This is a genomic window from Salinicola sp. MIT1003, assembly GCF_001858555.1.
In the GTDB taxonomy this organism is placed as follows: Bacteria; Pseudomonadota; Gammaproteobacteria; order Pseudomonadales; family Halomonadaceae; genus Salinicola; species Salinicola salarius.
The window spans coordinates 229,064-285,539 of the sequence record NZ_MCAP01000011.1 but is presented as its reverse complement, the minus strand read 5'-3'; the positions used below and the strand labels follow the sequence as shown (position 1 = coordinate 285,539).

The following is a 56,476-nucleotide window of genomic DNA, read 5'->3' as shown; positions in this document are numbered from 1 at the left end:
GCGACCAGCCCCAGCGGCAGGGCCGCATCGCCGAGCAGTTCGATGGCCTCGAAGCTCCAGCCGGGCAGGCCGATACCGCCGAGATTCAGCACGATACCCAATAGACAGGCGAGAATCAGCGGGTTGCGCAGCAACGCCACGGCGCTGCGACGCAGGCTGGCGCTACCCAGCGTGCCGGAGGCGATGAAGGCCAGCACACAGAGGATATTGGCGGTCGGCACCATTAGCGCGACTGCCACGGCCGCCACCGTGGTGCCGGCCGCGCCATGCAGCGCCGTGGCGCCGGCGACGCCGACATAGGTGTTGAAGCGCACCACGCCCTGAAAGGTCGAGGTGAAGGCGGGTGGCGCCAGCGCCAGACGATGTCGCGCCAGCCAGAGGCCTAGGCCCAGCAGTGTCATGGTGCCGAGCAGCGTCACGCCGAGCCGAAGCACCGGGACCTGGCGGACGTCGGCGGTCGCCAGCGTCGCCACCAGCATGGCCGGGAACAGCAGGTAGTAGATGAAGCGCTCGAGTCGGGGCCAGAAATCGCCGCCCGGGAAACGTGCCCAACCCAATGCGGCACCGAGTAGAATCAATAGAAATAGCGGGCCAAGGGCGTTAGCGATGTCGCTCATGTGTCATCCTTGTCGAGCGCTTCGATGAGGTTCGAGGCGCCGGTGCCGGCCAGTTTATCGATTAATACCCAACGCTTGGAGTCTTCGAAAGTCCATGGCTGCCTACGAAGAGGAAACCACCAGACCGCGGATGCTCAACCTGCTGATCGGTGTCACCTTGATGACGATCGTCATCGCGCTCTGGTATTTGCTCGATTACTACTATCTGCGCGAGTCGACCCGTGACGTGACCTGGTATCCGCCGGCACAAGGCTGCGTGCTGCTGGAGGGAGGGTGCCACGCCAACCTGGGGATCGATTCCTCATTGGCGTTTGCGCTGCAGGAGACACGCGATGGCGAAGACACGTTGACGTTCGAGGTTCGTGTTCACGGTCGCGCGCCGCAATCGGTGACGGTGCAGTTCATCGGCCGCGACATGAACGTGCAATCGCGACGGCTGTCGCTTCAGTCGCAAGGGGGTGGCTTGTTCGTCGGGCAGGGGACGCTGGGGCTGTGCAGCGCTCACGTGGATGCCTGGCGGGCGCAGGTGGTAGTGCTGAGCGATCATGGCCTGAAGGGAAGCTGGTTCGACTTCGACAGCCGAGAACTGGGCGGTCCATCGGCGGGGCGAGGCGACAAGCGCTGCCTCTGAACGCCGACGCCGGCCTCGATGGGCCGGCGTCGGTTGAAACGGTAAGTGAACGTGGCGAGCAAGACGAAAGCCACGCCGTCGGCGTTTAGCTGTCGCCGTCGTCACCCGCATCGCTGCTGCTGTCGTCAGCGCTGTCGTCGGGATTGACGGCAAGCAGCTCGACCTTGAACTTCAGCGCCTGGTTGGGGCCGATGGGGCCGCCGGTACCGGCCGGGCCGTAAGCGAGGTCGGAGGGAACGGCGATTTCCCAGGTATCGCCGACGTGCATCATCTTCAGCGCTTCCTGCCAGCCGGGGATGACCTGATCGACCTTGAACGAGATCGGCTCGCCACGCTTGTAGGAGCTGTCGAAGACGGTGCCGTCCGGCAGGGTGCCTTCGTAGTTGACGCGAACGGTATCGTCGGCGCTCGGGGATTCGCCGTCACCGGATTCCAGGACCTTGTACTGCAAGCCGGAATCGGTGGTCTCGACGCCGTCTTTCTTGGCGTTTTCGGCCAGGAAGGCTTCGCTCTTCTTGCGGTTCTCGTCGGCGACCTTCTTCTGCTCGGCCTTCTGCTCGGCGATCTTCTGCTGCTGATACTGGGTCAGCGTGCTGCTGATCTCGTCCTGGCTCATCTGCAGGTCGGCATCGCCGTAGACGTCCTTGATGGCCGCCGCGAAGGCGTCGACGTCGAGATCCTTGATGTCCTTGGACAGACCCTGACCCAGCGTGGCGCCGATGCTGTAGCTAAGCTTCGCCTGGTCGCTGTCGAGGTCGATCTTGTCCTGGGCGAAGGCTGTCAGCGGCAGCGTCATGATGCTGCCGAGCGCGACGGCGGTTACCAAACGTTTCATGCAAACTCCTTGGGTCACGAATGAAACCGATGTTGGCCAGAGTGTGAAGAAGCCTCGAACATCGGCCGGATAGTCGTGTTGTGACTCTAACAGGTGGGTTTTGGTTCCGCATCCGGGGCATCGATTGTCCAGCGCGCCAGCAATCGGCGTAACGGCGGGTAATCGTCGGCCGTCATGTCGCGCAATGTTTGGCAGGAAACCAGTGCCTGCTCGAGCGGGGAATTCACCTCGGCGACAAACGTGGGGAGCGCTTCCAGGCGCGCCAGCATCTCGCGCTCGGCCTGCAGCTCGGCCTGCTTGAGCAGCTGTCGTAACGGCTCCAACTGCGGTCGCCGGTGCGCCTCGGCCTTTAGCGCGCGGCGGCGCTCGCGCAGCGGCACGGTCATCTCGCGTTGCCAGCGTCTCGCCTCGGCCAGGGCATCGGCTGCCGCGGGATCGGGGCGTTGGTGGCGTTCGCTCAGCCAGGCGACCCACAGCAGTTCGCAGATGTCCCAGCCGTGTTCATCCTGCAGCGCCAGGCATTCGGCCTCCACATTGGGGCGAGCGTAGCGGTCCAGGGCATAGGACCAGAGTGAATCGGACCAGAGTGAATCGGTCGCGGCGGAGGCGGACATGGCATTCCATACCGATGGCGGATGGCTGGTAGAATGAGCGCCCATTCGATGCGCCCTGGAGCCCGGCATGATCGCATTCCGCCAACTCGCCCTGCAACGCGGCACCCGACGACTGTTCGAGGGCGTCGACCTGATGCTGCACGAGGGGCAGAAGGTCGGCATCGTCGGCGCCAACGGTGCCGGCAAGTCGAGCCTGTTCGCGCTGATCCGCGGTGAGCTCGGCGCCGATGCCGGCAGCGTGGAGATCGCCGGTGGCAAGCGGATCGCCCGCATGGCGCAGGAGGTTTCCGCCATCGAACGGCCGCTGGTGGAGTTCGTGCTCGACGGTGACGCCGCCTTGCGCGAGACGGAGACCGCGCTGGCCGAGGCACAGGCCAACGGCGATATGCAGCGCGAGGCCGTGCTGCACGGCCAGATCGAGGCGCTCGATGGCTATACCGCCCGGGCCCGCGCCGAACAGCTGCTCGCCGGGCTGGGATTCGCTCAGGACGATCTCTACCGCCCGCTGGCGGCCTTCTCCGGCGGCTGGCGGATGCGCGTGGGCCTAGCCCGGACGCTGTTCACGCCGTCGGAAATCCTGTTGCTCGACGAGCCGACCAACCACCTGGATCTGGATGCGCTGCTGTGGCTCGAGCAGTGGCTGACGCGCTATCCCGGCACGCTGATGCTGATCTCCCACGATCGCGATTTCCTCGACGCGGTCTGCGATCACATCCTGCACATCGACCAGGGCCAGTTGATGCTCTATCGCGGCCACTACAGTGCCTTCGAACGTGCCCGTGCCGAGCGTCAGCTCCAGCAGCAGGCAGCGTTCGAGAAACAGCAGACGCGGCGGGCCGAGATCGAAGGTTTCGTCGAGCGCTTCCGCGCCAAGGCGACCAAGGCGCGCCAGGCCCAGAGCCGGTTGAAGATGCTAGAGCGCATGGAGACCATCGCCGCGGCGCGGGTCGATTCTCCGTTCCGCTTTCAGCTGCCGTGTGCCGACAAGACCTCGACGCCGCTGCTGTCGCTGGATCGGGCCGCCCTGGGTTATCCCGAGCGCACGATCCTCGAAGGCGTGAAGGCGTCGATCCTGCCCGGTGAGCGTATCGGCTTGCTGGGGCCCAACGGCGCGGGTAAATCGACGCTGATCAAGACCCTGATCGGCGATCTGCCGCCGCTCGCCGGCGCTCGCATACCGGGCGAGAACCTGGTGGTGGGCTACTACGCCCAGCATCAACTGGAGCATCTGGATCTCGGTGCGACGCCGTTCACCCACGTGCAGCGGCTTTCGCCCACGGCCAGCGATCTGTCGATTCGCAACTTCCTCGGTGGCTTCGGTTTTCGTGGCGACGACGTGTTCGGCGACGTGTCGCGGTTCTCCGGCGGCGAGAAGGCGCGTCTGGCGCTGTCGCTGGTAGCTTGGGAAAAGCCCAACCTGCTGCTGCTGGACGAGCCGACCAACCACCTCGATCTGGACATGCGCGAGGCGCTGGCCGAAGCGCTGGCGGAATACGAAGGCGCGGTGATCATCGTTTCCCACGACCGTCACCTGTTGCGGGCCAGCGTCGATACGTTCTGGCGCGTTGCCGACGGGCGGGTCGAACCCTTCGATGGCGATCTTGACGATTACCATCAGTGGCTGAAGTCCCGGGAAACGGAGCGGCGGCGCGATCTGAAGCAGGAGGCGCGCCAGGAGAAAGGGCCGGCGGATGGCGGCGATCGCAAGGCGGCGCGGCGGGCGGCCGCCGAACGTCGCGAGCAGATGAAACCGCTGCGCAAGCAGCGCGACGCGGCAGAAAAGAAGCTCGACAAGGCGCAGGCTGCCCTTTCGGCCCTGGAGGCGCGGCTGGCGGATCCGGACATCTACGACGCCGCCCGCAAGGACGAGCTGGCGCGCCTGGTTCGCGAACAGGGCGAGCTTCAGGCCGAGGTGGAGCAGCTCGAGAGTGACTGGATGGCGGCGGAAGAGGCCTTGGAGGCGTTGGAGGCGGAGCTAACGCAGGCGGAGTCCTGACGCCATCGACGCTGGCCGCTAGCGTCTGTGCTGGCTACGAGCTACGAGCTACGAGCTACGAGCTACGAGCTACGAGCTACGAGCTACGAGCTTCGAGCTTCGAGCTTCGAGCTTCGAGCTTCGAGCTTCGAGCTTCGAGCTTCGAGCTTCGAGAAAGGGATTGCGAACTGTCAGCGTGATCGAATCCTGAATTCCGCGGCTCGCGGCTCGCGGCTCGCGGCTCGCGGCTCGCGGCTCGCGGCTCGCGGCTCGCGGCTCATTCGGCGTAGATCATCTTCCTGGTCATCCCTCCATCCACGCTGATGTGCTGGCCGGTAATGAACCCCGCCTTGTCGCTGGCGAGAAAGGCTATCGTCGCGGCGACATCGGCGGGCTGGCCGACGCGTCCTGCCGGATGCTGGTTGCGATCGATATCGCGATGTTCAGGCTCGCTACGCTGGCTAGTCTTTTGCCACGGTCCGGTTTCGATCCAGCCCGGGCAGATGGCATTGACGCGAATCTCCGGCCCCAGGCTGACGGCGAGTGCATGGGTCATGGAGAGCAGCCCGCCCTTGGCCGCCGCATAGGACTCGCAGTGGGGTTCCGATTGCAGGGCGCGCGTGGAGGCGATGTTGACGATGGCGCCGCGGCGCTGACGCAAACCGGGCACGGCGGCGCGGGTGCACAGGAAGGCGCCGGTCAGGTGGCTCTCCTGCCATCGTCGCCAGTCCGCCAGCGCCAGGTCCTCGATCGGGCCACACACCGGGTCGGCGAGGCCGGCGTTGTTGACCAGCAGATCCACGCCCGTGGACTGATCGTTTTCCTGCTGCCAATCCGTCAGATGCTGGAAGGCTTCCTTGACCTGCAGTTCGTCGCTGACGTCGACCACCACGGCCAGCAGCGTTGCCTCGGGGTAGTCGGCATCGAGTTCGGCCACCGCTTCCGGATCGCGATCCAGCGCCGCGACACGCCAGCCTTCGTCCAGCAGGAGCTCCACCGTGGCGCGCCCGATGCCCTGGGCGCCGCCGGTAATGATGGCGAGGGGGTGAGTCATGATCGAGAATCCTTTCATCGCGGCTCGAATGGCCGCTGTTCCCTGTTTATGCACCGCCGAATCCGGCGGGCATCGTTATTACCCGAGCCGTCGGTCAGCTCAAGTTTCCAGCATGAAAGTCACCGGCCCGTCGTTGATCAGCTCGACCTGCATGTCCGCGCCGAACCGGCCGGTTGCCACTTTGGGCCACGCCGTTTGGGCCTGCTCCACCAGATAGTCGAACATGGCCTGGCCGTGGGCCGGCGGCGCGGCGCTGGAAAAACTCGGGCGCAGGCCCTTGTCGGTCGACGCTACCAGCGTGAACTGGGAGACCAGCAGCAACCCGCCCTCGATCTGTTGCAGGTTGCAATTCATGCGTCCCTCGCCATCCGCGAACACCCGGTAGTGCAGCAGCTTGTGCAGCAAGCGGTCGGCGTTGGTCCGGTCGTCTTCCGCGGCGATGCCGATGAGCGCCAGCAATCCTTGATCGATACGGCCGACGGTCTCGCCGTCGATGTCGACCGAGGCCCGGCTGACTCGCTGGATCAGAGCTCGCATGGCGGTTTGGTATCTCTCTCGATTGGAATGGGACGATGAGCGAAAGGTTAGCACGCTGAGCCCCCGATGAAATGATCGAGATTAGTAGCAAGCAAAGCGTTATTGAAAACAGGCGGTACTAGAACGTATGTTTATGTTACCCATGCCTCAAGGGTTGGGTGACTGCTGGAAACGGCGCCACACGCTGCCTGCTCACGTCGCGATGGCCGAACCGCCTTGCGAATAGCGGGTTTCGACGGCGCCAGGGTGCAATTGTCATAGGTCAATAAAGGCTTTGACGCCCGCCGCTTGGGTGGTGCTACTATCCAGACGGATCGAGCTGCCACGAATTGTCCTGGTTTGTACAGGGTGAATCATGACAATTTGGTAAGGCCACGCCAAGCTGGGCGAGATGAAAATGATAAATGCGCCCGTCACCGAAAACTTGAGTTAATCGTGATCCGCCGCTGCGGATCCGAACCTTGCAGACGGAGATTTGAACGATGCGACACAACATTAATAAAGGCGTTATCAATAAAGGCGTCACGACACTGATTGCCGGTTCCGTCCTTTCCTGCCTGGCCGTGGGCGTCGCGCAGGCCGCGTCTCTCCAGGAGATCAAGGACTCCGGCTCGGTCCGGATCGCGGTAGCCAACGAAATTCCCTATGGCTACATGGACATGAGCGGCGAGGCCAAAGGTGCCGGCCCCGATGTCATCCGCCACATCATGAACGAGATGGGCGTCGACGATATCGAATGGGTCACCACCAACTTCAGTTCGCTGATTCCCGGTTTGCAGGCGGACCGTTTCGATATCGCCGCGGCCGAGATGGCGGTGCTGCCGGATCGCTGTCAGCAAGTGATCTACTCCGAGCCCAACTCCTCCTACGGCGAGGGGCTGCTGGTCAAGGAAGGCAATCCCAAGGATCTGCACGCGTTCAGCGACTTCGTCGAGGGTGACGCCAAGATCGCCATCATGGCGGGCGCGGATCAGCTCGACATGCTGCAGGCGCTCGGCGTACCGCAGGAAAACATGGTCACCATCGCCAGCAATGCCGATGCGATCTCCACGGTGTCGACCGGCCGCGCCGATGCCTATGCCGCGACCAGCCTGACGGTCAGCGAGCTGGCGGGAAAGAGCGATGACGTCGAGCCGGCAGCGGAATTCGTCGACCCGGTCATCGATGGCGAAGAAGTGCGTAGCTGGGGCGCGTTCGCGTTCAACAGCGACAACACCGAACTGCGTGACGCGGTCAACGAGGCGCTTAAAGAGTACAAGCAGACCGATGACTGGAGCGAGACGCTGATGAGCTACGGCTTCAGTCAGGCCGATGTCGACGGCTCCAGTCACCGCACCACGGAAGAGCTCTGCACTGCGGATTCTTGAGTTTTGCAATCGAACTTCTGAACCCGATGTGACAGCGAACGCTCGCTCGAGACCACGGTTCTCGGGCGAGCATTCGGTTCGTCCTTGAACGGTGCCGGTACTGCCGGGACCGTTCGTTAGCGAATGCGGAGTCTCCCCGATGGAATGGACGAGCTATCTCGCCCCCTTGTCCCAGGGTGCGTGGGTGACCGTGCAGCTCACGGTCTACTCGACGATCCTGGGTGGTATCTGTGCCTTCCTCTTCGGTCTCGGCAAGCTGTCTCACAATCCCCTCCTCAAGGGGATCAGCGTTGCCTACATCGAAATCTTCCGCGGCACCTCGCTGCTGGTGCAACTGTTCTGGATCTACTTTGCGCTGCCCATCATGGGGCAGGCGATCGGTCTCGACCTGCGTTTTCCGCCGGTGGTGGCAGGGGTCGTCGCGCTGGCGCTGAACATTGGTGCCTACGGTGCCGAGGTCGTGCGTGGCGCCGTGCAGGCCGTGCCCAAGGAGCAGTACGAGGCGGCGACGGCGCTCAATTTCACCTCGCGCAAGCGGCTGTGGCGCATCACGCTGCCCCAGGCGATTCCGGAAATGATGCCGACCTTCGGCAATCTCGCGGTCCAGAATCTGAAGGATACCGCGCTGGTGTCGCTGATCTCGCTCGGCGACATGGCTTTCCGCGCCGAACAGATCCGCAATTTCACTCAGGACAGCGTGACCGTCTACACCCTGGTCCTGTTCATGTATTTCGGCATGGCACTGGTTCTGACCGCGTGCATGAAGCTGCTGGAACGCTACGTTGGCCGCTGGCGCGCGGCGGGGAGATAACGCATGTTTTTCGGCATCGAATGGGATACCAGCAGCCAGTGGGCCTTCGCGGTCTCGATCTTTCCGATTCTGCTGCATGGCCTGGTGGTGACCCTGCAGGCCACCGTGGTCGGCTTCTTCATCGCCCTGATCCTGGGGCTGGTGCTGGCGGCGCTGAAGAGCGCGCCGACCCGCTTCATCCGCTGGCCGGCCAAGCTGATCACGGAATTCATCCGCGATACGCCGCTGCTGATCCAGCTGTTCTTTCTGTTCTACGTCCTGCCCGAGTTCGGACTGACGCTGCCGGCGTTCCTGACCGGTGCGCTGGCGCTGGGCGTGCAATACAGCGCCTATACCTCGGAAGTCTATCGCGCGGGCCTGGAAGCCGTGGCCAAGGGGCAGCGCGAAGCGGCACGGGCGCTCAATCTGGCGTCGTCGCGAACCTTTACCCATATCATTCTGCCGCAGGCGGTTCCACGCATCATTCCCGCGCTGGGCAACTACCTGGTCTCGATCATGAAGGACGTGCCCGTGCTGTCGGTCGTGACCGTGCTGGAAATGCTCGGCGTGGCAAAGATCATCGGCGACCGCACCGGCGGCTATCTGATTCCGCTTTCCATGGTGGGTGGCCTCTATCTGGTCATGACGATCATCGCGTCCTTCGGTGTGCGCTACCTGGATACCCATTTGCCCAAGCGAGGCCTTTCTCTCAAATGAACGACGCCACGAAAACTCGCGATCCGATCATCAAGTTCGACAAGGTCGTCAAACGCTTCGGCGATCACGTGGTTCTCGACGAGCTCGACTTCGAAGTCCAGCGCGGCGAGAAGGTCACCATCATCGGTCCGTCCGGCTCCGGCAAATCGACAGTGCTGCGCATTCTGATGACGCTGGAAGAGATCAACGACGGTGTCGTCTACGTCGGCGATCAGCCGCTGTGGCACCAGTGGCGGGGAGATCGGTTGATTCCGGCCAGCGAGCAGCATCTACGCCAGATGCGCAGCCAACTGGGCATGGTCTTCCAGCAGTTCAACCTGTTCCCGCACATGACGGTGCTGCGCAATCTGACCGAAGCACCGGTGCAGGTGCTGGGTGTCAAGAAGGCCGAAGCCCGACAGCGGGGTCTGGAACTGCTGGAGATGGTGGGGCTCGCCGATCAGGCCGACAAGTACCCACACCAACTCTCCGGCGGCCAGCAGCAGCGGGTGGGCATTGCCCGTGCGCTGGCGATGCGGCCCAAGGTCATGCTCTTCGACGAGCCGACCTCGGCGCTGGATCCCGAACTGGTGGGAGAAGTGTTGAACGTCATTCGGACTCTGGCGGACGAGCACGATCTGACCATGCTGCTGGTGACCCACGAGATGCACTTCGCGCGCCAGGTCTCCGACCGTATCTGCTTCTTCGACCAGGGTCGGATCAAGGAGCAGGGCAAGCCGGAGGATATCTTCACGGCGCCGAAGGAGGAACGGACCAAGGCGTTTCTCAAGGCAGTTCTCGATCCGGACGATTGAACACGAGCCATGAGCCATGAGCCATGAGCCACGAGCCACGAGCCACGAGCCACGAGCTACGAGCGTTGCCGCGCTGCCTCCCGGCGCCGGTCCAGCCAGAGCATGATCGGCCCGGCGGTCATGCCGTGGAAGAGGATGGAGGCCAGTACCAGGAAGCTGACCAGCGTCCATGCGCTGTCGAGCTCGCCGAATTCCGCCTTGCTGCTGGCGTAGGCGAGATAGTAGAACGAGCCGACGCCACGGATCCCGAACAAGCTGACCACCGCCTTTTCCCTCGGTTTCATCTTGGAACCGATCAGCCCGATCATGCCGGCCAATGGCCGGATGACGAACAGGATCACTAGCCCTGCCACCGCCATTGGCCAGGTCAGGCCATCGAGCAGCGGCCCGGCCAGACTGCCGCCGAACAGCACCAGCAGGAACATCATCAGCAGCCGTTCGATCTCTTCGGTGAAATCGTGCAGGCGCACGTGATAGTCGTGGGCTTCCTCCTGGGTACTGCGCAGGGCCAGCGCGCCGACGAACACGGCGATGAAGCCGTAGCCGTGGATCGCTTCGGCGCCGGCATAGGTGACGAAAGTGCCGCCCAGGGCGACGAAGCCCTGTCCGGTGCTGGCGAGAGACATTCGACCCGATCGAAACATCAGCAGCCCCAGCAGCCAGCCAAAGAACCAGCCCGCCGCGACGCCTGCCGTAATCCGCCACAATACATCCATGGTGAACCAGTCCCACGTCCACGCGCCGGGCGAGGTGCCATTGATGGCCACGGCAATCGCCAGATAGGTGAACGGAAACGCCAGGCCGTCGTTGAGGCCGGCTTCCGAGGTCAGGCTGGCGCGCACCTTGTCGCCGGGCCCGGAGCTCGGCGGGCCGACCTGAACATCGGCGGCCAGCACCGGGTCGGTCGGTGCGATCACGGCGCCGATCAGCAGCGCGGTCTCCCACGGCAGGCCCAGGTAGTAAGCGCCCAGCGCGGCAATGCCGCCAATGGTCAGCGGCATGGTGATGCCCAGAAGACGCTGCGTGTCCGTCCAATGGCGCCATTTCAGCGGGTCGTCGATCTTCAGCCCGGCGCCGGCCAGAGAAATGATCACCGTCAGTTCCGTGAGTATCTCGAGCGTCCTGACGTGTGCCGTGGGCTGCAATTCCTCCGCGCCGAGCTGCGAAAACAGGGCGAACCCGATACCGATGCAGATGATCGGCAACGACAGCGGCAGTTTCGGTGTCAACGTCGGCACCCAGGCGACCAGCAGTATCAATGTACCCAGGCCACCCAGAACAATGATATGGGGGTCCATCCAGACTCGATCTCCCTATCTCTCCATCTCACTATGCGAGAGCCGGGATCCTTCCCGGCAGATGGTGAAGCAGTCACATACTATGGACCACAAACGACAAGTTCACGACTGCCGCAGGAGATGACGAAAGCTCGCGTTTAATGCAGATCACCACCAGGCATGGAAATGGTGCGGTGGCCCTTTGCCCTGTCCGACATCGAGGCGCTCGCTGGCTATCAAGGCCTGATGCAGCCATTGCTTGGCCGCTTCGATGGCGCCGGCGACATCGGCCTTCTCGGGTGGCAGGTGGGCAAGGCTGGCGGCAATCGCCGAGGAGAGGGCACAACCAGCCCCATGGAGGTTGCGTGTCGGCAGGCGTGGCGCATCCAGCCAGCGTTTGTCATTCGGCATCCACAACAGGTCAGGGCAGCTTTCCAGCGGCAGATGACCGCCTTTCAGCAGGCCATAGGGTGCTCCCAGCGCGGCGAGATCGCCGACCATCGACTCCATGTCGGCGAGGGTGCGGGGTGTCTCGGTGCCGAGCAGCGCGGCGGCTTCCGGCAGGTTGGGGGTGATCACGTCGGCCAGGGGGATCAGAATATCCCGCACGGCGCGCAACCCTTCGTCGTCTACCAGGCGGTCGCCGCTCTTGGCGATCATCACTGGATCGAGCACGATCCAGCGCGGCCGGCGTCGCGTCAGCGCTTCGGCAATCGTTTCCGCTACCTCGCGGCTGGCGACCATGCCGATCTTGACCGCGTCGATCTCAACGTCGTCGAGCAGGTTGTCCAACTGGGTGCGAATCAGCGTCACCGATACCGGCTCGACGGCTGCCACGCCACGCGTGTTCTGCGCGATCACTGCCGTGATTACGTTGGTGGCGTACACGCCGAGCGCCGAAAACGTCTTGATGTCGGCCTGCAGGCCAGCGCCGCCGGAAGGGTCGGAGCCGGCGATCGTCAGGGCGTTGGGAATCGAGCGAGAAACCATGGGCGGATATTGCAAGCGACGGGAAAGCGTCTAGCCTAAGACAAGTTACCGCCATTGCCTAATGGCTAATGGCAAAGTCATTTCACGGGGCAGTAATTTTCGCAGGGTAAGGTGATCCTCGATAAGCCCGCCAGATTTGGCTACAAGCTGCAATAGGACTAATTAGCAGACTTGTTACTACGTTGCCATCGTGTAAAATCGTAAACTTACGAACCTGTCAGTTTCGGTTCTCAGTTTACTACCTCAGGTTTCATAACGTCTGCGAGGGAAGGCATGTCCGATCCGGTGTCAGCATGGATTGCCAACTACTGGGCTACCGGGTTGTTCGTGGTGGCCGTCGTTGGGCTCTGTGGATTGATGATCGGCGCTGCCAGCCTGCTGGGTGGCCGCAGCCAAGGACGCAGTAAATCCCTCCCTTTCGAATCCGGCATCGTTGGCACCGGCTCGGCGCGCCAACGATTCTCGGTCAAGTTCTACCTCGTTGCGATGCTGTTCGTCATCTTCGACATCGAAGCCGTCTACCTGTTCGGTTGGGCCGTCTCCGTGCGTGAAGTGGGCTGGACAGGGTTTCTGGCAGCGGCAGTATTCATCCTCATTCTGCTGGCCGGTCTGGTATATGACGCCCGCGTCGGCGCTCTCGACTGGGCGCCGCGCAAGCGAGGACGCGAAGACGCGTCGAGAGCGCGTGAGCTGGCTGCCGTGCCGGGCGTCGACCGCCATGCACGCTGAAGAACAAGGGCGCTTCGCCTCCGGCATATGGGATCGCGATGGCGATCGCCAAAAAGATAATGATGGAAGTCTGGCCTCCGTGACTGACCAGTGCTTCCTCGACCGTTTTTCTATCTGGTTTGTTGAGGCTCACTATGCAGTACACCCTGACCCGTGCGGAGGGAGGCGATTCCGCGGCTGATCGTTATCCTCTCGGCCAACGCGAGCTTGTCGACGATCCGATGAAGCAGCAGGTTCATCGCAACGTGTTCATGGGCAAGCTCGAGGACGTGCTTCATTCGGCAGTGAACTGGGGGCGCAAGAATTCATTGTGGCCCTACAACTTCGGCCTTTCCTGCTGCTACGTGGAAATGACCACGGCGTTTACCGCGCCTCATGACGTTGCCCGTTTCGGGGCGGAAGTGATTCGTGCCTCCCCGCGCCAGGCCGACTTCATGGTCATCGCCGGTACCTGCTTCATCAAGATGGCGCCCGTCATCCAGCAGCTCTACGACCAGATGCTCGAGCCCAAATGGGTGATCTCGATGGGTTCGTGTGCCAATTCCGGCGGCATGTACGATATCTATTCCGTCGTTCAGGGCGTCGACAAGTTCCTGCCGGTGGACGTCTACGTGCCCGGTTGTCCACCGCGTCCGGAAGCGTTCCTGCAAGGCCTTCAGCTGCTGCAGGATTCCATCCAGGAAGAGCGGCGTCCGCTTTCCTGGGTGGTCGGAGATCAGGGTGTCTATCGCGCCGAAATGCCGTCTCAGCGTGAAAAGCACCGCGATCGTCGTATTGCGGTCAAGGAGCTGCGCACCCCGGATGGCATCTAGGGCGATCGACCGTATCGATCGTCCTTGCCATAGGTTCTTGTGGTCGTTCTCGACCATCGATTTTCGCACCGGGGGCCGCCAGCCATGACTGCAGCCGATGATTCTCAAAACGGCGCTTTTCAAAACGAGAGCACGATGACTACCAGCGCTTCCCGCGACGCCGGCTCGGCCGATGTCGTGGCCGAACTGACGCAACATTTCGGGCAAGCCGCCTTGACCCCGCAGGATACCCTGACCGGAATGCCGGTAATCTGGGTGGCGCGAGAGCAGCTGCGCGATGTTCTCGCGTATCTGCGCCGCGTGACCGGGCCCTTCTCGATGCTGTTTGACCTGAGCGCGGTCGACGAGCGCCTGCGGACCCATCGCCGCGGTCTGCCGCCTTCGGACTTCACCGTCTTCTACCAGTTGCTCTCGGTCGAGCGGAACGCTGACCTGATGATCAAGGTCGCGCTGCACGAGCGAGATCTGACGCTGCCCTCGATCAGTGACATCTTCATCAATGCCAACTGGTACGAGCGCGAGGTGTTCGACCTGTTCGGGATCGACTTTGCCGGCCACCCGCACCTGACCCGGATCATGATGCCGCCGACCTGGACCGGCCACCCGCTGCGCAAGGACTATTCCGCCCGCGCCACCGAGTTCGACCCCTATACGCTGACGGTGAAAGGGCAGGAGGTCGAGCAGGAGGCGCTGCGCTTCGACCCGGCCCAGTGGGGCATGAAGCGCGAAGGCGAAGAGACCGAGTTCATGTTCCTCAACCTCGGTCCCAACCACCCCTCGGCGCATGGCGCTTTCCGCATCGTGCTCCAGCTCGACGGCGAAGAGGTCGTCGATTGCGTGCCGGACATCGGCTATCACCATCGTGGCGCCGAGAAGATGGCCGAGCGCCAGTCCTGGCACAGCTTCATTCCTTACACGGATCGCATCGACTACACCGGCGGGGTGATGAACAACCTGCCCTACGTGCTGGCGGTGGAGAAGCTGGCCGGCATCACCGTGACGGACCGGGCCAGGACGATCCGGGTCATGATGGCCGAGATGTTCCGTATCAACAGCCACCTGCTGTTCCTGGGTACCTACCTGCAGGATCTGGGGGCGATGACGCCGGTGTTCTTCACCTTCACCGACCGCCAGAAAGCCTACGAGGTGATCGAGGCGATTACCGGTTTCCGCATGCACCCGGCGTGGTATCGCATCGGCGGCACCGCTCATGACCTGCCCAATGGCTGGGACAAGCTGGTCCAGGGTTTCGTCAACTGGATGCCCAAGCGTCTGGCCGAATACGAGAAGGCGATGATGGAAAACGCCATCGTGCGGGACCGCACCAAGCACGTCGCCGCCTTCGATACCCAGCAGGCGCTCGACTGGGGCGTCACCGGCCCCAACCTGCGCGCCACCGGGCTCGATTTCGACCTGCGCAAGAAGCGCCCTTACTCCGGCTACGAGAACTTCGACTTCGAGGTGCCGACGGCCGTCAATGGCGATGCCTTCGATCGCGGCATGCTGCGCATCGAGGAGATGCGTCAGAGCGTGCGCATCCTTCAGCAGTGCATCGACCATATGCCGGCGGGCGACTACAAGGCCGATCATCCGCTGACCACGCCGCCGCCGCGGGAAAAGATGCTCCAGCACATCGAGACGCTGATCACGCACTTCCTGCAGGTCTCCTGGGGGCCGGTGCTGCCGGCCGCCGAGTCGCTGCAGATGATCGAGGCGACCAAGGGCATCAACAGTTATTACCTGACCAGCGACGGCAGCACCATGAGCTATCGCACGCGTATTCGTACGCCCAGCTTCCCGCATCTCCAGCAGATTCCTGCCGTGATGCGCGGCGGCTTCGTGCCGGACCTGATCGCTCATCTGGGCAGTATCGATTTCGTCATGGCTGACGTGGATCGTTGAATGAGGCCGTTGGAGACGAACATGAACCAGACAACCGCCAGTTCCACCGCCGCGACGATCGCCAGCGATGCGTTTGCGCTCGATCCCGCCGATCGCGAGGCCATTCTGGAGGAGCGGGCACATTATCCCTATCCGCAGGCGGCGAGTATCGAAGCACTCAAGATCGTGCAGAAGCGTCATGGCTACGTGCCGGACGGCGCAATTCCGGCCATTGCCGAGACGCTGGGAATCCGTATCGCCGACGTCGAGGGCGTGGCGACCTTCTACAGCCTGATCTTCCGCCAGCCGGTCGGCCGTCACGTCATCCTGATCTGCGACAGCAGCTCCTGCTTCCTGACCGATTACGAGGAGCTGCGTGACGCCTTTGTCGCGCATCTGGGCATCCAGATGGGCCAGACCACGGCGGACGGACGCTTCACGCTGCTGCCGGTGTGCTGTCTCGGCGCCTGCGATCGTGGTCCCACGATTCTGATCGGCGAGGATCTGCATGGCCCGGTGACGCCGGACCAGATCCCCCGACTGCTGGAGGCCTACTCATGACCTTGATGCGCACGACGCAGGAGACAGAGACATGAGCCGCATTCTGCAATCCGCCAGCGAGCGTCGCGCCGAGACCCACCCGCTGACTTGGCGCCTGCACGACGACCAGTCACCCGTGCTGCTCGACGAGTACCGCAGCACCCAGGGCTACGAGGCGGTCACCAAGGCGCTCGAACAGCACACCTACGAGTCGCTGACCGAAGAGGTCAAGACCGCCAACCTGCGCGGTCGCGGCGGCGCCGGCTTCTCGGCGGGCTTCAAGTGGAGCCTGACGATGAAAGGCGAGGACGTTCCGCGCGGCTACATCGTCTGCAACGCCGACGAGATGGAGCCGGGCACGTTCAAGGATCGCCTGCTGATGGAGCAGCAGCCCCACCTGCTGATCGAGGGCATGATCCTGGCCGGCTTCGCCAACCGTTCGAAGCAGGGCTACATCTTCCTGCGCGGCGAATACCACCGCGCCGCCGCCTCGATTCAGCGCGCCCTGCGTGAGGCCCGCGCCGACGGCTGGCTGGGTGCGGACGTGCGCGGCAGTGGCTGGGATTTCGACATCGCCCTTCATACCGGGGCCGGCCGCTATATCTGCGGTGAAGAGACTGCCCTGATCAACTCGCTCGAAGGCAAGCGCGCCAATCCGCGGGCCAAGCCACCGTTTCCTGGTCAGTCCGGTGCCTGGGGGCTGCCGACGGTGGTCAATAACGTCGAAACGCTGTGCAACGTGCCGGGCATCGTCAATCACGGCGCCGACTGGTTCCAGGCGCTCTCCGGCGATCTCAGCAGCGATGGCGGCACCAAGCTCTACGGGGTCTCCGGCAAGGTCAAGACTCCTGGCCTGTGGGAGTTGCCGATGGGCACCACCGGCAACCGGATCCTCGAGCTCGCCGGGGGCATGCGCGATGGGCTGACGCTCAAGAGCTGGCTGCCCGGCGGGGGCAGTACCGGCTTCCTGCTGCCGGAACACCTCGAGCTGGCGCTCGATTTCGATACCATCGGCAAGACCGGCAGCCGCATGGGCACCGGGCTTTTGACCGTCGTCGCCGACAACCAGAGCATGGTGTCGTTGACCCGCAATCTCGAAGAGTTCTTCGCCCGCGAGTCCTGCGGCTGGTGTACGCCATGCCGCGACGGCCTGCCGTGGAGCGTCAAGCTGCTGCGGGCGCTGGAGGCCGGCGAGGGCGAGGCCGGCGACATCGAGCTGCTCGAGCAGATGGCCCGCGACCTTGGGCCCGGCAAGACCTTCTGCGCCCACGCGCCGGGGGCGGCGATGCCGCTGGCATCCGCGATTCATTATTTCCGTGACGAGTTCGAGCGTGGCATCACCCGACCCAAGGGTGAAGCGCACGCGGACCCGATCCCGGTCGGCAGCGTGTAGGAGGAGTTCGACGCCATGGCCACCATTCACGTCGACGGCAACGACTACGAAGTCGAAGACAGCGACAACCTGCTCCACGCCTGCCTTTCGCTGGGGCTGGATATCCCCTATTTCTGCTGGCATCCGGCGATGGGCAGCGTCGGTGCCTGCCGCCAGTGCGCGGTGAAGCAGTACAAGGACGCCGACGACGACCGCGGCATGCTGGTGATGTCCTGCATGGCACCGGTCAAGGACGATGCCTACATCTCCATCGCCGACGAGGAGGCCAAAGCCTTCCGCCAGACAGTGATCGAGTGGCTGATGGTCAATCATCCGCACGACTGCCCGGTGTGCGAAGAGGGCGGCCACTGCCATCTGCAGGACATGACGGTGATGACGGGCCACGATCGCCGTCGTTATCGCTTCCGCAAGCGGACCCATCGCAACCAGAACCTGGGGCCGTTCATCGCCCACGAGATGAATCGCTGCATCACCTGCTATCGCTGCACGCGCTTCTACCAGGATTATGCCGGTGGCGAGGATCTGGGCGCTTTCGGCGCGCACGACAACGTCTACTTCGGCCGCGTCACCGACGGCACGCTGGAGAGCGAGTTCTCCGGCAACCTGACCGAAGTCTGCCCCACCGGCGTGTTCACCGATCAGACGCACTCCGACCACTACACCCGCAAATGGGACCTGCAGTTCGCGCCGAGCGTCTGCCACCAGTGCGCCAGCGGCTGCAACATCAGCCCCGGCGAGCGCTACGGCGACATTCGCCGGATCGAGAATCGCTACAACGGCGACGTCAACGGCTACTTCCTCTGTGATCGCGGCCGCTTCGGCTATGGCTACGTCAACCGCAAGGATCGGCCGACACGCCCCGAATACCGGGAGACCGATGGTGAAGCTCGCTCCATGGAAGTCGACGAGGCGCTGGACCGTGCCGCCGACGCGCTGCGCGGCGCCAGGCGGATCATCGGCATCGGTTCGCCCCGGGCCAGCCTCGAGAGCAACCATCGCCTGCGCCAGCTGGTTGGCGCGGACAACTTCTCCACCGGTATCGAAGCCGGCGAGCTGGCTCGAATCCGCCGGATGGAAGCGCTCAATCGCGAGACGGGGCTGGCGACGCCCAGCCTGCGCGAGATCGAACAGTGCGATGCGATTCTGGTACTCGGCGAGGATCTGATCCAGAGCGCCGCCCGCGTCGCGCTCTCGGTCCGTCAGGCGGTACGTGGCAAGGGCGCCGAGCTGGGTGCGGCCCGGGGCATTCCCGAATGGAACGCCGAAGCGGTGAAGACCATTGCTCAGGACGCCGGTCACCCGCTGTTTCTGGCGACGCCCGATGTCACCAAGCTCGACGGCATCGCGACCCGCGCCGAGCGCGCCGGACCCGACGACATCGCCCGTCTCGGGTTCGCCGTGGCGCATGCGCTCGACCCCACCGCGCCGGTCGTCGACGGGCTCGACGACGCGACATCGAAACTGGCCGAAGGTATCGCCGATGCGCTGATGGCGGCGAAGAAGCCGTTGGTCATCGCCGGCGAATCGCTGGGCTCGATGGCGATTCTCGAAGCGGCCGGCAATGTCGCCCGCGCCCTGGCACGGCGTCAGAAGGCGGACGCCGGCCTGACCCTCGTTCGTCGCGAAGCCAATAGCGTCGGGCTCGGGCTGCTCGGCGGCGAGTCTCTCGATTGGGCGCTGGAGCAGCTCGACACGGGCAGCGCCGACGGTGTGGTGATTCTCGAGAACGATCTCTATACCCGGCTGCCGGCGACGCGCGTGGACAGCGCATTCGCGCGGGCGGTAGCGGTCATTACGATCGATCATCAGCGTACGCCGACCTGGGAGCGCGCCGATATCGGCCTGCCGGCCGGAACCTTCGCCGAAAGCGACGGTACGCTGGTCAGCCTGGAAGGACGCGCGCAGCGCTTCTATCAGGTCTTCGATCCCAGCTACATGCGCCCCGATACCCGCATCCGCGAAAGCTGGCGCTGGTTGCATGCCCTGCATGCGACGCTGGATCGTCAGCCGGTGGAGACGGTTCTGCTCGACGACCTGACCCAGGCCGTCGCCGAGGATGCGCCGGCGTTGGCGCCGTTGCACCAGAACACGCCGGAAGCGATGTTCCGTATCCACGGCCTGAAGCTCGCCCGTGAGCCGCACCGCTACAGCGGCCGTACCGCGATGCGCGCCAACCTCAACGTCAACGAACCGCGCGCGCCGGTGGATCTCGACACACCCTTCGCCTTCTCGATGGAGGGCTATGCCGGCTATCAGGAACCGCGCCGCGATGTCGCCTTTGCCTGGGCGCCTGGCTGGAACTCGCCTCAGGCCTGGAACAAGTTCCAGGACGAGGTCGGTGGCCACCTGCGCGCCGGCGATCCGGGCAAGCGGCTGTTCACGGCGCCAGTGGCCGATGGCGACTACTGCACCGAGATTCCCGCCGCCTTCACGCCGCGCGCGGACGAATGGCAGGTGATCGATCTGCCGCAGCTGTTCGGCGGCGACGAGATGTCGCGTCGTGCCGAACCGATCCGCGAGCGGATGGCGTCTCCGCAGGTGGCGTTGAGCGAAGCCGATGCGGCGCGACTCGGCGTTGCCGCGGGCGACGTGGTCTCGATTTCGCTGGACGGTGCCGCCTTCGACCTGCCGGCGCGGCTCAGTGCGGGAATGCCGAAAGGCATGATCGGGTTGCCAGGCGGCACGATTCAGGAGGTCACCGGCGCGCTGACGCCGGGTGTCACGCGGTGGGGGCGCATCATGCGAGCCGGTGGGGAGCGTCAGGCTTCGGCCGAGGAGGTGCGTCCATGAGCTGGTGGACACCGCAAGTCGAAGCGACATTGATCGCGATGCTGCAGGCCGTGGTGATTCTGCTGGTCGTGGTCGTTTCCGGTGCGCTGCTGAGCATGATCGAGCGCCGCCTGCTGGCCCTGTGGCAGGACCGCTACGGCCCCAATCGCGTGGGGCCGTTCGGCCTTTTGCAGATCGCGGCGGACATGCTCAAGATCTTCTTCAAGGAAGACTGGATCCCGCCGTTCGCCGACCGCACCTTCTTCGTGCTGGCGCCGGCGATCGCCATGGCTTCGCTGCTGCTGTCGTTCATGGTCATTCCGATCACCCCCGGCTGGGGCGTGGCGGATCTCAACATCGGTATCCTGTTCTTCTTCGCGATGGCGGGCATCAACGTCTACGCCGTGCTGTTCGCCGGCTGGGCCAGCGGCAACAAGTACGCGCTGCTCGGTGCGCTGCGCGCCTCTGCCCAGACCCTTTCCTACGAAGTGTTCATGGGCCTGGCGGTGATGGGCATCGTCGCCATGACCGGCTCGTTCAACATGCGCGACATCGTCAACGCGCAGGAGAACGTCTGGTTCATCATTCCGCAGTTCTTCGGCTTCTGTACCTTCGTCATCGCCGGCATCGCGGTGACGCACCGTCACCCGTTCGATCAGCCCGAAGCCGAACAGGAGCTCGCCGACGGCTATCACATCGAATATTCCGGCATGAAGTGGGGCATGTTCTTTGTCGGCGAGTACATCGGCATCGTGCTGATCTCGGCGCTGCTGGTGACGCTGTTCTTCGGCGGCTGGCACGGACCATTGCTGCCGCCGATCGTCTGGTTCCTGCTCAAGACGGTGTTCTTCGTCATCCTGTTCGTGCTGTTGCGGGCGGCATTGCCGAGACCGCGCTACGACAAGGTGATGAGCTTCGGCTGGAAGGTTTGCCTGCCGCTGACACTCGTCAATCTATTGATCACCGGGGCGATGATTCTGCTCATCGACCCGGGTGTATAAGGGAGAGCGACCATGCTGAGTCAGATCCGGAAGATCGTATCCGGCACCGGCACGCAGCTGCGCACGCTGTGGATGGTGTTTTCGCATGCCTGGCGCAAGCGCGAGACGCTGCAGTATCCGGAAGAGCAGGTCTATCTGCCGCCGCGCTATCGCGGACGCATCGTGCTGACCCGCGACCCGGACGGCGAGGAGCGCTGTGTCGCCTGCAACCTGTGTGCGGTGGCGTGTCCGGTGGCCTGCATCTCGCTGCAGAAGGGCGAGAAAGAGGACGGGCGCTGGTACCCCGAGTTCTTTCGCATCAACTTCTCGCGCTGCATCTTCTGCGGCATGTGCGAGGAGGCCTGCCCGACCTCGGCGATTCAGTTGACCCCGGATTTCGAGATGAGCGAGTTTCGGCGTCAGGAGCTGGTCTACGAAAAGCAGGATCTGCTGATCGATGGTCCGGGCAAGGATCACAGCACCAATTTCTATCGCGTGGCGGGCCTGTCGATCGCGGGCAAGGACAAGGGCGAGGCGCAGAACGAGGCCGAGCCGATCGACGTCAAGTCGTTGATGCCATGAGTCATGGCATCGCTGCGCCGGAACTGTGGCGCCAACGTGCAGGTTGCGGTTCGAAGCCGTTTGCTGGGAGAGAAGCATGCAAATCGCGTTTTACTTGAGTGGGCTGGTCGCGATTCTCGCCACCCTTCGCGTCGTGACCGGCACCCATCCGGTACACGCATTGCTCTATCTGATCGTGTCGCTGATCGCCGTGGCGATGGTGTTCTTCGCCCTCGGTGCGCCGTTTGCCGGGGCGCTCGAGATCATCGTCTACGCCGGGGCGATCATGGTGCTGTTCGTGTTCGTGGTGATGATGCTCAATCTCGGCGAGTCGGCGGTGGAGCAGGAGCGTGCCTGGCTCCAGCCCAAGGCGTGGGTGGGGCCTGCGGTACTGACGGCGGTCTTGCTGATCGTGATGCTCGTCACGCTGGTCAGCGGCGACTACGAAGGCAGCATCAGCGGCGAAACGCTGACGGCCAAGATGGTGGGGATCTCGTTGTTCGGCCCTTATCTGGTCATCGTCGAGCTGGCGGCCATGCTGCTGCTGGCGGCGCTGGTGGCGGCGTCGCATCTGGGTCGCAGCGAAGCGCACGATGAAGCCGACCTGGCCCGCGAGCGCCAGCGCGAGCTCAACGAGCAGGCCCGGGCAGATGTGGCGCCGGTTCGTGAAACCCCGGTCAATACACGCGAACAGAACCGCACGCAGGAGGGCAAGGCATGACGGGCATTCCGGTAGAACACGGCCTGTGGCTGGCGGCAATCCTGTTCGTGCTGGGGCTGGCCGGGCTGATGACGCGACGCAACATGCTGTTCGTGCTGATGAGCCTGGAGATCATGATGAACGCCGCCGGTCTGGCCTTCATCGTCGGCGGTACCCATTGGCACCAGCCCGACGGCCAGGTGATGTTCTTGATGATCATCACGCTGGCAGCGGCGGAGGCGAGCGTGGGGCTGGCGCTGTTGATGCAGCTCTATCGGCGCTTCAAGACTCTCGACATCGATGCGGCTGGCAGGTTGCGCGGATGAATCTACTTACCCTCACCTTCGTCTTCCCGCTGCTGGGATCGTTGATCCTGGCGCTCTCGTTCGGCCGGCTCTCCGAGCGGGCCAGCGCCACCATCGGTGTCGCTTCGATCGGCCTGGCGGCGCTATGCACGCTGTGGGTCGGGATCGATTTCTACGACCACGGCCAGTCGGCGCAGACGCTGACGCTCTGGCACTGGATCACGGTGGGGGATTTCCAGCCCACCATGGGGCTGATGCTCGATGGCCTGTCGCTGACGCTGCTCGGCGTCATCACCGGCGTCGGTTTCTTCATCCACCTGTTCGCGGCCTGGTACATGCGCGGCGAGGAGGGTGTGACCCGTTTCTTCTGTCACATGAACCTGTTCGTGTTCAGCATGATCCTGCTGGTGCTGGGCGATAACCTGCTGCTGCTCTACTTCGGCTGGGAAGGGGTGGGGCTCTGCAGCTATCTGCTGATCGGCTACTACTACCGTACGCCAGCCAACGGCTGGGCGGCCTTCAAGGCGTTCGTCATTACGCGTACCGGCGACGTGTTCCTGGCGATCGGTATGTTCCTGCTCTATGTCGAACTGGGTTCGCTCAATATCCAGACGCTGCTGGCGCGCGCGCCGGAGATCTGGAGCGAGGGCGGCCTGATGCCGCAGCTCGCGGCGCTGATGCTGCTCGGCGGGGCGATCGGCAAATCGGCACAGCTGCCGCTGCACACCTGGTTAGCGGACGCCATGGCCGGCCCCACGCCGGTGTCGGCGCTGATCCATGCGGCGACCATGGTCACCGCAGGCGTCTATCTGATCGCACGCATGAACGGAATCTTCCTGATGGCCCCGGACGTGCTGCTGCTGGTCGGGGTAATCGGCGCGCTGACGCTGCTGGTAGCGGGGTTCGCGGCGCTGGCGCAGACCGACATCAAGCGCGTGCTGGCGTATTCGACCATGAGTCAGATCGGCTACATGTTCCTGGCGCTGGGCGTCGGTGCGTTCGATGCGGCGATCTTCCACCTGATGATCCATGCCTTCTTCAAGGCGCTGCTGTTCCTCTCCGCCGGTTCGGTGATCATCTGCACCCATCACGAGCAGGACATGCGCCGTCTCGGTGGCCTGTGGCGCAAGCTGCCGCTGACCTACGCCGGGTTCATCGTCGGGGGCGCGGCACTGGCGGCCCTGCCGCTGGTCACGGCGGGTTTCTACAGCAAGGACGCCATCCTGGTGTCGGCGCTCGCTTCCGGCCACGGCGTGCTGATGCTCGCCGGCCTGCTTGGCGCGCTGCTGACCTCGATCTACACCGTGCGCCTGATTCTCGGCACCTTCCATGGTGCGCCGAAGAGCGATCACGCCCGCGACGCCCACGCCGGCAAGGGTCTGGTGCATGGCGTACCGCTGGTCGTGCTGATCGTGATGTCGACCGCGATCGGGGCACAACTGACGCCGCCGCTGGACGAGGTGTTGCCTCCCGGGCCGGCGGGAGAGGGGCTGGGAACTCATGTCCTCGAAGTCGTCGCGATGATCGTGGCCGTCGGCGGCGTGCTGTTCGCCGGCTGGCTGTTCAAGCGTCGTCGCGACCTGATTCGCCGCGGGATGGCGGATCCACGCGGCGCTCGGCTGTGGACGTTCTGGCACAACGCCTGGGGTTTCGATGCGCTCTACGACTGGCTGTTCGTGCGCCCTTATCAAGGGTTGGTCAGGGTCAATCGAGACGACTGGATCAACTCGCTGTGCAATATCCTGCCGTGGCTGGCGCGAGCCTCGCACCACGGGCTGCGCATGACCCAGACGGGGCTGATGCGCCATTACGCCGTGTCGATGGTGCTGGGGGCGACGCTGCTGCTTGCCTTCCTGCTGGTGGGCTGACACATGAGCGCAGGAACGATGCACAGTGCTGGCGGCTCGGCGACATCGTGTCGGGAGCACACGGAATTCACTCTATCGCGGATGGCTGATTCATGACTCTGGTCTGGCTGATACTGATCCCCTTCATTGGCGGCCTGCTGTGCTGGCAGGCCGAACGCTTCGGCGACCAGGCGCCACGCTGGATCGCGCTTGGCACCATGCTGCTCGAGCTGGCGATGGTGCTGGGGCTGTGGGTCGGTAGCGACTTCAGCCTGCCGGCGGAAGGTGCCGCCAACGCCTGGACGCTGGAGTGGCAGGCCGACTGGATTCCACGTTTCGGCATTCAGGTACATCTGGCGATCGACGGATTGTCGCTGTTGATGATCGCGCTGACCGGGCTGCTCGGCGCCATGGCCGTGATCTGCTCGTGGAAGGAGATCGTGCAGCGGGTCGGATTCTTCCACCTCAACCTGCTGTGGATTCTCGGTGGCGTGGTCGGGGTCTTTCTCGCTATCGACCTGTTCCTGTTCTTCCTGTTCTGGGAAATGATGCTGGTGCCGATGTATTTCCTGATCGCGCTGTGGGGCCACAGCGGCTCCCGGGGCAGTTCGCGGATCGGCGCGGCCACCAAGTTCTTCATCTATACCCAGGCCAGCGGCCTGCTGATGCTGATTGCCATTCTTGGGCTGGTGTTCGCTCACCATGGCGCCACCGGTGAATACACCTTCGCCTATGCGGATCTGCTCGATACGCCGCTGTCCGAAACCACCGCCTGGTGGCTGATGCTCGGCTTCTTCGTCGCCTTCGCGGTCAAGCTGCCGGTGGTGCCGCTGCACGGCTGGCTACCGGATGCTCACGCCCAGGCACCGACTGCCGGCAGTGTCGATCTCGCCGGCATTCTGCTCAAGACGGCGGCCTACGGGATGCTGCGCTTTGCACTGCCGCTGTTCCCGGAAGCGTCCCAGGCCTTCGCGCCGGTGGCGATGACACTGGGCCTGATCGGCATCTTCTACGGCGCGATCCTCGCCTGCGGCCAGCAGGACCTGAAACGTCTGATCGCCTACACCAGTATTTCCCACATGGGCTTCGTGCTGATTGGCATCTACGCCGGCACCGAACTGGCGCTGCAGGGCGTGGTGGCGCTGATGGTGGCGCATGCGTTTTCCGCCGCCGGGTTGTTCATTCTTTCCGGCCAGCTCTACGAGCGTCTGCATACCCGCGACATGCGCCAGATGGGTGGCCTGTGGGGGCGTATCCGCGGTCTGCCGGGGTTCGCGCTGGTGTTCGTGGCGGCGTCGCTGGGTCTGCCCGGTACCGCCAATTTCGTTGGTGAATTCATGGTGATGTTCGGTTCATTCGGCGTCGCGCCCTGGATCGTGGTCATTGCCAGTGCCGGCCTGATCCTGGCTGCCGTCTATTCGCTGTTCATCATGCAGCGGGTCTACTACGGGCCGCCGAGGGAGGAGACGCCGCTGGCGGGGCTGGATCGACGCGAGACGGTACTGCTGTTCGGCATCGTCGCCCTGGTGGTGTTCTTCGGCATCTATCCCCAGCCGCTGCTGGATACCTCCGCCGGCGCCATGCAGGTCGTGCAACAGAGCGTTCAGCAAGCCGGGGCAATGACGGGAGGTGCCCAATGAGCCACGCTACCACGATGGCATTACTGGCCATTTCTCCGCTGATTCTGGTCTGCCTGACCGTGATCGTGGTGATGCTGTCGATCGCCTGGCAGCGCAACCACACGCTGAGCGCGATCCTGACCGCCGTCGGACTCAACGTGGCGCTGCTGGCGTTGCTGTTCGGCTGGACGCTGGGCGCGGTCGATGTCACTTCGGTACTGGTGGTCGACGATCTGTCACGTTTCGGCGGCGTGCTGGTGCTGATGTCGACGCTGGCGTGCGTCACGTTGGCCCACCACTACCTGGAAGGCTACGAAGGTCCGCGGGACGAGTTCTACCTGCTGTTGCTGAGTGCCGCGGCCGGCGGGCTGGTACTGGTTTCCGCACGTCACATGACGACGCTATTTTTCGGCATCGAACTGCTGTCGATGCCGCTGTTCGGGATGCTTGCCTATACCTTCCGGGACCGTGGCGCGCTGGAAAGTGGTATCAAGTACATGGTGCTGTCGGCGGCTGCCACCGCCTTCCTGCTCTTCGGCATGGCGCTGCTCTATGTAATAACCGGCACACTGGATTTCGCCGAGCTGGGCGAAGCGTTGTCGACCTATGGCAGCGATCCGTGGCTGCTGGCGGGCGCCGGCATGCTCCTGGTAGGCCTGGCGTTCAAGCTCTCTATCGTGCCGTTTCATCTGTGGACGCCGGACGTCTATCAGGGCGGGCCCGGGCCGGCAACGACATTCCTGGCCACGGCCAGCAAGGTGGCGGTGTTTCTAGTGCTGGTGCGGCTCTTCCAGTCGACGCTGGCGTTTCACGAGAACTGGTGGCACGACCTGCTCGGCTTCATCGCCGTCGTCACCATGCTGGTAGGCAACCTGCTGGCGCTGACCCAGAACGATCTCAAACGCCTGCTGGGCTACTCGTCGATTGCCCATTTCGGCTATCTGCTGGTGGCGCTGGTGGTCAACGAGGGGCTGGCCGTGGAGACCGTGGGGATCTATCTGGTCACCTACGTGCTGACCACGCTCGGTGCCTTCGGCGTCGTCACGCTGGTATCGAGCCCCTACGTGGCCACCGGCGGTACGGCGGACGCGAGCCCGTTGCACCACTACCGCGGCCTGTTCTGGCGCCGCCCCTATCTTACTGCGGTAATGACGGTGTCGATGCTGTCGCTGGCGGGGATTCCGTTCACCGCAGGCTTCATCGGCAAGTTCTACATCATCGCGGTGGGTGTCGAAGCCCATCGCTGGTGGCTGGTCGGCGGCGTGGTGCTCGGGAGCGCCATCGGGCTTTATTACTACCTGCGCGTGATGGTCACGCTGTTCCTGCACGAACCCGGCATGCAGCGTCGCGACGCGACCCACGACTGGGCCGAACGGGCCGGCGGCATGGTGGTGTTGGGCGTGGCCACGCTGGTCATCCTGCTGGGGCTCTACCCGACGCCGATGATCAACTGGGTAAACTGGGTAGCGGGATGACGGTGGTCGGCGGATGACTGCCGGCCGTCTCGATCCGGTAGGGAAAAGCGCCTCCTCGGAGGCGCTTTTTCGTATCTCAGGTATCCGTGCTGCGATCGGCGCCGAGGCCGATGCTTCGCCGGCAGGCAACCGGCAGATGGATGTCCATGGCAATGGGGAGATGGTCCGAGAACATCGCCTCCAGCACACGAGGCGGCTCGGCCTTCAGCGATGACGACAGCAGAATATGGTCCAGCGCCCGGCGGGGCTGCCAGGCCGGATAGCTGAGCTGCGGTTTGAGCGGATTGAGGTCCAGCGCGCGGCAGAATCGCGGATGCGCCAACAGCTGCTCCGGCGTGCAGTTGAGATCGCCCATGACCACCACGTGATGCAGCGGCTCGATGATCTCGCCGAGGTAGTCGAGCTGACGCAGGCGACCGCGCTGGCTGAGCGCCAGGTGCGCGACGAAGACATGCAGGGCGTCCGGCCCTTCGCCGTAGCGGGCATGAATCGCTCCTCGCCCACGCATGCCGGGCAGACGGTGCTCGTCGACCCGGTTGGGCATCAGACGCGACAGCAGACCGTTGCTGTGCTGGGCGACATGCCCCAGGTTGCGGTTGAGCTGCTGGAAGTGGAAATCGAACGCCGAGCGCTTGGCGAGATATTCCACCTGATTGACGTGACTGGAGCGGAAGCTGCCGCCGTCGACCTCCTGGAGCCCGACGATATCGTAGGCCGATAGCGTACTGGCCACGACATCGAGGCGCGAACTGCGCTTGGGATGGGGCAGCAGATGTTGCCAGCTTCGCGTGAAATAGTGGTGGTAGGCCGAGGTATGAATGCCGACCTGCAGATTGCAGGTCAGCAGTTTCAGTGTCGGCGCGACCTCGCTGGCGGGTGTCGAGGCGGCTAGGGACATGGCGTCACTCGCTCTCGGTGCGTTCCTCGCGAACCTTCTCGATCAGCGCGCTGGCGATCTTGGGCATGTTTTCCAGCGAGCCGGCGGAGTCGGGCGTGACGACATAACGGCCGTCAACGATCAGGTCGGGCACGCCCATCAGCTTGTAGCCGCGCATCTTGGCGGAAGCCTGCTGGATCTCGCTCTTCACGCCGAAGGAGTCGAGTGCCTTGAGCGCTTCATCCTTGCTGACACCGTAGTCGGTGAAGAACTCGGCAATGTCGTCCTTGTCGGTCAGGCGCTGGCCGTCCTTGTGGATGGCGTCGAAAAAGTCCTGGCGCAGTTTCTCTTCGATGCCGAGCTGTTCGGCCGCGTAGAACGCCGTGGCATGTTGTTCCCACACCTTGCCCAGCGGTGCCGCCATGCGATCGAAGACGACGTCGTCGGGGAGCTGGGCGACCCACTCGTTAAGCGGCTCTTCCAGCGCATAACAGTGGGGGCAGCCGTACCAGAACACCTCGGTGACTTCGATCTGGTCTGCCGGCACGTCCGTTTTCATCGGCTCGTCGACGACCTGATAGTCCTGACCTTCGACGATATCCGCCGCCATCACTGCGCCCGAAAATGTCAGTCCGGCCAATAGCGCCATAAAAGACTTGATCATGCGTTACTGCTCCTGAATATCGAAAATCATTGTCGATGACATCATGTTCCATGAAACCGCTGTCGGCGGTTGGCACGCTACGGGTATTGGAACCCCGAAGAACCGTGAGGTTCCCTCGCTAGCCTGCTACCGACCGGTTGCTCTTAGCCTGACAGAAATGGGCGCAAAAGCGTAGGGCGCCAAACGGTCGTCTGGGAGCGTCGCACAGAAGTCTCGTCTGCGGGAGCATCGAGCAGCAGCCCCGCCTTCGGGAGCGCCGAACGTCACGCCTCATCCTGGGTGGAATACGCGTGGTACACTGCGCGACGTTACCGTCTCAAGATAATCGAGCCTGCCATGACTGCCACTCCCGAGCGCCGCAACTATCAGACGGCGACCTTCCTGATCAGTGCCCCGACGCTGGCCAAATGCCCGCCGGATCGAGGCGTCGAGGTCGCGTTCGCGGGGCGCTCCAACGCCGGCAAGTCCAGTGCCATCAATGCGCTGACCCAGCAGCGGGCGCTGGCGCGCACCTCGAAGACGCCGGGGCGCACGCAGTTGATCAACTTCTTCACGCTGCAGAACGACGACCAGCTCAGGCTCGTCGACCTGCCGGGTTACGGCTACGCCAAGGTGCCGGAGGCGATGAAGAAGGAGTGGCAGGCACATCTCGCCGATTACCTGCACCGTCGCCGCTCGCTGGGCGGGTTGATCCTGTTGATGGACGTTCGCCACCCGCTCAGCGATTTCGATATCCAGCTGCTCGAGATGGCGGACGATCGGGAACTGCCGGTGCATATCCTGCTGACCAAGGCGGACAAGTTGAAGCAGGGGCCGGCCAAGGCGTCGCTGCAGCAGGTCAGGAAACGGCTGGCCGAATGGGAAGACCTGGTCAGCGTGCAGCTCTTCTCCTCGCTGAAGCGCCAGGGGCTGGATCAGGCGTATGGCGTGATGGATCGGTGGCTGGCCAGTTGAGTTCTCTTCGAAGGAGCGACTCATTCGAGTTTTCCCAGCTTACGTTGAATTCGTCACCCTAATGACGCCTATTCAGGGCAGCACTGCACGACGCATCGCTGAACCGGGTCTTGCGACAGGGATGTCGCAAGAGGCGCGTTGGACAGGATGTCCTTTCGCGCCGACCCGAGTGAAGCGATACGGCGTGCAGGCATAGCTGCCCTGTGGCGTCAAAAAGGGGAGCGTGAGGGGCTTGCCCCTCACAATAACGAGCGGAACGGAGATTGATGCCCGTTCAGTAGTGACCTGCTCGGGCTTGAATCGATCTTCAAGCAATTACGCTCCAAACCACTGCTCTCTCCAAATGATATGTCGTATCGCTACGATGACGGCTGGTCCAGCTGCGCCACGATACCCGGCAACTCCCTCACGTGCGTCACGCGATGCACCCGGGGCGGCAGCTCCCGCTCGCCTTCGTTCTTGGCATCGATCCAGACCGCGTGCATGCCGAGGCGCTGCGCGGCGAGCACGTCCTCTTCCCAGTTGTCTCCCACGTGCAGCGTGCGGTAGGGCTGCGTGCCGAGCTGGGCCACGGCCGACAGAAACGGGCGGGGGTCCGGCTTCGAGGCGTGCATTTCACCGGCGAGAATGATCACGTCGAAATGGTGATCCAGCGACAGCCGGCGCACGTCGACGTTGCCGTTGGTGATGATGCCGAGCCGGTAGCGCCGTGCCCAGGCGTCGAACATCGGTACGACCTCGGGATAGAGCGCGACCTCGTGGCGCAGCGTCATGAAGTGCTCGAAGCCGGCTGCCGCCCACTGCGCCGCCTCGTCGGGAGACAGGCCATGCTCGATCAGCAGTTCGCGCATGGCGCGCTCGCGAATCCAGCTGTGATCGCCTCGACTCAACGGGAAGCGCTGCATCAGCGCGGCGCGAATCGACTGATAGGCTTCCAGCGGAAAGGCTTCGGCCAGCGGTGTCGCCGCCGGCCCTCGGTGAGCGTCGACCCGTTCGGCGAGCCATTGATAGTGCGCCGGCTCGGCGTGGGCCATGACCGGGCCGTTGTGCCACAGCGTGTCGTCGAGATCGAAGGTGATGGCGTCCAGCGGCATATCGGGGAATTCCTAGGGTTTGTCTGAACTCTCGTCGTTGACTGAGGCCGACTTGCGCCGCGCCCGAGGATGGGCCTGGTCGTAGACTTCGGCAAGCTGCTGCCAGTCCAGGCGCGTGTAGATCTGCGTCGTCGAGAGATTGGCATGGCCCAGCAGTTCCTGCACCGCGCGCAGATCCTGGCTGGACTCCAGCAGATGGCTGGCGAAGGAGTGGCGCAGCCGGTGCGGATGCAGATGCTCCGGCAGGCCACGCTTGCGGGCGGTATCGGCCAGCCGGCTCTGGATCGACCGATGACCGAGACGGCCGCCGTGCTGGGCGACGAACAGGGCGGTCTCGCCCTCTGCCGCCAGCGTGCTGCGAAACCCGAGCCAGATCTGGATGGCCTGGCCGGCACGTTTGCCCAGCGGCACCTGGCGAGGCTTGCCGCCCTTGCCCACGACCCGCACGTGGCGGTCGTCGAGGCTGGCAAGGTCGAGCGCTGCCAGCTCGGCCAAACGCAGGCCGCAGGAATAGAAGAGTTCCAGCATCGCCTGATCGCGACAGTCCAGCGGCTCGCCACCGTGAGGAGTGTCCAGAAACTGGCCGAGCAGGTCGACATCTACCGGGCTGGGCAGGTGACGCGGCTGCCGTGGCGCCTGCGTCAATTGCACCGGGTTGTGGTCCAGCTCGCCCCGATGGACCAACTCGTCGGCGAAGCGCGACAGCGCGGCGCGGCGTCTCGCCAGCGTTCTCGGCGCCATGCCGCGGGTCCGCTCGTGGGCCAGGTAGCGCCGCAGCAGCGTGACGTCTAGCTGGCGCCAGCTATTCACGTCCTGCGACTCGAGATAGCCGATCAGGGCGGTGATATCGCGACGATAGGCATCCACCGTCGCCGGGCTGGCGCGCTGCGCCAGCCGCTTCAGGAAGGCATCAAGCGCGGCTTGCACTGGCGACCTCGGTACGCCGCAACAGCCGGCTGACCACCTCGCCCAAGTACTCGGTAAACAGCGTATCCAGAGTGGCCCGGAAGTGCTCGCTGTCGTGACTGGCCAACAGCAGAAATCCCATGGGCTCGCCCTGGGTCAGTCGCGTGATGGCGCAGGAGCCGGATCCCTGCGGCGGGTTACAGTGCGGCAGCAGGATACTCCAGTCTTCCCGGTTCAGCGTGGTACAGCGGCTGGTCTGCTCGTTGAGCAGCAGTTCCAGGCGCTGGCGCGCCTCGTCGGTCAAGGCGAAGCGGGGCGGCTGCCAGGCGTTGGTGTCGCGAGGCGTGGCGTGGCAGGCCGGCGGTGCGTTCAGCCACAGGCTGATGCCGTGGGTACGAAAGCGCTCCGCCAGCTGCGTCGACAGCGCTTCGGCCAGCGCGTCGGCGCTCTCGGCCTCGATCAGGCCGAGGACCAGCTCGCGGGTCCGACGATACTGGGCTTCGTTGTAGCGGGCCGATTCAAGCAGGTTCTCGAGCCGCCATTCCGCATCCTCGGCCCGGCGGCGAAGGTCGTGAACCAGCCGCTCGAGCAGCGAGACAGCACCGGGAATGTGGGGATGCGGCACCTTGAGCTGTTGCAGCAGCCCCTCCCGGCCAACGAAGAAGTCGGTATGCTGCGCCAGCCACTCGGCGACCCGATCGGGGTCCAGGGTCTGACGGGGCTCGGGGGCCTGAGCGCGTGACATGCGTTGGTTCTCCTGTGAATCCCTCACGACGTGGCGGAGTCTCGCCGCCGCGTCTTCTTATTTATTAGTTCAGGTTATTTGTTGGTTCGGGGCAACTTATCAGTTCAGGGCAATGCGTCCCTCGAAGACGCGCTCGGCCGGGCCGGTCATGATGATCGGGGCCTCGCCGCCTTCCCATTCCAGGGTCAGCCTGCCGCCGCGCAGCTCGACATCGACGGGGCTTTGCAGCAGGCCCCGGCGGATGCCGCAGGCCACCGCCGCGCAGGCGCCGGTGCCGCAGGCCAGGGTTTCACCGACGCCGCGTTCGAAGACGCGCAGTCGCACGGCGTGCGGGGAGTCGACCTGCATGAAGCCGATGTTGGCCTGACGCGGAAAGCCGGGGTGCTGCTGCAGCTTCGGCCCCAGTGTTTCGACCGGCGCGTCGTCGATATCGTCGACCTGCAGTACGGCGTGCGGGTTGCCCATCGAGGCGACGCTGAACGCGACGGGGCGGCCGTCGATTTCGAGATGGTGCAGCGGCTCGTCGCTGTCGGCCACGAACGGCACGTCGGCCGGTGCGAAGCGGGGCGTGCCCATGTCGACCCGCACGCGGCCGTCGTCGTCCACTTTCAGCGTCAAGGGACCGCCCAGCGTCTCGACCTTGAACTCACGCTTGTGGGTCAGGCGCTGGTCGATGACGAAGCGGGCAAAGCAGCGCGCGCCGTTGCCGCAGTTCTCCACCTCGCCGCCGTCGGCGTTGAAGATCCGGTAGCGAAAATCCATGTCCGGCTTGCGCGGCGGCTCCACTAGCAGCAGTTGATCGAAGCCGACCCCGAAATGACGGTCGGCCAGTTGGCGGATCTGCTCGCCCCGCAGATAGGCGCGCTGGGTGATCAGGTCGACCACCATGAAGTCGTTGCCCAGGCCGTGCATCTTGGTGAAGTTCAGCAGCATCAGCGCTCCTCCGGCAGCCGGGGCTTTTCTGGCAAGCACGACTCTAGCGCCCACAGCGATTCGAGGCTTTCGCGACGGCGTACCAGATAGCTCTTGTCGCCGTCGACGAGGACTTCGGCGGGACGGCCGCGGCTGTTGTAGTTGGAGGCCATGGCGAAACCGTAGGCGCCTGCCGAGCGTACCGCGAGCAGGTCGCCTTCGGCGACGGCCAGCTCGCGGGCCTGGCCGAGGAAGTCGCCGCTCTCGCAGATCGGGCCGACCACGTCGTAGACGGCGCTGTTGCGGGGCTGGCGGGTGTCGACGCGCTCGATGCCTTGCCACGCCTGATACAGCGACGGGCGGATCAGATCGTTCATGCCGGCGTCGACGATGGCGAAGTTCTTGGTTTCGCCAGGCTTGAGGTACTCGATCCGGGTCAGCATGACCCCGGCGTTGGCCGCTATGGAGCGTCCGGGCTCGAGCAGCAGCGTCAGTTCCCGGCCGCGCAGACGCTTGCGCACGGCGGCGACGAAATCCTCGGCCGCCGGCGGGCGTTCGTCCTGATAGGTCACGCCCAGGCCGCCACCGATGTCCAGATGCTCTATGACGATACCGTGCTCGGCGAGGCGGTCGACCAGGGCGAGCAGGCGATCCAGCGCATCGAGATAGGGCGAGAGCTCGGTGAGCTGAGAGCCGATATGGCAATCCAGCCCCACGACCTTGAGGTTGGGCCGTTCGGCCGCCCAGGTATAGAGATCGAACACCTCTTCCGCGGCCACGCCGAACTTGTTGGCCTTGAGCCCGGTGGAGATGTACGGATGGGTCTTGGCATCGACGTCCGGATTGACGCGAATCGAGATGTTCGCCACCTGGCCGCGCTCGGTGGCCACGCGATCGAGACGTTCGAGCTCCGGACGCGATTCGATGTTGAAACACTTGATGCCGACTTCCAGCGCGCGGGCCATCTCGTCGGCCTGCTTGCCGACGCCGGAGAACACGACCTTGGCCGGATCGCCGCCCGCGGCAATGACCCGCTCGAGTTCACCGACCGACACGATATCGAAACCGGCGCCGAGACGCGCCAGCACGTCGAGAACGGCGAGGTTGGAGTTGGCCTTGAGCGCGTAGCAGACGAGATGCGGCATGTCGCCGAGCGCCTCGCTGTAGGCCTTGAAGTGGCGGGTCAGCGCCGCGCGCGAATAGACGTAGCAGGGCGTGCCATACTGCTCGGCGAGTTGATCCAGAGCGATATCTTCGGCGTGCAGCACGCCATCACGAATGGGGAAAGCCTCGAACGTCACGGTAACTCCTCGGCGTTCGGTTGCGTGGCGGCCGGCGCCGGGCTCGCCTGCGGCGCTGCCGGTGGCTGGTCTGCGGTATCGGCGTCTTCCTCGCCGGGCGACTGGGCCGCCGAGCCTGACGGCCGAGTGTCCTCTTCGTAGACGCCTTGCGGGTCGTAGGTCTTCGCCGCTTCCTCGTCGCCGGGCATGTAGAGCGGTCCTTTCTGGCCGCAGCCGGACAGCGCCAGCAGCGACAGGGTCAGCAGCGCCAGCGGCTTCGATAGCTGCGGGAAGATGGCCGGAACGTTACGCGACATGATGGCTCTCCTGCAGCGTGCCGAGGGCATCGCGCGCGCGCTGGGCGGCTGCGCGAACCTGATCCGGCGCGGTGCCGCCGATGTGATTGCGCGCGGCGACCGACCCTTCCAGCGTCAGCACCTCGAACACGTCCTCGCCGATGACATCGGAGAAGCGCTTGAGCTCTGCGAGCGACATCTCGGAGAGATCCTTGCGCTGCTCGATGCCGTAGGCGACCGCCTTGCCGACGATCTCGTGGGCGTCACGGAAGGCGACACCGGCACGGACCAGGTAGTCGGCCAGATCGGTGGCGGTGGAGAAGCCGCGGCGTGCCGCTTCGAGCATGTTGTCCGGCTTGGCCACCAGCGCCGGCGCCATGTCGGCGAAGGCGCGCAGGCATCCCTTGACCGTGTCGAGGGTATCGAACAGCGGTTCCTTGTCTTCCTGGTTGTCCTTGTTGTAGGCCAGCGGCTGGGATTTCATCAGCGTCAGCAGGCTCATCAGATGGCCGTAGACACGCCCGGTCTTGCCGCGCACCAGCTCCGGTACGTCCGGATTCTTCTTCTGCGGCATGATCGAGGAGCCGGTGCAGAAGCGATCGGGCAGATCGACGAAGTCGAACTGGGCGCTGGCCCACAGCACCATTTCCTCGCTCATGCGGGAGAGGTGCATCAGCAGAATGCTGGCGAAGGCGGTGAATTCGATGGCGAAGTCGCGATCGCTGACCGCATCCAGCGAATTTTCCGCCGGGCGGTCGAAGCCCAGCAGCTCGGCAGTGACATGCCGATCGATGGGGTAGGTCGTGCCGGCCAGCGCCGCCGCGCCCAGCGGCAGCACGTTGACCCGCTTGCGACAGTCGAGCAGCCGCTCGTGATCCCGGGTCAGCATCTCCTGCCAGGCCAGCAGGTGGTGGCCGAAGGTCACCGGCTGCGCCGTCTGCAGGTGGGTGAAGCCCGGCATGATGGTATCCGCTTCGCGGTCGGCCAGCTCGATCAGGCCGCTGCGCAGGCGCGCCAGCTCGGCGGCGACGGCATCGATCTCGTCGCGCAGATAGAGCCGGATATCGGTAGCGATCTGGTCGTTGCGCGAACGGCCGGTATGCAGTTTCTTGCCGGTAATGCCGATCTTGTCCGTCAGCCGCGCTTCGATGTTCATGTGGATGTCTTCGAGCGCGATCGACCATTCGACCTCGCCGCGTTCGATCTCGGCCTCGATGGCTTTCAGGCCGTCGATGATGCTGTCCCGTTCGTCGTCAGTCAGCACGCCCACCCGAGCCAGCATGGTGGCATGGGCGATCGAACCCCGGATGTCGTGGTGATAGAGACGCTTGTCGAACGGGATCGAAGCGGTGAAAGCGGCGACGAATGCGTCGGTAGGTTCGCTGAAACGTCCGCCCCAGGATTGGTTGGTTGCCTGCGTCATCGAAATCGAGCTCTGCGTGGTCTGCGAATAACGGGTTTATGAAGCGCTGATCGGAGTGTATCAGAGACGGCGTTGGCATAGGACGGTGTAAAACGGTGTAAAGCGCGCCGCCAAGTACAAAGAAAACCGTAAAAGAAAGGTGCAAGGAAAACGATAAAGGAGGTGCAAGGAAAACGGTAAAAGACTCCACTGAAACGGTACACCGGGGCACTGACGAATTTGGCCGGCCAGTCGACGGTGCGGTCGATTTTTCCTCATCCAGCGACTGCTCTATCATGTAAGACAAGGTTCGCGAACGCGAATGCCCACTTGGTGACGAACCGGACGCACCCATCAATGGTGCCGACGGTACTCTCCCTCAGACTCGGAGAACGGCGTGCTCGACGCAAACAGATTGAGAATCGCAACCCGCAAGAGCGCGTTGGCGCTATGGCAGGCTGAACACGTCAAGGGGTTGCTGGAACGGTTTCACCCGCACCTGAATGTCGAACTGGTGCCGCTGTCCACCCGCGGCGATCAGATCCTCGACACGCCGCTGGCGAAGATCGGCGGCAAGGCGCTGTTCGTCAAGGAGCTGGAGGAGGCGATGCTCGACGGGCGCGCGGATCTGGCGGTGCATTCGATGAAGGATGTACCGATGCAGTTCCCGGAAGGCCTGGGGTTGTCGGTGATTCTGGAAAGCGGCGCGCCCACGGATGCGTTCGTTTCCAACCACTACGCGAGTGTCGAGGCATTGCCCCAGGGCGCGCGCGTCGGCACCTCCAGCCTGCGGCGCGGGCTCCAGGTCAGCGCGCGGCGTCCGGACCTCGAAGTGCTGCCGCTGCGCGGCAACGTCCAGACCCGTCTGGGCAAGCTCGACGCGGGTGACTTCGAGGCGATCATTCTGGCCACGACCGGGCTCCAGCGGCTCCAGCTGGCGGATCGGATCACCGCGGAACTGACGCCGGAAGAGAGCCTGCCGGCCTGTGGCCAGGGGGCGCTGGGAATCGAATGCCGGTATGACGACGCTGAACTGATTTCGCTGTTGGCGCCGCTGGATCACGCTGCGACGGCGACGCGGGTGCGCGCCGAGCGTGCCCTGAACACGCGGCTGGATGGCGGTTGCCAGGTGCCGATCGGCGGCTACGCCGTGCTCGAGAACGACGGCGATACGCTGTGGCTGCGCGGCCTCGTGGGGCATCCCGACGGCTCGGTCGTGCTGCGCGCCGAGAGCCGGGGATCGGCCATGGAGCCCGAATCGCTGGGAATTCGCGTGGCGGAAGACCTGCTGGATCAGGGCGCCGGCGAGATTCTTGCCGAGGTTTACGGAAGCGCCGGTAACGAGTGATGCCTGACCGCGTGCTGCTGACGCGCCCCGGGGCTCGCGGCGAGGTGCTGGCGCGGGCGCTGGGGGAGGCCGGCTATGCCACGGCCGCGCTCGACGTGCTGCGTTTCGAGCCTGTTGCGCTGTCGGACTCGGCTCGCACCTCGCTGCTTGATCTCGATCTGTTCCAAGGCATCATCGTGGTCAGCCCGCAGGCCGCGACGTGTCTTGCCGAGGCCATTGCGTCATACTGGCCTCAGTTGCCTCTGGGCCTGCGTTTCTATGCCATTGGCAGAGCCACCGCGCACACGCTCTACGCGGAACTGGGCGTGCCGGCGGTCATCCCCACCCGTGCGAACGGTGAAGACAGTGAAGGGCTGCTGGAAGTGGCATCGCTCAAGGTGGTGGCCGGTAAGCGCCTGCTGCTGGCTCGTGGCGAATCGGGTCGGGAACTGCTGGAGGAACGGCTGCGTGAACGCGGCGCCGAGGTCGAAGCGGTTTCGCTTTACCGGCGTCGTTATCATCCGCCTTCTCCCCCCATGAGAACGTGGCTGGAGAACGGGGATTTTGCCGCGCTGGTGGTGACCAGCGGGGAAATATTGCAACATTTGGTCACGTGGTGTGGCCCGGTTGCGTTGAACCAACCGCTAATCGTCTCGAGTCCGCGGTTGGCTACACTGGCGGAAACGTTGGGGTTCGGCTCGCCTCATGTGGCGTCGGGCGCTTCCCCGGCGGCATTGAGCGCCGAAGTCCGCGCGGTGCTCGATCCGCGGGGCGCCATCTTCGATCAGGGTGATCACGAAAAAGGCAAGCGTAGATGAGCAAGCAAAGCAAAGATCAGCAACCGCCATCGGCACCGACATCCGATAGCGAGCAGACCTCGGGTGGCACGGCCAAACCGACCGGACAGGACCCGAAGGCGGCGCCGAACGCGGACAATAGCCAGCCGTCATCACCTGCCGATTCAACTGCCAACAGCGGCTCGACCAAGGCCGAGCCGATCAAGCCGGATGTCGCACAGCCGACCACCACGGATGGCACGACTGGCAAGCCGGATGCCACCAGCAAGCCGGACACCGCCAGCAAGCCAGGTAAATCCGGCACCACCGCATCGAACACGACTCCGGCAGCCGCTGCGTCCGGCTCATCTGCTCAATCCGGTTCCTCGAATGGCAAGAACAGCGCCACGGCCGGCAAGAAAAACGGCAAGTCGGGTCCGGCAACGCCGCCCACGGGAGGCGCGGCCACACCACCGGGCGGTACGCCGCCAACGGCTAGCGGCAAACGGGGCAACGGGGCCAAGTTGGGGTTGCTGGCGCTGATTCTGGTCGTCCTGCTGGCGATTGCCGTAGCGATCGCCGGGTATCTGGGCTGGCAGAAAATTCAGCAACAGCAGGCGCAGTTGAGCCAGGTCGGTTCCAACAGCACCACGCTCGACCAGCTCGAGTCGAAAGTCGGCGAACTCGACCAGAACCGTCAGCAGAACCTGAAAATGATGCGTGGCGAGTTCGATCAGTACCGTCAGAATCTCGACAACACCCTGGACAAGGTGCTCAAGGAGCTGGCCCAGCAGCAGCAGGCCGACCCACGGGAGTGGCTGCACGCCGAGGCCGAATATCTGCTGCGCCTGGCCAATCAGCGGCTGCAGCTCGAGCGTGACGTCGAAGGCGCCAAGGCGCTGTTGAACGCCGCCGATGCGCGTCTGCGCGAGGCGGACAACCCGGCCCTGGTGCCGATCCGGCGAGCCATCCAGTCCGAGCTGGCTTCGCTCGATTCCGTGCCGGTCATCGACCGAACTGGTCTCTATCTGGCGCTGATGGCACAGCAGGAGCAACTGGCACGTCTGCCGCTGAAGCAGGACATCGAGGAGATCGCCGCCGGCGAGGGCGACGCCAAGCCGACCGGCGGCTGGCGCCAGCAGCTGGCGACGCTGGGCAGCGAGCTCAAGGATCTGGTGACCGTGCGGCGTCATGACCAGCCGCTGGAAGCGCTGATCACGCCGCAGCAGGAGTCCTATCTGCGCCAGAACGTTCGGCTGCTTCTCGAACAGGCGCAACTGGCGTTGCTGAAATCGGAACCCAAGCTTTATCAGGCGAGCCTCGACAAGGCGATCGAACTGGTCGAAGGCTACTACGCGAGCGACAACGACGGCGTGGCCAACTCGATCGACAAGCTCAAGAGCCTGCGTGACAACGAGGTTCGACCGGAGCTGCCCGATATCAGCGAATCCTCGCAGTTGCTCAAGCGCTTCATCGAGCAGCGCTTCGGCAACGGCAGCGAGAGCCAGGGCGGAAGCGGTTCACAGAACGGCGTCGCACAGGGCGGTACCAGTGGATCGGCACAGGGAGAGGGCGCATGAGAAAGCTGATCCTGCTGATCGTCTTCGGTCTGGCGGTCGGCGCGCTGTTTGGGCAGTTGATGCAGTCGCTGCCGGGTTACTGGTTCATTCGCGTTGGCGACACCTCCATCCAGACCTCTTTCTGGTTCGGCTGTGTCCTGCTGCTGGCCGCTTTCCTGATTCTGCATTTTCTGCTGCGTGCATTGACGCGCCTGCGCCGTCCGGTGAGCCGGCTCAAGGTCTGGAACAGCCGTACGCGTCACCGCACCGCGATGAAGCGCACCGTTCGCGGGCTGGTGGCGCTGGCGGAAGGCCGCTGGAAGCGTGCCGAGAAGTCTCTCACCAAGGCGGCCGATGATTCCGGCACGCCGCTGGTCAACTATCTCTCCGCGGCGCTGGCGGCCCATTACCAGGGCCGTTACGAGCAGGCCGACGTGCTGCTCAAGCGGGCGCATCACAGCACCGAGGGCGCCGATACGGCGGTGGGGCTGGTACAGGCACAGCTGATGCTGGATCGCCAGCAGTTCGAAGAAGCCCTGGCGACCTTGACGCGTCTGGAACAGCAACTGCCAGAGCATCCCCAGGTGCTCAAGCTGCTCAAGCAGGCCTATCTCAGCGTCAACGACTGGGATGGCATGCGTCGACTGCTGCCGCGTCTCGACAAGCATCGCTTGATCACCGAAGACGAACGTCGTGAGCTCGACCAGCGGGTCTATCGCGAGCTTCTGGTGCAGGCCGCGCAGCAGGAAGGCAATCTGCCGCGCGTCCGTTCGCTGTGGGCGGACATGCCGGATAACCTGCGTGGCGACGTGGAACTGGTCGGACTTTATGCCGAAGCGCTGATCAAGGGCGGAGAAGAGGGCGATGCCGAGCGCCTGCTGCGCAATGCGCTGAAGGAGCACTGGGATACGCGGCTGGTGCTGCGCTACGGTCTGCTCAATGTCGACGCCGCCCGCCAGCTGGCCTATGCCGAGAAATGGCTGCAGGAGCGCCCCAACGATCCGGATCTGCTGCTCACCCTGGGTCGTCTGTCGCTGCGCAATGCCTACTGGGGCAAGGCACAGGAGTACTTCGAGGCGAGCCAGCGCCAGCGCCCGAGCGGGGTCGTCTGCGCCGAGCTGGCACGGCTGTATGCCAACCTCGGCGATCACAGCAAGAGCCAGCTCTACTACCGTCAGAGCGTGACGCTGCTCGACAAGTCGCTGCCGGCGTTGCCGCAACCCAGCGACATGACGCGCTGATCCGGCTGACGATCGATTGCTCTCCTGGGCGCCTGCGGGCGCCTTTTTTCGTACGGTCGGTCACCGTCACGTCACCGTTACCCAGTTTGAGGATCCATTCATGCATTACGGTATCGATGTCGGCGGGACCAAGATCGAGATCGCGATCTACGACCCGAATTGGCAGTGTCTCGATCGCTGGCGCGAGCCGACGCCGGCGGACGACGGCGAGGCGCTGATGGCGCTGCTGGCCGGGTTGGTGCGAGAGGCGGATCGTCGTCATGGCGGACGCGGTTCGCTGGGGCTGGGTTTTCCCGGTGTCCTCGATGAGCAGGGGCATCTGGTGGCGGCGAACCTGCCGGGGCTTCGTCCCTTCGTCCTGGAGACGGCGCTGGCGGCGCATCTCGATCGTGATTTCATCATCGAGAACGACAGCCGCTGCTTCGTGGTGTCGGAAACCGGGCCCGGTGGCGCGGCCGAGGGCGTGATGCACGCCTTCGGCGCGATCCTGGGAACCGGCGCGGGTGGCGGCGCGATGGTGGACGGCCGGCTGCTCAAGGGCGCCGGGCGATTTGCTGGCGAGTGGGGGCATCTGCCGTTGCCCGCAGCGGCCGCCCGGCACTATGACCTGCCGCTGTTGCCTTGCGGCTGCGGTCTCGAGGCGTGCCTGGAAGGCTACATTGCCGGGCCCGGGCTGGTGAGATTGCACCGCCATTTTGGCGGCCGGTCGGCCTCCGCCGAGCAGTGGCATCAGGCCTGGCTGGCAGGGGAAGGCGCGGCGCGGCGCGCGCGCGAATGTCATCTGGCGTTGCTGGGCGGCGCTCTGGCCAATGTGGTCAAGCTGCTATCGCCCCAGGCGATCATCGTCGGCGGCGGCCTGTCGGCCATGGATGACCTCGTGGCCGCTCTGCCGTCGGCCATTGCCGAACACCTGTTCCCGGGGGTCGAGGTGCCCGACGTGATGCGCTCTCGCCTGGGTGATGCCAGCGGCGTGCGCGGCGCCGCCATGCTGGGCGCTGGCATGATGACGACTGCCTGACACCAAGGCGAAAACGAAAAGGGCCGCCCGAAGGCGGCCCGAAGAGACGAGAGGATTCCGGCTGACGGTCTAGCGTGGCTCGTCCGTCTCGTCGCCATCGACATCGTCATCGGTGGGCTTTCGATGCGTCTCGTCCTGCGCTCGCTGATTCGGCGTCGATTCGGACCGGCTCTCGCCTTCGATCGCCGTGGGCGCGTCGGTTTGATGAGCCTTCGGCTGACCGGCGGGGCTGCCGTCGATCGTGAAGTCCTCCTGCATGATGCGCAGGTTGGCGGGCGGCGCCGAACCGGTGCGGTCCTGACCGAAGTAGAGCGTGGTATGCGGGAACGGAATCTCGATACCGGCCTTGTCGAAGTAGAGCTTGACGAGGCGGTTGTAGGCGCGCCCGACACCCCACTGATCCCCCGGCGTGGTCTTGATCACTACGCGGATGTTGACCGAGCTGTCTGCCAGCGCGATGACCCCTGCCACCGTCATTGGCGCCAGCAGTTTGTGGCCATGCTCCTCGCTCGCCTTGAGCTCCTCGAAGGCGGCTTCCAGCTGTTCGATGGCGTAATCGATGTTCTCGCGATAGGCGATACCGTATTCGCCGACATGGTTACCGAACTCGCGCATGAAGTTGGAGACGGTATCCACGGAAGAGAACGGCACGATGTGATAGGTGCCGGACAGATCGCGGATCGCCACGGAGCGGATGCTGATGCGCTCGGCGGTGCCGGTGATGCCGCCAGCGGTGACGACATCTCCGGTGTTCATGGCGTTTTCCAGTTGGATGAACACCCCGGTGATGACATCCTGGACCAGCTTCTGGGCACCGAAGCCGATAGCCAGGCCCAGTACCCCGGCGCCAGCGATGAGCGGCCCGATATTGATGCCGATCTGAGACAGCACGATCATCACGGTCATGATGATCAGCGTGATGGCCAGGGCGTTGCGGAACAGGCTCATCAACGTCTGCGCGCGTGCGGTGGGCGCGCCGCCACCCGTTTCGGGATTGAGGTAGTTCTCGATCAGACTGGCCAGGCCAATCCACACGATGGCAGCGATGATCAGGATCAGGATGACCTGAATCACGGTCGCCACGGTGTGCGATCCCGCGTCGCTGGCGTACCAGGCGGCGAGGTCGAACGCGCCCCAGGCATCCAGGGTGTACATCACCACCGCAATCAGAATGATGGCGCGGACGATCTTCAGCAGCGTCGGGATATAAGAGTTCAAGCGCGGTTCGAGCAACGGCAGTCGCTTACGCATGTTGTCGCCGAGGTCGATACGACGCCCGATGAGTTGAGTCAGCAGGCCGGAGACGAGCGTACCGATGCCCACGTAGATGATCGTCTTCAATGTCGCGATCAGCACGAACGGTAGCGCGGTTTCGGGATGCAGCAGCGTAACGGCGAACACCATGACGGCGTAGATCACCGCGAGGACATGCCAGATCCGCGCGAACAGGCGAAGCGCCACGCGCGATGCGGACATCTGTGCCGAATCCGCCTTGGCGATGATCAGGTCGCGCACGCCGGTACGATTCTTGAACACGACGCTCAGCGACCAGATCAGCGCAACGAGCATGATCAGCACGCCCACCGCCTTGCCGAACGCAGACGAGAGGTTGGCATTGAGGATCGGAACGACCACCAGCATGCCGTAGCCAATGAAGCTGGCCAGTGTCGCCAGGAATCGGTTGCAGTACCTTGCCTGGCCGTCCTCGATGGATACCAGGCGCAGCCCTTCGTGGCGCGAGGAGAAGAGTATCCGCAAGGCGCACTTGAACAGCTCGATCATCAGGAACGCATTGAGGAACAGCGAGAGCCGCGTGTCGAGACTGCCGCTTTCGCCGACCAGAAAGGTCGCCACCAGATTGCCTGCCACATAGGCGAGGACGACAACGACGATATCGACGATGGCCGCCAGCACCACGCCCACGATGACGCGTAACAGGTGGCTGCGCCCTTCGCCCTGAAGCGCCCAGTGGCTGAAGCGGGAAAACAGCGGCTTGGCGATGGCCCGCAGAATCAGGAAGGCGGCGACCGTGGCAATGATCACCAGGGCAAGGTCGATCGCTGCACTCAGGAAATCGCTCATGCTGAACGCCGGGCCGGTGCTCGCGGCGGCGCTGTCACTGGTGAAAAAACCGCCGATCAAAGCCGCCAGGCTGGTGAGCTGACCGCCGATATCGCCTGCGAAATCGCTGGTGATCTGTGCCATCCGCCGAGGGAAGGAGGTGACTGTCTCGGCACTCTCGCCGCTTTCGTTGGCGGCGCTGCCATCCGTCTGGGTATCTTGCCCAGAGGCGGTGCCGCTACCGTCATTGTTCGCGGCCGCGTTGTCGGCCGTGCCCTCGCTCTGAGCCGCATCGGCTTGCGAATCGCCGGAGGAATCCTGTCGAGAAGCCAGCTGTCGCAACTGATCGATCAAGGCTTGCCGCGATTCCGGATTTTCCAGCAGATCCGCCATGGTGGAATAGGCAGGGCCATCCTGAGCAGATTGCCCTTCGGTGCCGCTTTCCTGAGCGAATGCGGGAGCAGCGAATATCAAAAGTAATAGCAATAGCCAGCGACTGAGCCAGCGATCGGGGCGAAGGGCTATCAAGCTCCAACCTCCTTGTCTTGTGGGCGGTTCGATTTCGGCGACACGCAGCCAGCCTAACCATTTTTAGGATAACACTTTATCGGTAATGGCAAATTCACACGCCCATGCAGGGCGATGGCCATCTCGTGAGGCTAGCCGATTCGGGTGGGTTTTCCAGAGCGGGGTACGGCATTTGGTCGTTCGACGACTTGCCTCCTCCACCCGCTTTCGATGAGAACGCCACCGAGCCGGTAGTGGTAAACAATGAGGTTACTGGCCCCGGTACGCTGAAAAAGTTCATGCCCGACGGGCGATGTCGAGTCAGGTCAGCGCTGGGATATAGTGACGATGAAGCGAAAGATCAGAGACAGGATCCGGCATTAGGGCGGTGCGGGGCGATGCATTGACGGCGCAAGTGCCGGGCCATGGACGGGCACCATGACCGACGTCGTCATGGATGACGCAGGGCATGCGATGGCGAATGCGCGCTGAACCATCATGACGGCGCCATATCGTCAGCGTCTCGCCCGGAGTCTTCCGTTGCAACCATCAGGGAGCCGTTATGAATTCTTTTTCCGTTGCCGAACGCATCGAGGGGACGTCCGAGCCGCTGGCCGAGGCTTCTGCTCGGTTGGAAAAAGGCGATTTTTCGGGTGCCATTGCCTTGCTGGAGCCCGCTTTCAAGGCAGGAGACGATAGCTCCGATATCGTCGAGGCGTTGATGCGTGCCTATGACGGTGCCGGCGAGACTGCCAAGCACGAAGAGATGATGGCCGTTGCCCTGCAGGCATCCTCCCAGCCTTCTCTCAAACTGGCAATTTCCTATGCCGAATTGGCAATGACGCGGAAAGAATGGCCGGTGGCTGCCGAGAGATGGCAGTTCATCATCGATCATTGCGAGGGTTTCCCGCATCAGGTCTATGTTCGTCAAGCACGTGCCTGGCTCGCGGCGCAACAATTCAGTGCTGCGCTCCATACAGTCAACCTGGGGCTGGAAAGACAGCCGGGAAACCCTGTCCTTAGTGATCTCAAGGACGTCATTGCCAGCCGGAAAGCAAAGAAATTCCAGTTGACGGCGCAGCAACTGGCGGCACCCATCACGATTCGCTGGGAGGTCGATGAAGGCGAGAAGCGGATCGCGACGCTCGAATCCTTTCGCCATTATCGAATTCGCGGCTGGATCGATGCCCGTCAGGATCAACGGCCGGAATTGCTCGTCTCGGCTCCAGATGGAGCGGTCAGCCTTGCGCTCACCACGCTCGAACCGAGTACGCCCTCCCAGGAGGCTGGCTGGACTTTCGAGTACCGTTTCGATTTCTCTCAGGACCTGACACTTGGCGTCCGGTTGAAGAACGGCAGAGTCTACGAATGCTTGCGCTTTTCGTTGGCACCAGTCATGGAAGTCCTCGAAGGGCGCGAAGGGTGGCTCTTCCTCGCCAACGATACCAACGCCAGTATCGATCAGTTCACCGGCAAGAAGCGTCTGGACGCAGAGCAGAAGCAGCAATGGCGGCATTTCGTTGACGGGATCGGACCGCTTCAGCGGCAGCGCTCTCTATTGCTGTTGATCGCCAATTCCAAGGAAAAGGTCAGGCCGGAATATTATCCTTACGAGAAAGCCAGCATCACGCCTACCGAGCAGGTCGAGAAGCTCCTCCAGGCAGAAAAGATCGACTACTGCAATCCCGTGGCGGCGATGCAGGCGGAGCCGGATAGCTATTACCCTACGGACACGCACTGGAGTGGCCGCGGTGCCTATCTTGCGTTTCTTGCCTGCATGCGGCATTTCGGCTTCGATGACGACTTCGCTTCGCTGTACGCCTTCGAACAGCGGGAAGTCGTGGGTGACCTGGGATCCAAGATGGATCCTCCCGCCAAATCCTTGTCGACCGTCGCCGTTTTTCGGGAGGAGAGCGGTGTGTACTGTCGTTTTTCCAATTATCTCCCAGGCACCGGCAACATTACGATCTTCGAGAATTCCAAGCCCATCCATGCCCGGACATTGGTCATCTTCGGTGGCTCTTCGGCCGGCGCCGGGGGATTTGCGCTGCTGTTCGCCAACGTCTTCCAACGGGTCGTCGTGGTCAATCTGCCTGGCAGCTATGTTCATGAAGTCGTCGAGCATGAAGCTGCGGATCATGTGATCCTGCAGACCAACGAACGCTACCTGGCCACGCCCGGACGGGTCATCAAGACATTGGCCGAGGCCAATCTCGACCATGCCGTGCAAGCCGTGCCGGCGGCCGAGAGAGTCAAGCTGCTGCAGAGGATGAGTCGCTACGCGAGCTGTGAGCCGTATCACGGTTTCATGACTACGCTACTGGCAGGATGAGCCGCGCTGGGCATCGCTGTCGAGCAGCGCATTGAACGTACCATTTCTTTTGAAGTTCACCGGAGTCTCAAGCATCAGCTCGTGACATGACAACAAGGCCATCCATCAAGGGGCCCATACCAAGGAACGACAATGCTAAAAGTCACGTTGGGTCTACGTTGCAACGTTTGTGGTGGGGAACGGTTTTTGCTGCCGACGCTACATGAGGCGTCCGAAGATGTTCGTTGCGCTGACTGTTCCGCGTTCAAGTGCAAGAACGATGATCTGGAGCGCGCCATGTCTGCCGTGCAACGGCAGAAGGCCGCCATGGCGTCGGTTGCCTGAGAAACGTCGTCAGCTGGCATCTGGAAACACAAGCACAAAAAAAGCACCCGATCGGGTGCTTTTTCATGTTTGGGCGGGGTCGTTATAACCAAACCAGTAACACAATGAATAATAAAGGTTATCTATAGGATAAATTTTACGGGCATACACGTGGGCATACACGGTACTGACTGCTAGCAGGCTAAGTGTGCTTTTCGGTGGAAAGATGGGGAATCGAATTGATCGTTTTTCGCCCACTTTTTTAGCTCAGGGCAAACGCACGAAAGCGCCTATCAGAACGCCATTCCTAATAGCCTTTTCCTAACGGTGTGCGCCATTGGCGTAGCCCCTCGGTGCGACGATCTTCGCATCGGTAATCAGCGCAGTTTTCCGCCCATTGGCGTCATGCAGATTTGCACAGCGATAAAACGCCGGAATCCCGGCTATTACGAGATAGTCGTAAAACTTCGGTTTGAAACCGGGTAAAGGTGGGAATTCCCATATTTAGGCGTGGTCAGAACGGCCACACCTTGGAGTGCCTGCCACCGCCACAATGTCGAAGTGACGCGCAGGCTGTCGGGGTTTTCTTGAAGTGGGGCACTCGCCGACTAATCCCCATCGCTGCTATCGGAAGCCAGCGACCACTACACTCTTGAGGCTCATCGGTTCACGTCTCAGACAGCCGTAGCGTACGGCATCGGCAGCGTGGTCCGGGCCGGTACTCTCCAGGTCTTCGACGCGCTTCTGGTCTCGAGCAAGATAAGGCACGGTGTCCCAGAAATACTTGCAGTGCCGGGCGATATACAGCCCAGGGCGATCCGGTTTCCCCGCTTCGGCGAGTAGGCGGCGCATGATGTTCCAGCCGGTCAGGCGATCCGCCTTGCGGGCAGGTTCGAAGCTCACGCCTTCCTTGCGGAACTCGTCGGCGATGCTGCCAGCCCCAGAGCCGGTACGGGCGAAGATGGCATCGTCAGCCACACCTTTCGGCTTCACGTCCCACTCAAGGCACCACTTCTTGATCTCGTCAGCCAGAACGGGAACGGTCCAGCCTAGCCCCGCGTTCAGGTTCTCCCGGCGATTGGTCGCCAGCTCGTCCACCAGGACAATCGAATCTCTCGGGTAGTGCTGACCATCCGGGCCAATAGCACCGGGCGACACGGCACAGATATAGGTCACTGACGGGGCGCTGGAGCCGAAGTCGTGGCAGAGATAGACAATCCAGTCTTCGGGGATGTGATCCCACGGCGCGGTGGCGTTGCGGTTCTCGTCGATGACGTTGGCGAAGTACGCGCCACGGTTTACCGCCCAGTCGCCATCAATCCACGCTCGTAACAGCTCGGGATCGTCCGGGCACGCGCTCTGGAGCTGGTCACGATACTGCGCGGTGTCGATGAACTGATTGCCGATGAAGGTCGAGGGCGCGTAGATCCACTGGCGTTTCGACTTGTCTTCATGAAACGGCTTCCACGGCTTCTCCTGAAAGACGTAGCGCTTCGCCAGCCAGTGATGCCCAGGGCCGCCGGGGTTGGCTGCCACCACGACTCTGACCGGCATATCGGCGGGGCCGCGTAGGTTGGATCGCATGATGTCCAGCAGGTCGGGCAACGGGTACTGTCCGGCTTCATCCACCATCAGCAGGGTGAAGGATCGGCCCTGATACTTCGTGTAATCGGCGTGGCTCTCGAGCTGGCCCAGTTCCATATAGCCGTTGTTGGGGAAGCGCCAGACGTGCTCCCCGGCGTTGTAGCGTGCGCCAGTGCCGTAGACCATGCCGAACAGCTCTCGGGTAATCAGCTCGAAGTCAGCCAGCCCCTTGTACGTTCGCCGAAGATAGAGAATCCGGGCGCGATCGCCGTACATTTCAACGTGACGCATCGCCAGCAGGGCCAGCGTGTAGGACTTGCCGCCACCACGGCCACCACCCAGGAACACGTCATATTCCTCGGGCAGCGCCAGCACCTTCTGTTGGAAGCCGTTGAGTTCAATCGTCTCCACGATCCACCTCCCCATTAATCACCTTGGAGAAGTCTTCGACGGACTGCGGCCCCGGTAGGTTGAAGGTCACTGACACGCGGTTAGCCAGATCGCCTTGATCGCCTTCTCGATAGCCGTGGCGGCATTTCAGCAGGAAGATGGACGCGGTGACGTTACCGGCGCGGGCTTGATCCATCAGCGCCCCATGCAGTTCGCCATGCTCACGCTCGCGGCCTTCATCCAGTGCCTTTTGAATCTCGGGGTAGTTCTCACGCCAGGCGCGGAACAGATCGGCGGAAATATTCAGCCCGTGGGCGATGCCCTTGATCGAGACGCCGTTTTTCGACATCTCCAGAACCTTGTCGGCAGTGTGCTTCGGGGGTTTCTTCTGTGAAGCGGTGCACTTCACGCGGTCGGGTTTACCAGCCATAACGAATCTCCTAAATCCCCACCTTTCGGTGGGGAATATCCGGTTCAAGCGATCTTGGCTTTCAGGAACGCCAGATTGACGGCCTTGCGCTCGGCAGTGCGCAGCCAGTGCGACGGATCGGCCAATTCGGCCAGGGTCGGAGACTCGTCGGCAATGTCGCCTTCGGCCCAGCTAAAGCCAGCCGGGTGAATCGCGACGTTCAGGCGAGAATGCAGGATTTGTTGACCACCACCACGACCGGCGGACGGGATGTCCTCGGTTTGCGTGCCTTCGGCGATGGTCGGTTCGGCCAGCGCGTAGCCCACGGCACCAGCACCGAACAGCACGGACGTGAACTCCCCGGCTTCGGTGTCAGCGGGTAGGCCATCATCCACGATGGTCGCCAGTCCCCGGAAGGTGGCGATGGTGCCGCCCTGGCTGTCGGGAATGAACTCGATCAGGTCATTCTTGAGCGCACGGCGGTAGATGGCGGAGTGCATCGCAATGCCGGTCAGGTTACTCAGCGAGTCGCCCAGCGTGCCAGTGGCGTCGATGACGGCCTCGGCACCGAAGACAGCCGCCGCGCCAGTCTCGCCGGTAATGTCCAGCACCATATCGCCCGCGTTATTGGCGATATTACCCGCCATAACGCCGTTGAGAGACGCGATAAGGCGTCGCTGCATCTGACGGTCCCAGTAGGCGGTAACGCGGCTCTGGATGCGCTGCAGGGCGTTATCCCCGGCGATTTCGGAAGCCAAATTCATATGCGACCAGGACTTGTGCAGGAATGACTTGCGCACAATCTGCTTGCCGCTGCCGATCTTGGCGGGCGTGGAGTGAATATCGGGATCGTCGTTCACGATGTCGGCTTCATCATCGCCCAGGTCGAGCCAGAACGGGACGTTGAAAGCGTGAGCGCCAGCGCGAAGTTGTCGGGCGATCTCGGGGTTATTCACCGCGACACCGGATTGGAACAGTGCCGTTTTCTGCATCGTCTCTTGCAGAATGTAATCGGTGAAAATTTGCGGCTGGATAATATCTGTCAGGCGTGTTGTCGTCATGGGAATCACCTACAAAAAATAGGGTTTAGTGATTCTCACAGACCATCAGTCTTGGAGGTTGCCCCATCAGGGCTTGATTACCAACGCTGCGCGGCTGGTGGGCGTTGCCCCATTAGGGCGGAGGTGCTGAAAGACGGCCCCATCAGGGCCGTCAGACAGTGGATTCATTATATCATCGCATGCCAAGTTGTGGGCGATTTAACGGCTTGTCAGCGGGTTTATCGTCATTGGCCGGTGGGCGTGATGCGTTTCTATGAGTGCTGCCGGGCGCACCGCTTCCCGTGGGTTTGGGCATAAAGAACCAAAGATCGTCCAGGCCGTGTTCGTCCACCAGGTCATACAGGTTATCGAACGTCAACTCTCGCGGATGATGTTCCTCGCCATACTGCCCCACCTTGACGGTTTTCAGCATCGGATTGCCATCCTTGTCGTTGATATAGAACTTTCCATCATCGCCACGGGCAATATCGAAGTGATCCGAAAATGTTTGCCGTAGCGCGTTGGAAGCCGGGCAGACATTCTTGAAGAACTCATTTACCGGGTTCTCGAAGGTCAGCTTATGAATCTCGGCTTTCAGTTGCTCATTCTCTGCTTCCAGGGCCCCGAGCCGTTCTTGTGACTCACCGCCACCATCCTTGGCCTTGCGGAGTTTTCCCAGTAGCTCGGCATTCTTGGCTTTCAGGGCTTCGTTTTCGGTTTGCATTGCTTCGATGTCAGACATGTTCGTCACCTTTCAAAAGTTTGGTGATGATGATGTTGGCCGCTCGGCGACCGGCGTTTTCCTGCTTCACGGAACTGGGCTCGGCATCATGGCCTTCCCGCCAGGCATCGACGTAACGCTCTGCCAGCCGTTGCTGGATGCGCGGATGGAGTCGGAACAGCCCACGGGCGACGTGGGTCTTGTCCTCCGGCAGCACCGGGCAGCGTTCGGCGATCCATTCGATCCAGTCGGTTGTCGTGACGGGTGCGCTGTCTTCGTTTTTTTCGGAAAAAGCGTCCTCTGCCACCCCCTCTAAACCCCCTAAAGGGCTTTTGGGTGGTTTACGGGGGGTGTCTACCTCGGCATTTCTGATTTTTTCGAGCCAGCGACCCATTACGCTTCCTCCTTTGCCGGGACGTAATCGGGGTGCCACCAGTAGTCGATTCTTGGTCGTCCAGCCGTTTGGCGTTCCACTTCTGTTAGGTAGCGGTGCTCCACCAGCACGTCGATGGAGTCTTGAACCGCTGGGGTGGTATCCAATCCTTGCCACCCGCGCTGCTGTACCTGCTTGGTCTTGAACGGATTGGGCAGCTTCGATCGACGCTTGAGGATCAGCTTCGCGCCTTCGATGCCGCTATTGGTCGCGGCGCTGTATAGGCGTTCGGCGTGGCCTCGAAGATAGTCGGCCCATTCCAGTGCTCTCGCCGTGGAATCAACGCTAACGCTGCCTTGCTCGCCGTCGATAACCGCGAACAGTAGCGCCAGGCTGCCTACCGTTTTCGGCATCTTGAGCAGGTGCTCAGCCATCAGTGGAGAAAGCGTGCCAGAGCGGCATTCGAGATTGATCTCGGTCATCCACTCCACGAACAGTGATTGCGCCTCGGGCGTGAAGCGCCAGGCGGGCGGGTTGCCGTTCTCGTCCGCTCCGAAGTCGATACCGTGAAGGCGGTAGAACACTTGCGCGAAGCGCTCCTTGGCCTTGGGATTGGGAGCACGGTCAATCCACTTCCAATCCCGCACAGGATCGGGCCAGACGGCAAGCTGGAAGCGCTGGATCAGACCATCGTTGACGGCACCGCGTGCGCCTCGAATGATCGGGGCCAGCTTCGTCGGCTGAATGCCGCCAAGGATATTGAGAGCACAGCGTTCGATAGCGATGTGTCCGCGTCCTATGCGGTCATAGGTGAACCGTGAATCCCCGTTCCACGCCTCCAGATAGAACGCTCGTTCGCTGCTGGCGTCCTCCTGCTGGAGCCGTGATAGCAGACCAGCAAGCTCATCGCGCAGCGCCGTGAGATGGCTCTCGCTCTGGTTCATCAGCTCGCCGGCCTTCTCGACCGTGGCATCGTTGAAGATCAGCCGTTCAGCGGGCTTGGGTGCTTTGGGTTCGACCGCTTCGGCCAGGGCGGCTTTCGCACCATCCATATCGCCTTTGTTCGCGCGATCCTTGGCCTTTTTCTTCGATGCGGCCTTTGCCACGTCGAATAACTCCATCTCTGCCATATGGTCAGCCAAGGCTTTCTCATGCTCGCGTCTGGCGTCTGCCTCGATAGCGTCGATGGCGAAGCGCATCGCCTTGATGGCTGGCGTCTTCATCGCGGAAGGATCGCCCACCAGGGCAGCCCACAGCACAATGACAATCTCCCAGTCGTCATGCTGCTTGGGCCGCATTCGCACCTTGTGGCCGACCAGCCCCGACAGTAGCGTCAGTGCCGCGACCGCACAGTATTCCGGCGGACACTGGATACGCCGTGAAACGTCCAGCACGTAGTCGCGAAGCTCGTCGGGCAGCATGTCAGGCTCGAAACGCTGGACCGGCGGCAGGCTAGTGGGCAGTGGTCGTGGCTTTTCGTTGGCGATGGGGGGTTGTTGCTCGTCGGCTTCTGGCTCCTCGAAAGGATTATCGAACTGGGCCTTGATCGCCGCGCTTCCCTCGGCCTGAAACACGTCGCTCCAGTCTTTATGCCGCATGGGACACCTCCCCCGGTACGACCCAGCGCCGTCCGGTCGCCTTGGCGGCTCGAATGCCAGCTTCATCGGCATCCGCTGCCACTAGCAGGTCAACGTGCGGGGCGCAGGTGAACAGGCAATCCGCCAGTGCTTTTAGCCCAGGTTCTCCGACACCGCACGCGACCGGCCAGCCAGTGGCTTCGTTGATCCTGAAACCGTCAGCCAGGCCAGCACAGACGATCAGCGTTCCTCGAAGGCGCAGCACGTCAGGCCCCGTTCGGAAACCAAAAGGCGTGAAGGTGGCACGGACAGTCGAGCCATAGGCGGTCTTCTTGGTGCCGTCCGGCCAGATTCGTTCCCATCCGCGATGATCGCCAGCCGCGTCTACTAGCTCGCGGAACAGCACTTCGCCGCGTATCTGGATACGGGCAGACGTAGCCGCTCGCAGAGACGCCAGCGGTATCGCTTTGCGGCGAAGGTAGGGCGAGATATACTCGTCGGGCACAGAATTGATAGGCGCTCGCTCTCCATTGGGGACGGGCGCTTTTCTTTGTTCAGCCATTGGCAATCTCCCGCCGCTCCATCAATGCCTGATAGCGTTGAACGCCACGATTGAGCGCTAGCGTTCGCGTCCCAGCGTGCTGCCGGATAATCAGGCACTCGTCGCGATCCCAGACAACGGCATCCCAGCCAGTACCCGCAGGCTCCAGGGCGATAGCGTCATCCCGGTCGACCTGATATAGCGCTTCGTCTGCATTCGCTGCTTCGACGTGGATCGCTTGGCGCTGGGCATGAATGTGGACTTCGATCATTCATCCTCCCCGGCCTTCGGCTCGCTTGTGACGTGAGCGTGATTGCACAGCGCGGTTAGCACGGCCAGTTGTGTCTCCACGCCAGCCAGCATCGCGGACAGGACGTGATCGGATGGGCGGTCTTCGCAGGCTTCGCCCAGCAGCACCTCGACGGCAGTGATAGCGCCTTGGACGTGATTGATCGTCGCCGTCATCGCGTCGATATTGACGCCAGGCATTAGGTCAGGACGCACGGCAACGGCTTCGGCGGGAAGGTAGGCTTCGATTTTGGTTGGCGTAGTCATTGGGCCACCTCCTGAAGCTGGGCTTCGAGAGCGCGGGCACGATCCATGTGATCGTTGTATCGGCGTAGCCTGACGGCGGTGCTGGAATTGGAGAAAAGCGCAGCCCTGGCCATCGCTCGATGGGCTAAAGCGCGGGACTTGGACGGTTTTCGGGCGGGGTACAGGCGGATTGCCATTGGTGTGACTCCATTCTGTGTGGAGTCTCCCAGTTCGCTGCTAAACGAGGGGTGGGAGACGATGCGCGGGTTAGCAGACCGGCCAGAATGGACACCGGCAGCCCGAAGGCTCCCACGCACCGTCACCCATAACGGTGACGCAAAAAAAGCGCCATCGAGAGGGGCGCTTGTGCGCCATTCTGGTTTCAGGCTGCTAAACCCGGTCACGGATTTTGCCGCGACAGTCGAAGCATATCCCGGCACTGGTAGGTATCGCAAGGTCATCATGCGGCACCTCGCTGGCTCATTTTCGCTTCAAGCCACGACTTCACTTCGCCAACGATGTAATAAGCGCAGCTCTGGCGGGATTCGCCGAACTTGATCGGGCGGGGAAAGGTGGGATCGTTCTTGCGCAGCTTCTCCAGTCCAGCGCGGGACATATCGAGCGAGCGATAGAGCGACGGCTGGGAGATTAGTTGCTGGTCGGTGGGAAGTGATTCTATATGCATTTAAGCGCCTCCTATGGATGACGCTTAAACGGTAAATCTGGTCTTCTTTGCCTTATACGTTCTAAATTTTGGATAAATGCCGGATTTAGATTATTCGTCTGTGCTCAGATGATCCGATAGCCATTATCGAGCTTCTTTCTCTGCTTCCTGACCATCGTGATGCTGATCTCGTCGCCTTTCTCAGTCAGCAATTGATAGATGATCGAGTAGGCGATGAAAAAGGCATCGGTCTCCGCGTTTGTTTTCGCTGGCTCCCCTACGCATTTCTGCCAAGACACAAGGCTCCAATCGAGAAAGTCTAGCTTCTGTGCGGTGCTACGATGATCGCTGGTCCTGGGAACCTCTTGTATTTCCAGGTGCTCGCTGTATAGCTCCAAAGCAGTAAGAACTGAAAACAGGTAATCCGTGGCATAAGTGGGGTCAACGCCGTAACGTCTGGCAACGTCGTTTAGGATCAGGCTTTCCAAGCTATCCGTGTGCCGTTCTTCCAGATTACTTAGGGCTTTCCGCAGCTTCGTAGCGGAAGGTTGCAGCGCCTTCCCGGCATCCCATGCATCTC

Annotated in this window: 53 protein-coding genes and 1 pseudogene (2 of these 54 cut by a window edge); 26 read left to right on the top strand and 28 right to left on the bottom strand. The window is 63.0% G+C overall.

Features of this window, described 5'->3' with window-relative positions; genetic code table 11:
- Window positions 1-617, bottom strand: partial view of an AEC family transporter gene (locus BC443_RS06485; RefSeq protein ID WP_071231016.1) — the 5' portion only. The gene continues 304 nt to the left of window position 1, outside the view; only the first 617 of its 921 coding nucleotides appear in the window; its start codon is at window positions 615-617; its stop codon lies off the left edge, out of view.
- 94 nt (window positions 618-711) lie between these two features.
- Between BC443_RS06485 and BC443_RS06480 the strand changes: the two genes are divergently transcribed.
- On the top strand, window positions 712-1,248 hold the full coding sequence (locus BC443_RS06480; protein WP_071231015.1) for a hypothetical protein: 537 nt from the start codon (window positions 712-714) through the stop codon (window positions 1,246-1,248).
- An 85-nt stretch (window positions 1,249-1,333) separates the two neighbouring features.
- On the opposite strand, the gene BC443_RS06475 is transcribed toward BC443_RS06480, so the two are convergent.
- Window positions 1,334-2,083, bottom strand: coding sequence for an FKBP-type peptidyl-prolyl cis-trans isomerase (locus BC443_RS06475; RefSeq protein WP_071231014.1), 750 nt, complete (start codon window positions 2,081-2,083; stop codon window positions 1,334-1,336).
- 86 nt (window positions 2,084-2,169) lie between these two features.
- Window positions 2,170-2,697 (bottom strand): TIGR02444 family protein, encoded by a 528-nt coding sequence (locus tag BC443_RS06470; RefSeq protein ID WP_071231013.1) that lies wholly within the window; start codon window positions 2,695-2,697, stop codon window positions 2,170-2,172.
- A 67-nt stretch (window positions 2,698-2,764) separates the two neighbouring features.
- Here BC443_RS06470 and BC443_RS06465 point away from each other — a divergent pair, with 67 nt between their 5' ends.
- Window positions 2,765-4,693, top strand: coding sequence for an ATP-binding cassette domain-containing protein (locus BC443_RS06465; RefSeq protein ID WP_071231012.1), 1,929 nt, complete (start codon window positions 2,765-2,767; stop codon window positions 4,691-4,693).
- Window positions 4,694-4,949: 256 nt separating this feature from the next.
- On the opposite strand, the gene BC443_RS06460 is transcribed toward BC443_RS06465, so the two are convergent.
- A complete protein-coding gene (locus BC443_RS06460; protein WP_071231011.1) occupies window positions 4,950-5,726 on the bottom strand; it encodes an SDR family oxidoreductase in 777 nt (258 codons plus the stop codon).
- A gap of 99 nt (window positions 5,727-5,825) precedes the next feature.
- Window positions 5,826-6,263 (bottom strand): D-aminoacyl-tRNA deacylase, encoded by a 438-nt coding sequence (gene dtd, locus BC443_RS06455; protein ID WP_071231010.1) that lies wholly within the window; start codon window positions 6,261-6,263, stop codon window positions 5,826-5,828.
- Between the two features lie 482 nt (window positions 6,264-6,745).
- Here dtd and ehuB point away from each other — a divergent pair, with 482 nt between their 5' ends.
- The 4 genes from ehuB to ehuA all read left to right on the top strand — a co-directional run bounded on the left by ehuB (window position 6,746) and on the right by ehuA (window position 9,931).
- Window positions 6,746-7,630, top strand: a complete 885-nt coding sequence (gene ehuB / locus BC443_RS06450; protein WP_071231009.1) for an ectoine/hydroxyectoine ABC transporter substrate-binding protein EhuB — start codon at window positions 6,746-6,748, stop codon at window positions 7,628-7,630.
- Window positions 7,631-7,769: 139 nt separating this feature from the next.
- Complete coding sequence (gene ehuC / locus BC443_RS06445) at window positions 7,770-8,441, top strand: ectoine/hydroxyectoine ABC transporter permease subunit EhuC (RefSeq protein ID WP_071231008.1); 672 nt, start codon at window positions 7,770-7,772, stop codon at window positions 8,439-8,441.
- A gap of 3 nt (window positions 8,442-8,444) precedes the next feature.
- Window positions 8,445-9,137 (top strand): ectoine/hydroxyectoine ABC transporter permease subunit EhuD, encoded by a 693-nt coding sequence (gene ehuD / locus BC443_RS06440; protein ID WP_071231007.1) that lies wholly within the window; start codon window positions 8,445-8,447, stop codon window positions 9,135-9,137.
- Window positions 9,134-9,931, top strand: coding sequence for an ectoine/hydroxyectoine ABC transporter ATP-binding protein EhuA (ehuA, locus tag BC443_RS06435; protein WP_071231006.1), 798 nt, complete (start codon window positions 9,134-9,136; stop codon window positions 9,929-9,931). The genes ehuD and ehuA overlap by 4 nt, the downstream gene beginning before the upstream one ends.
- 56 nt (window positions 9,932-9,987) lie before the next feature.
- Here the strand turns inward: ehuA and BC443_RS06430 are convergent, their stop codons facing one another.
- A complete protein-coding gene (locus tag BC443_RS06430) occupies window positions 9,988-11,229 on the bottom strand; it encodes a sodium:proton antiporter (protein ID WP_071231005.1) in 1,242 nt (413 codons plus the stop codon).
- 147 nt (window positions 11,230-11,376) lie between these two features.
- On the bottom strand, window positions 11,377-12,198 hold the full coding sequence (thiD, locus tag BC443_RS06425; RefSeq protein ID WP_071231004.1) for a bifunctional hydroxymethylpyrimidine kinase/phosphomethylpyrimidine kinase: 822 nt from the start codon (window positions 12,196-12,198) through the stop codon (window positions 11,377-11,379).
- A 273-nt stretch (window positions 12,199-12,471) separates the two neighbouring features.
- Here thiD and BC443_RS06420 point away from each other — a divergent pair, with 273 nt between their 5' ends.
- From BC443_RS06420 to nuoN, 13 genes are all read left to right on the top strand, one after another.
- Window positions 12,472-12,927 carry an NADH-quinone oxidoreductase subunit A gene (locus BC443_RS06420; protein WP_071231003.1) on the top strand — a complete coding sequence of 152 codons (456 nt, stop codon included), beginning with the start codon at window positions 12,472-12,474 and terminating at the stop codon, window positions 12,925-12,927.
- A gap of 134 nt (window positions 12,928-13,061) precedes the next feature.
- Complete coding sequence (locus tag BC443_RS06415) at window positions 13,062-13,739, top strand: NADH-quinone oxidoreductase subunit B (RefSeq protein ID WP_071231002.1); 678 nt, start codon at window positions 13,062-13,064, stop codon at window positions 13,737-13,739.
- 84 nt (window positions 13,740-13,823) lie between these two features.
- Window positions 13,824-15,641 carry an NADH-quinone oxidoreductase subunit C/D gene (nuoC, locus tag BC443_RS06410; RefSeq protein ID WP_282097194.1) on the top strand — a complete coding sequence of 606 codons (1,818 nt, stop codon included), beginning with the start codon at window positions 13,824-13,826 and terminating at the stop codon, window positions 15,639-15,641.
- A 21-nt stretch (window positions 15,642-15,662) separates the two neighbouring features.
- Window positions 15,663-16,181, top strand: coding sequence for an NADH-quinone oxidoreductase subunit NuoE (nuoE, locus tag BC443_RS06405; RefSeq protein WP_071231000.1), 519 nt, complete (start codon window positions 15,663-15,665; stop codon window positions 16,179-16,181).
- A gap of 31 nt (window positions 16,182-16,212) precedes the next feature.
- The gene (nuoF, locus tag BC443_RS06400; RefSeq protein ID WP_071230999.1) at window positions 16,213-17,553 is read left to right on the top strand and encodes an NADH-quinone oxidoreductase subunit NuoF; all 1,341 of its coding nucleotides are present in this window, start codon (window positions 16,213-16,215) and stop codon (window positions 17,551-17,553) included.
- 15 nt (window positions 17,554-17,568) lie between these two features.
- A complete protein-coding gene (gene nuoG / locus BC443_RS06395) occupies window positions 17,569-20,343 on the top strand; it encodes an NADH-quinone oxidoreductase subunit NuoG (RefSeq protein ID WP_071230998.1) in 2,775 nt (924 codons plus the stop codon).
- The gene (nuoH, locus tag BC443_RS06390; protein ID WP_071230997.1) at window positions 20,340-21,323 is read left to right on the top strand and encodes an NADH-quinone oxidoreductase subunit NuoH; all 984 of its coding nucleotides are present in this window, start codon (window positions 20,340-20,342) and stop codon (window positions 21,321-21,323) included. Before nuoG ends, nuoH begins: the two co-directional genes overlap by 4 nt.
- Before the next feature lie 12 nt (window positions 21,324-21,335).
- Window positions 21,336-21,884 carry an NADH-quinone oxidoreductase subunit NuoI gene (nuoI, locus tag BC443_RS06385; RefSeq protein ID WP_071230996.1) on the top strand — a complete coding sequence of 183 codons (549 nt, stop codon included), beginning with the start codon at window positions 21,336-21,338 and terminating at the stop codon, window positions 21,882-21,884.
- 76 nt (window positions 21,885-21,960) lie between these two features.
- A complete protein-coding gene (nuoJ, locus tag BC443_RS06380; RefSeq protein ID WP_083387247.1) occupies window positions 21,961-22,584 on the top strand; it encodes an NADH-quinone oxidoreductase subunit J in 624 nt (207 codons plus the stop codon).
- A complete protein-coding gene (gene nuoK, locus BC443_RS06375; protein WP_071230995.1) occupies window positions 22,581-22,889 on the top strand; it encodes an NADH-quinone oxidoreductase subunit NuoK in 309 nt (102 codons plus the stop codon). The genes nuoJ and nuoK overlap by 4 nt, the downstream gene beginning before the upstream one ends.
- Window positions 22,886-24,736 carry an NADH-quinone oxidoreductase subunit L gene (gene nuoL, locus BC443_RS06370; protein ID WP_071230994.1) on the top strand — a complete coding sequence of 617 codons (1,851 nt, stop codon included), beginning with the start codon at window positions 22,886-22,888 and terminating at the stop codon, window positions 24,734-24,736. Before nuoK ends, nuoL begins: the two co-directional genes overlap by 4 nt.
- A 92-nt stretch (window positions 24,737-24,828) precedes the next feature.
- Window positions 24,829-26,355, top strand: coding sequence for an NADH-quinone oxidoreductase subunit M (nuoM, locus tag BC443_RS06365; protein WP_071230993.1), 1,527 nt, complete (start codon window positions 24,829-24,831; stop codon window positions 26,353-26,355).
- A complete protein-coding gene (gene nuoN / locus BC443_RS06360; protein ID WP_247643233.1) occupies window positions 26,352-27,809 on the top strand; it encodes an NADH-quinone oxidoreductase subunit NuoN in 1,458 nt (485 codons plus the stop codon). The genes nuoM and nuoN overlap by 4 nt, the downstream gene beginning before the upstream one ends.
- Window positions 27,810-27,885: 76 nt before the next feature.
- On the opposite strand, the gene BC443_RS06355 is transcribed toward nuoN, so the two are convergent.
- Together BC443_RS06355 and BC443_RS06350 are read right to left on the bottom strand one after the other, a co-directional pair.
- The gene (locus BC443_RS06355; protein WP_071230992.1) at window positions 27,886-28,707 is read right to left on the bottom strand and encodes an endonuclease/exonuclease/phosphatase family protein; all 822 of its coding nucleotides are present in this window, start codon (window positions 28,705-28,707) and stop codon (window positions 27,886-27,888) included.
- A 4-nt stretch (window positions 28,708-28,711) separates the two neighbouring features.
- A complete protein-coding gene (locus BC443_RS06350) occupies window positions 28,712-29,350 on the bottom strand; it encodes a thiol:disulfide interchange protein DsbA/DsbL (RefSeq protein WP_071230991.1) in 639 nt (212 codons plus the stop codon).
- Between the two features lie 336 nt (window positions 29,351-29,686).
- Here BC443_RS06350 and yihA point away from each other — a divergent pair, with 336 nt between their 5' ends.
- On the top strand, window positions 29,687-30,304 hold the full coding sequence (gene yihA / locus BC443_RS06345; RefSeq protein WP_071230990.1) for a ribosome biogenesis GTP-binding protein YihA/YsxC: 618 nt from the start codon (window positions 29,687-29,689) through the stop codon (window positions 30,302-30,304).
- A gap of 359 nt (window positions 30,305-30,663) precedes the next feature.
- Here the strand turns inward: yihA and BC443_RS06340 are convergent, their stop codons facing one another.
- The 7 genes and pseudogenes from BC443_RS06340 to argH all read right to left on the bottom strand — a co-directional run bounded on the left by BC443_RS06340 (window position 30,664) and on the right by argH (window position 36,960).
- Window positions 30,664-31,398 (bottom strand): HAD family hydrolase, encoded by a 735-nt coding sequence (locus tag BC443_RS06340; RefSeq protein ID WP_071230989.1) that lies wholly within the window; start codon window positions 31,396-31,398, stop codon window positions 30,664-30,666.
- 12 nt (window positions 31,399-31,410) lie between these two features.
- Window positions 31,411-32,325 carry a tyrosine recombinase XerC gene (locus BC443_RS06335; protein ID WP_071230988.1) on the bottom strand — a complete coding sequence of 305 codons (915 nt, stop codon included), beginning with the start codon at window positions 32,323-32,325 and terminating at the stop codon, window positions 31,411-31,413.
- Window positions 32,309-33,049, bottom strand: coding sequence for a DUF484 family protein (locus BC443_RS06330; protein WP_071230987.1), 741 nt, complete (start codon window positions 33,047-33,049; stop codon window positions 32,309-32,311). The genes BC443_RS06335 and BC443_RS06330 overlap by 17 nt, the downstream gene beginning before the upstream one ends.
- A 99-nt stretch (window positions 33,050-33,148) precedes the next feature.
- A complete protein-coding gene (gene dapF / locus BC443_RS06325; protein ID WP_071230986.1) occupies window positions 33,149-33,982 on the bottom strand; it encodes a diaminopimelate epimerase in 834 nt (277 codons plus the stop codon).
- The gene (gene lysA / locus BC443_RS06320) at window positions 33,982-35,262 is read right to left on the bottom strand and encodes a diaminopimelate decarboxylase (RefSeq protein ID WP_071230985.1); all 1,281 of its coding nucleotides are present in this window, start codon (window positions 35,260-35,262) and stop codon (window positions 33,982-33,984) included. The genes dapF and lysA overlap by 1 nt, the downstream gene beginning before the upstream one ends.
- Before the next feature lie 161 nt (window positions 35,263-35,423).
- Window positions 35,424-35,513 (bottom strand): annotated as a pseudogene (locus tag BC443_RS19055) (lipoprotein); the annotation flags it as partial.
- A 34-nt stretch (window positions 35,514-35,547) separates the two neighbouring features.
- Window positions 35,548-36,960 carry an argininosuccinate lyase gene (gene argH, locus BC443_RS06310; protein ID WP_071230983.1) on the bottom strand — a complete coding sequence of 471 codons (1,413 nt, stop codon included), beginning with the start codon at window positions 36,958-36,960 and terminating at the stop codon, window positions 35,548-35,550.
- 376 nt (window positions 36,961-37,336) lie between these two features.
- Here argH and hemC point away from each other — a divergent pair, with 376 nt between their 5' ends.
- The 5 genes from hemC (at window position 37,337) to BC443_RS06285 (ending at window position 42,860) form a co-directional block, all read left to right on the top strand.
- The gene (gene hemC, locus BC443_RS06305) at window positions 37,337-38,287 is read left to right on the top strand and encodes a hydroxymethylbilane synthase (protein WP_071230982.1); all 951 of its coding nucleotides are present in this window, start codon (window positions 37,337-37,339) and stop codon (window positions 38,285-38,287) included.
- Entirely contained in the window at window positions 38,287-39,084 is a 798-nt protein-coding gene (locus BC443_RS06300; RefSeq protein ID WP_071230981.1) for a uroporphyrinogen-III synthase, read from the top strand. Before hemC ends, BC443_RS06300 begins: the two co-directional genes overlap by 1 nt.
- On the top strand, window positions 39,081-40,622 hold the full coding sequence (locus BC443_RS06295) for a uroporphyrinogen-III C-methyltransferase (RefSeq protein WP_083387246.1): 1,542 nt from the start codon (window positions 39,081-39,083) through the stop codon (window positions 40,620-40,622). The genes BC443_RS06300 and BC443_RS06295 overlap by 4 nt, the downstream gene beginning before the upstream one ends.
- On the top strand, window positions 40,619-41,842 hold the full coding sequence (locus BC443_RS06290) for a heme biosynthesis HemY N-terminal domain-containing protein (protein ID WP_071230980.1): 1,224 nt from the start codon (window positions 40,619-40,621) through the stop codon (window positions 41,840-41,842). The genes BC443_RS06295 and BC443_RS06290 overlap by 4 nt, the downstream gene beginning before the upstream one ends.
- Window positions 41,843-41,942: 100 nt before the next feature.
- Window positions 41,943-42,860 (top strand): ROK family protein, encoded by a 918-nt coding sequence (locus BC443_RS06285; protein WP_071230979.1) that lies wholly within the window; start codon window positions 41,943-41,945, stop codon window positions 42,858-42,860.
- A gap of 69 nt (window positions 42,861-42,929) precedes the next feature.
- Here BC443_RS06285 and BC443_RS06280 read toward each other — a convergent pair whose 3' ends face one another.
- Window positions 42,930-45,449 (bottom strand): mechanosensitive ion channel domain-containing protein, encoded by a 2,520-nt coding sequence (locus BC443_RS06280; RefSeq protein WP_083387245.1) that lies wholly within the window; start codon window positions 45,447-45,449, stop codon window positions 42,930-42,932.
- 748 nt (window positions 45,450-46,197) lie between these two features.
- On the opposite strand from BC443_RS06280, the gene BC443_RS06275 reads away from it, so the two are divergent.
- Window positions 46,198-47,760, top strand: coding sequence for a hypothetical protein (locus BC443_RS06275; protein ID WP_170835852.1), 1,563 nt, complete (start codon window positions 46,198-46,200; stop codon window positions 47,758-47,760).
- Between the two features lie 927 nt (window positions 47,761-48,687).
- Here BC443_RS06275 and BC443_RS06265 read toward each other — a convergent pair.
- The 11 genes from BC443_RS06265 to BC443_RS06210 all read right to left on the bottom strand — a co-directional run.
- The gene (locus BC443_RS06265) at window positions 48,688-50,058 is read right to left on the bottom strand and encodes a phage terminase large subunit (protein ID WP_071230976.1); all 1,371 of its coding nucleotides are present in this window, start codon (window positions 50,056-50,058) and stop codon (window positions 48,688-48,690) included.
- Window positions 50,045-50,467, bottom strand: coding sequence for a hypothetical protein (locus BC443_RS06260; protein ID WP_071230975.1), 423 nt, complete (start codon window positions 50,465-50,467; stop codon window positions 50,045-50,047). The genes BC443_RS06265 and BC443_RS06260 overlap by 14 nt, the downstream gene beginning before the upstream one ends.
- 44 nt (window positions 50,468-50,511) lie before the next feature.
- Window positions 50,512-51,507, bottom strand: coding sequence for a hypothetical protein (locus tag BC443_RS06255; RefSeq protein WP_071230974.1), 996 nt, complete (start codon window positions 51,505-51,507; stop codon window positions 50,512-50,514).
- 172 nt (window positions 51,508-51,679) lie between these two features.
- Window positions 51,680-52,228, bottom strand: a complete 549-nt coding sequence (locus tag BC443_RS06250; RefSeq protein ID WP_071230973.1) for a cell division protein ZapB — start codon at window positions 52,226-52,228, stop codon at window positions 51,680-51,682.
- The gene (locus tag BC443_RS06245) at window positions 52,221-52,601 is read right to left on the bottom strand and encodes a hypothetical protein (RefSeq protein WP_139284249.1); all 381 of its coding nucleotides are present in this window, start codon (window positions 52,599-52,601) and stop codon (window positions 52,221-52,223) included. The genes BC443_RS06250 and BC443_RS06245 overlap by 8 nt, the downstream gene beginning before the upstream one ends.
- Window positions 52,601-54,154, bottom strand: a complete 1,554-nt coding sequence (locus BC443_RS06240) for a YfjI family protein (RefSeq protein WP_170835851.1) — start codon at window positions 54,152-54,154, stop codon at window positions 52,601-52,603. Before BC443_RS06240 ends, BC443_RS06245 begins: the two co-directional genes overlap by 1 nt.
- A gap of 13 nt (window positions 54,155-54,167) precedes the next feature.
- On the bottom strand, window positions 54,168-54,719 hold the full coding sequence (locus BC443_RS18490; RefSeq protein ID WP_071230970.1) for a hypothetical protein: 552 nt from the start codon (window positions 54,717-54,719) through the stop codon (window positions 54,168-54,170).
- A complete protein-coding gene (locus tag BC443_RS06230; protein WP_071230969.1) occupies window positions 54,712-54,969 on the bottom strand; it encodes a hypothetical protein in 258 nt (85 codons plus the stop codon). The genes BC443_RS18490 and BC443_RS06230 overlap by 8 nt, the downstream gene beginning before the upstream one ends.
- On the bottom strand, window positions 54,966-55,253 hold the full coding sequence (locus tag BC443_RS06225; protein ID WP_071230968.1) for a hypothetical protein: 288 nt from the start codon (window positions 55,251-55,253) through the stop codon (window positions 54,966-54,968). The genes BC443_RS06230 and BC443_RS06225 overlap by 4 nt, the downstream gene beginning before the upstream one ends.
- A 439-nt stretch (window positions 55,254-55,692) precedes the next feature.
- A complete protein-coding gene (locus BC443_RS06215) occupies window positions 55,693-55,917 on the bottom strand; it encodes a transcriptional regulator (RefSeq protein WP_071230966.1) in 225 nt (74 codons plus the stop codon).
- 104 nt (window positions 55,918-56,021) lie between these two features.
- A protein-coding gene (locus tag BC443_RS06210; protein WP_071230965.1) for a hypothetical protein crosses the window boundary here: on the bottom strand, window positions 56,022-56,476 show its 3' portion. 145 nt of this gene lie beyond the right edge of the window; the window shows 455 of its 600 coding nt (coding positions 146-600); its start codon lies off the right edge, out of view — the gene reads right to left on this strand; the stop codon is at window positions 56,022-56,024.

What these genes read in the sequence shown, in the direction of transcription:
- BC443_RS06480 (WP_071231015.1), top strand. Translation starts at nt 712, where the DNA reads ATGGCTGCCTACGAAGAGGAAACCACCAGACCGCGGATGCTCAACCTG.
- BC443_RS06475 (WP_071231014.1), bottom strand. Translation starts at nt 2,083, where the DNA reads ATGAAACGTTTGGTAACCGCCGTCGCGCTCGGCAGCATCATGACGCTG.
- BC443_RS06470 (WP_071231013.1), bottom strand. Translation starts at nt 2,697, where the DNA reads ATGTCCGCCTCCGCCGCGACCGATTCACTCTGGTCCGATTCACTCTGG.
- BC443_RS06465 (WP_071231012.1), top strand. Translation starts at nt 2,765, where the DNA reads ATGATCGCATTCCGCCAACTCGCCCTGCAACGCGGCACCCGACGACTG.
- BC443_RS06460 (WP_071231011.1), bottom strand. Translation starts at nt 5,726, where the DNA reads ATGACTCACCCCCTCGCCATCATTACCGGCGGCGCCCAGGGCATCGGG.
- dtd (WP_071231010.1), bottom strand. Translation starts at nt 6,263, where the DNA reads ATGCGAGCTCTGATCCAGCGAGTCAGCCGGGCCTCGGTCGACATCGAC.
- ehuB (WP_071231009.1), top strand. Translation starts at nt 6,746, where the DNA reads ATGCGACACAACATTAATAAAGGCGTTATCAATAAAGGCGTCACGACA.
- ehuC (WP_071231008.1), top strand. Translation starts at nt 7,770, where the DNA reads ATGGAATGGACGAGCTATCTCGCCCCCTTGTCCCAGGGTGCGTGGGTG.
- ehuD (WP_071231007.1), top strand. Translation starts at nt 8,445, where the DNA reads ATGTTTTTCGGCATCGAATGGGATACCAGCAGCCAGTGGGCCTTCGCG.
- ehuA (WP_071231006.1), top strand. Translation starts at nt 9,134, where the DNA reads ATGAACGACGCCACGAAAACTCGCGATCCGATCATCAAGTTCGACAAG.
- BC443_RS06430 (WP_071231005.1), bottom strand. Translation starts at nt 11,229, where the DNA reads ATGGACCCCCATATCATTGTTCTGGGTGGCCTGGGTACATTGATACTG.
- thiD (WP_071231004.1), bottom strand. Translation starts at nt 12,198, where the DNA reads ATGGTTTCTCGCTCGATTCCCAACGCCCTGACGATCGCCGGCTCCGAC.
- BC443_RS06420 (WP_071231003.1), top strand. Translation starts at nt 12,472, where the DNA reads ATGTCCGATCCGGTGTCAGCATGGATTGCCAACTACTGGGCTACCGGG.
- BC443_RS06415 (WP_071231002.1), top strand. Translation starts at nt 13,062, where the DNA reads ATGCAGTACACCCTGACCCGTGCGGAGGGAGGCGATTCCGCGGCTGAT.
- nuoC (WP_282097194.1), top strand. Translation starts at nt 13,824, where the DNA reads ATGACTGCAGCCGATGATTCTCAAAACGGCGCTTTTCAAAACGAGAGC.
- nuoE (WP_071231000.1), top strand. Translation starts at nt 15,663, where the DNA reads ATGAACCAGACAACCGCCAGTTCCACCGCCGCGACGATCGCCAGCGAT.
- nuoF (WP_071230999.1), top strand. Translation starts at nt 16,213, where the DNA reads ATGAGCCGCATTCTGCAATCCGCCAGCGAGCGTCGCGCCGAGACCCAC.
- nuoG (WP_071230998.1), top strand. Translation starts at nt 17,569, where the DNA reads ATGGCCACCATTCACGTCGACGGCAACGACTACGAAGTCGAAGACAGC.
- nuoH (WP_071230997.1), top strand. Translation starts at nt 20,340, where the DNA reads ATGAGCTGGTGGACACCGCAAGTCGAAGCGACATTGATCGCGATGCTG.
- nuoI (WP_071230996.1), top strand. Translation starts at nt 21,336, where the DNA reads ATGCTGAGTCAGATCCGGAAGATCGTATCCGGCACCGGCACGCAGCTG.
- nuoJ (WP_083387247.1), top strand. Translation starts at nt 21,961, where the DNA reads ATGCAAATCGCGTTTTACTTGAGTGGGCTGGTCGCGATTCTCGCCACC.
- nuoK (WP_071230995.1), top strand. Translation starts at nt 22,581, where the DNA reads ATGACGGGCATTCCGGTAGAACACGGCCTGTGGCTGGCGGCAATCCTG.
- nuoL (WP_071230994.1), top strand. Translation starts at nt 22,886, where the DNA reads ATGAATCTACTTACCCTCACCTTCGTCTTCCCGCTGCTGGGATCGTTG.
- nuoM (WP_071230993.1), top strand. Translation starts at nt 24,829, where the DNA reads ATGACTCTGGTCTGGCTGATACTGATCCCCTTCATTGGCGGCCTGCTG.
- nuoN (WP_247643233.1), top strand. Translation starts at nt 26,352, where the DNA reads ATGAGCCACGCTACCACGATGGCATTACTGGCCATTTCTCCGCTGATT.
- BC443_RS06355 (WP_071230992.1), bottom strand. Translation starts at nt 28,707, where the DNA reads ATGTCCCTAGCCGCCTCGACACCCGCCAGCGAGGTCGCGCCGACACTG.
- BC443_RS06350 (WP_071230991.1), bottom strand. Translation starts at nt 29,350, where the DNA reads ATGATCAAGTCTTTTATGGCGCTATTGGCCGGACTGACATTTTCGGGC.
- yihA (WP_071230990.1), top strand. Translation starts at nt 29,687, where the DNA reads ATGACTGCCACTCCCGAGCGCCGCAACTATCAGACGGCGACCTTCCTG.
- BC443_RS06340 (WP_071230989.1), bottom strand. Translation starts at nt 31,398, where the DNA reads ATGCCGCTGGACGCCATCACCTTCGATCTCGACGACACGCTGTGGCAC.
- BC443_RS06330 (WP_071230987.1), bottom strand. Translation starts at nt 33,049, where the DNA reads ATGTCACGCGCTCAGGCCCCCGAGCCCCGTCAGACCCTGGACCCCGAT.
- dapF (WP_071230986.1), bottom strand. Translation starts at nt 33,982, where the DNA reads ATGCTGCTGAACTTCACCAAGATGCACGGCCTGGGCAACGACTTCATG.
- argH (WP_071230983.1), bottom strand. Translation starts at nt 36,960, where the DNA reads ATGACGCAGGCAACCAACCAATCCTGGGGCGGACGTTTCAGCGAACCT.
- BC443_RS06300 (WP_071230981.1), top strand. Translation starts at nt 38,287, where the DNA reads ATGCCTGACCGCGTGCTGCTGACGCGCCCCGGGGCTCGCGGCGAGGTG.
- BC443_RS06295 (WP_083387246.1), top strand. Translation starts at nt 39,081, where the DNA reads ATGAGCAAGCAAAGCAAAGATCAGCAACCGCCATCGGCACCGACATCC.
- BC443_RS06290 (WP_071230980.1), top strand. Translation starts at nt 40,619, where the DNA reads ATGAGAAAGCTGATCCTGCTGATCGTCTTCGGTCTGGCGGTCGGCGCG.
- BC443_RS06285 (WP_071230979.1), top strand. Translation starts at nt 41,943, where the DNA reads ATGCATTACGGTATCGATGTCGGCGGGACCAAGATCGAGATCGCGATC.
- BC443_RS06275 (WP_170835852.1), top strand. Translation starts at nt 46,198, where the DNA reads ATGGCCGTTGCCCTGCAGGCATCCTCCCAGCCTTCTCTCAAACTGGCA.
- BC443_RS06260 (WP_071230975.1), bottom strand. Translation starts at nt 50,467, where the DNA reads ATGGCTGGTAAACCCGACCGCGTGAAGTGCACCGCTTCACAGAAGAAA.
- BC443_RS06255 (WP_071230974.1), bottom strand. Translation starts at nt 51,507, where the DNA reads ATGACGACAACACGCCTGACAGATATTATCCAGCCGCAAATTTTCACC.
- BC443_RS06250 (WP_071230973.1), bottom strand. Translation starts at nt 52,228, where the DNA reads ATGTCTGACATCGAAGCAATGCAAACCGAAAACGAAGCCCTGAAAGCC.
- BC443_RS06245 (WP_139284249.1), bottom strand. Translation starts at nt 52,601, where the DNA reads ATGGGTCGCTGGCTCGAAAAAATCAGAAATGCCGAGGTAGACACCCCC.
- BC443_RS18490 (WP_071230970.1), bottom strand. Translation starts at nt 54,719, where the DNA reads ATGGCTGAACAAAGAAAAGCGCCCGTCCCCAATGGAGAGCGAGCGCCT.
- BC443_RS06230 (WP_071230969.1), bottom strand. Translation starts at nt 54,969, where the DNA reads ATGATCGAAGTCCACATTCATGCCCAGCGCCAAGCGATCCACGTCGAA.
- BC443_RS06225 (WP_071230968.1), bottom strand. Translation starts at nt 55,253, where the DNA reads ATGACTACGCCAACCAAAATCGAAGCCTACCTTCCCGCCGAAGCCGTT.
- BC443_RS06215 (WP_071230966.1), bottom strand. Translation starts at nt 55,917, where the DNA reads ATGCATATAGAATCACTTCCCACCGACCAGCAACTAATCTCCCAGCCG.